Source organism: Halomonas sp. I5-271120, from assembly GCF_030553075.1.
In the GTDB taxonomy this organism is placed as follows: Bacteria; Pseudomonadota; Gammaproteobacteria; order Pseudomonadales; family Halomonadaceae; genus Onishia; species Onishia taeanensis_A.
Genome location: NZ_CP130701.1, coordinates 2579109 through 2636779 on the forward strand (window position 1 = coordinate 2579109; position 57671 = coordinate 2636779).

Consider the following 57671-nt stretch of genomic DNA (forward strand, 5'->3'; position numbering starts at 1 on the left):
GGACATGCGTCTTCTTCAAGGCCTCAATGGCGTCGATGGCTTCCTGCAGGTCATCGGCGTTCACCCGTCCGCTGGCGCGCAGTGCAACAACATGGCTGGCCCCAGGGGGCAGAAATTCGATCATGGCAGTGATTCCTCTCGGCTGGCGGCCGGCTGTCAGAAGTGTCGCCTGGCAACTCTGGTTATGAGTCATCCCGTTCTGAAGCATAGCAGCCGCCACGCCGCTGCTCTGGCAGGCGCGAGAAACCCGACGATGCCATCGAGATCAGCGGTCGTCATCCGGCTAGGCATCATTCATCAAGCTCGGCGGTCGGGTCCCAAGGCCAGCGTTTAGTTTTCCATTTCCCGCTCCAGGCGCTGGGCGACCGCCTGCGGCGAGCCGGTGTGCCGGGCCAGCAGGTCGTAGGCCACCGGCACCACGAACAGGGTGAACAGGGTCGCCGCGGCGACGCCGCTGAGAATCACGATGCCGATCACCAGCCGGGTTTCGGCGCCGGGGCCGGTGGACAGAATCAGCGGCACGGCGCCGGCCATGGTGGTTACAGCGGTCATCAGGATTGGCCGCAGCCGGGTTACCGAGGCCTCGATCAGAGCGTCACGGAAGGCGTTGCCCTGATCGCGCAGCTGGTTGGCGAATTCCACGATCAGGATGCCGTTCTTGGCGGCGAGCCCGACCAGCATGACAAGCCCTACCTGGCTATACAGATTCAGCGATTGCCCGGCGACATAAAGCCCCAACAGGGCGCCGCACAGCGCCAGTGGCACGGTGAGCATGATCACCAGCGGGTGTACGAGGCTCTCGAACTGGCCCGCCAACACCAGGAATACCACCAGCACCCCGAGCAGCAGCAAGAAGGTGGTGGCGCCGCTCGCTTCCATGAAGTCGCGCGAGGCGCCCTTGAGGTCGGTCTGGGCTTCTGCGGGCAGGAGTTCATCGACGCTGGCTTGCAGGTAGGCCAGGGCCTCGCCGAGCGGATAGCCCTCGGCCAGGTCGGCCTCAAGGGTGATGGCGCGAATGCGGTTGAATCGGTTGAGGGTGCTGGGACCGGCGAAATCGGTCAGCATCACCAGGCTTGCCAATGGAATCAGCTCGCCGCTGCGCGCTGAGCGCACCTGAATACTGTCCAGCGAACGCGGGCTTTGCGTGTCGCTGGGTTCGCCTTCCAGTATTACCTCGTATTCCTCGCCGTCATCGACGTAGCGGGTGACGTTGCGACCGCCGAGCAGTGTCTCGAGGGTGCGGCCGATCTCGCTGACGGTAACCCCGAGTTCGGCGGCCCGCTGGTAGTCGATATCGACCTGCAGCTGGGGCTGGGTTTCCTCATAGTCGCTTTCCAGCCCGGTCAGGCGCGGGTTGTCGGTGCGGATATGCTCGATCAAACGGTCGCGCCAGTTGGCCAGCTCTTCATAGGTGCCGCCGCCGAGCACGAACTGCACGGGTTTCTCCACCCGGCCGCCGAACCCCTGTCGCATGACCGGAAAAGTGCGGACCCCGGGCAGGCCTGAGAGCCGGCTGCGAACATCATCCATGATCGCCCAGGCCGAGCGCCGCTCTCCCCAGTCGGGCAGGCCGATAATCGCGAAGCCGTCGTTGAAGGTCTCGATGTTGCCATAGCCGCGTGGCGCGCGGATCAATACCCGGTCGACGTCGCCGGTCTCGATCATCGGCAGCAGCCGGGTCTCGATCTCGTTCATGTAGTCGAGCATGTAGTCATAGCTGGCGCCGGGCGGGCCGTTGACCAGCAGGAAGAAGTTGCCGCGATCTTCCTTGGGGGTGTATTCGCGGGGCAGCTCCGTTGAGAGCCAGCCAGCGCCGCCCAGCATGGCCAGAAACAGCGCGGCGACCAGCAGGCGCAGCTTGAGCACTCGTATCAGCACCGTGCGGTACAGGCGCTGGCTGACTTCGAGCAGGCGCTGGACGCCGATGGCCAGGCGGCTTTCGTGCATGCCGGGGCTAAGCAGCTTGGAGGCCATCATCGGCGTGAGGGTCAGTGCCAGTAGGCTCGAGATGGCCACTGCAGCGGACAGGGTCAGCGCAAATTCACCGAACAGGCGGCCGATGTCGCCCTGCAGGAAGCTCAGCGGCACGAAGACCGCCACCAGCACCAGGGTGGTGGCGATCACCGCGAAAGCAATCTGGCGGCTGCCGCGGAAAGCGGCCACCAGCGGCGTCTCGCCGTATTGCTGCATGCGCCGGTGGATGTTCTCGAGCACCACGATGGCGTCATCGACGATCAGGCCGATGGCCAGCACCAGGGCCAGCAGTGTCAGCAGGTTGATGGTGAAGCCGAATACCGCCAGGGCAATGAAGGTGCCGATCACCGCGATAGGCACCGTGACCGCAGGAATCAGGGTGGTGCGCAGGTTGCCAAGAAACAGAAAGATCACCACGACGACGAGCCCCATGGCGATGAACAGCGTCGTCACCACCTGGCTAATGGCCCCGGACACGAACACTGAGGCATCGAAGTTGAGGCGCAGGCTCAGCCCCTCTGGGAGCGTCTTCTGCAGGCGCTCCATTTCGGCGCGCACGCCCTGGGCGAGGTCCAGCACATTGGCGGTGGACTGCTTGATCATGCCAAGACCGACCATCGGCACGCCGTTGCCGCGAAAGACGGTGCGCTCCTCGACGGCGCCGATCTCGACCCTGGCAACATCGCCAAGCCGCACCAGATCGCCATCGGCGCCTTCATCCAGCACCAGTCCCTGGAAGTCGTCGGCGGTGGCGAAGCTTCGGGGCAGGCGGACCACGAACTGACGATCCTCGGAAGTGATGGCGCCGCCGGGCAGTTCGACGTTTTCCTCGCGCAGGGCATCCTCGACGTCGCCGACACTCAGGTTGCGGGCGGCCAGGGCGTTGCGGTCGAGCCAGATGCGCATGGCGTAGTCTCGCCCGCCGCCGACGCGCACCTGCGAGACCCCGGGCTGCACCGATAGCCGGTCGACCAGGTAGCGATTGGCGTAGTCGGTGAGCTCGGTCATCGAATAGCCTTCCCCTGACAGGCTCAGCCACACCACCACTTCCGAGCTGCTGTCGGCCTTCTGGATCTCCGGGGGCTCGGCCTCATCCGGCAGGTTGCCCCGGGCCCCCGAGACGCGGTCGCGCATGTCGTTGGCGGCGGCGTCGATGTCCTGGTCGAGACCGAACTCGACCGTGATCTCGGATTCGCCATCCTGGCTCGACGAGCTGATGGTCTGGATGCCCTCGATGCCTGAGATACGGTCCTCGAGCACTTGAGTGATGCGGGTCTCGACGACGCTTGACGAGGCGCCCGGGTAGCGGGTGTCGACGCTGACGATGGGCGGGTCGATGGCCGGGTATTCCTGCAGCGGCAAGCGCTCCAGCGCCAGCAGGCCGAAGGCAACGATCAGGGCGGCCAGTACGCTTGCCAATACCGGACGCTGGACGGAAATATCGGACAGGCGCATCAGGAATCATCCGCCTTGGTCACGGCGCCCGTTGCCGGTCGGCTGCGCTTGAGGATCTCCGCGACCGTGGTCGATGCATCGACGATGCCCAACACCTCGACGGCCTGCCCATCGCGTGTGGACTGGCTGCCATGAATCACCACCAGGTCGCCGGCGGAAAGGCCGTCCAGAATTTCCACGCGGCCGGCGCGGCGGGCGCCGATGGTCACATTGCGCAGGTGTGCCGTCATCTCGGCTTCATCGATCACCAGCAGCGACTGGCGGCGTCCTTCTGGAATCAATGCGGCTTCGGGAATGACCAGTGCCTGGCGCGACGCGCCGTCGAGCGTTACTTCCATCAGCATGCCGGGGCGCAGCCGTCGCCCGTCGTTGGGCAGCTTGGCGCGCACCGTGACGCTCCGGCTGACCGGGTCAATACGGGTACCGATGCTGGCGATCTGACCCTGAAAGCGCTCGTCGGGGTAGGCGGGACTATGAGCCAAAAGCGTTAGCCCCCTCGACAGCAGGCTGATGCGACTCTCCGGCACCTGGAAATCGAGCTTCACGACATCAAGCTTATCCAGCGTCACCAGCGCCATGCCTGGCGTGACCAGGCTACCCACGCTGATGTTGCGAAAGCCCACCTCGCCATCGAACGGCGCGCGCAGTCGATGTGCGGCCAGGCGCGCCTCGATTTCGTCGATCTGTGCTTCGACCTGCCTCAGCTGCGCCTGACTGTCCTCGACGTTGGCCCTGGGCGCCAGGTTGCGGGATTGCAGCTGGCTGGCGCGTGATAGCGCATTGCGTCGCTCGTCGCGCAGCGCCTGAGCCGCGCGCAACTGTGCCTGCTCCTCGCCGTCCTCCAGGTTGATCAGTACGTCTCCGGCTGACACCTGCTGGCCATCTTCGAAGCTCAACTGGCTGACGATCTCGGTCACGGTCGCGGAGAGCGTCACGCTTTCATCCGCTTTCAGCGTGCCCAACGCTTCCAGCTGTTCCGACCAGGTGCGGGTGTCGGCACGGCCGGCAATCACTGTGCTGGGCGATGCCTGTGCTTCTGCCAGCGTGGGCAACAGGGCCAGCAGGTACACGAGGCACCCCACGGCCATTCGCGAGCGGCGTGTCGACCGTCGGAGTGGCAACCGGCGGGGGGGCAGCTTTTGCATCGAGAATGGCATCAAGGGGGCGTCTCTTGGTCGGGGCGAGGGGGTATCGGGGGATTGCCGGGCAAGGGATCAGTGGCTCGACGTCGCCGCTTCAGCCGTTGTTGGCTCAGTCGTCGCCGCGTTGGTCACCATCGAAAAAGAGTGTAAACGATGATCAATGCCTGCAGTGAAAAGCTGTACACACCTTATACGTGGCGGGTGCATAAGACAATGTTCCGGCAAGACGCGTACAAGGACCCGCGCTGGCAAGAAAGTGGCGCCTGGACTGGCGAGCAGCGCTTGCATCATCAGCCCACGCTATAGGCCTGAGTGAGAAGCCTGCGTGGCGAAAGCCGGGAAGATCACCAGCGGCCCTGGCTGCTCTGGTACCATCTCGCCTTTGTTCCATGGCTCCAAGGGTGATGCTGCATGACTTCTCAACCCGATGTGGTGGTGATCGGTGCCGGTGCGGCCGGGCTGATGTGCGCCCTGACCGCCGGTTACGCCGGCCGACGCGTGCTGCTGCTCGATCATGCCAACAAGGCCGGCAAGAAGATCCTGATGTCGGGAGGCGGGCGCTGCAATTTCACCAACATGGCGACGGGGCCCGGCAATTTCTTCTCTGCCAACCCGCATTTCTGCATCTCGGCCCTCAAGCGCTATCGGCCGGAGCACTTCGTCGAGCTCGTCGAGCGCCATGGCGTCGATTATGTCGAGAAGGCACCGGGACAGCTGTTCTGCGCTGACTCCGCCAAGGACATCGTTCGGCTGCTGCTCACCGAGTGCGAGTGGGCAGGCGTTGAGGTCAGTCTTAAGACCCGCGTCGACTCCATCGAGCGGCAGGGCGAGGGTATGCGGCTTGAGACGTCTCTCGGTCGCATCGACACCGGTGCCGTGGTGATCGCCACCGGTGGATTATCGATTCCCAGCATGGGCGCCACGGGCTTTGGCTACGACATCGCCCGCCAGTTTGGTCTCGCGGTCACCGACACCCGGGCGGCGCTGGTGCCCTTCACCCTGACATCGCAGTGGAAGGAGCGCGCCGCGGCCCTTTCCGGCGTCAGCTGCGAGGTGGTGGCCAAGTGTCGTGACGGCGCCTACCGGGAACCGATGCTATTCACCCATCGTGGGCTCTCCGGGCCTGCCATGCTGCAGATTTCCAGCTATTGGCAGACCGGCGACGAGCTCAAGATTGATCTGCTGGCGGGTGATAACGCCTTCGAGGCCCTGGCCCGGGCGCGCCGAGAAACCCCCAAGCGGCGTCTTTCGACCTGGCTTGGCGAGCGCTTTCCCAAGCGCTTCGCCCAGGCGCTAAATGACTGGTATGGCGAGGACGCTCCGTTGGCGGAGCTTTCCAATGCCCGTCTCGAGGGCTGGCAGGCACGTCTTAATCATTGGTCCATAAAGCCGGCGGGAACCGAAGGCTGGCGCACCGCCGAGGTCACCATGGGGGGCGTGGATACCCATGGCGTGTCGTCGAAGACCTTCGCGGTCAATGGACTGCCGCAGTTGCGCTTCATTGGCGAGGTGCTGGATGTGACCGGCGAATTGGGGGGCTACAATTTTCAATGGGCCTGGGCGTCGGGCGTTGCCTGCGGGCAGTCGCTCTAGGCTTTGTACGAAAACTACCTGCGCTCGGCAATACGGCGTTAAAAATTGGTTCAAAATGCTCATTTACACCCCGTAAACTCCGCTTTTTCGCCAATTTTTGCCTTGTCTTGCCTTCGCTCGCTGACTTTTCGCACAAACCCTAGGTCTCGGGAAAGGCTGGAACTGACGCCAGACATACCGGGTCGCTCTTGCCTCATCGTGCAGATCTCAGAGGGGGGAACGCCATGGCGTTTGCGCTACGACTGAACCGGGCCATGCAGGCCAACCTGACGAGGATCGTCGATCGCCAACTGCGCAAGGCCCTGGCTGAGCTGGCAATCGCGCCAAGCGATCCGCGGCTTGCCGATCATGTTCATCAGGTCCGCAAGCGGATGAAGATGCTGCGTGGCCTGCTGCGCCTGATGCGCGACGCCATGCCCGCCGACATGTATCGCCTGGAAAACGCTGCCTTGCGCGATGCAGCGAATGCCCTGTCTGGGTCTCGGGATGCTCAGGTGTGCATCGACACCTTCGATACCCTGGTGCCTCCGGACGTTCTGGACGACAAGGCCCAGCAGCTTGCCCCCGTACGCGAAGCGCTGGTCGCCGCGCGGGACCAGCTGCTCGCAGGGGCGGGGCCTGACACGAAAGGGGATAACACCGCGCAGCACCTGGCGTCGGCTCGCTCGGAACTCGAGGCGATGCGCGAGCGGTTGCCGGGGTGGCGGCTGACGGACAAGGGCTTCAAGGCCATCGCCGGCGGCTTGAAGAAGGTCTATGGCCAGGGACGAAAGGCTTTCGCCCAGGCTTATGCCAGCGGTGATGATGGGGATTTCCACGAGTGGCGCAAGCAGGTCAAGTACCACTGGTATCACGTGCGCCTGCTGCACTCGCTCTGGCCGGCGGCCATGCGTGCCCGTGCCAAGGACCTCAAGTCGCTGGCTGAACGACTGGGCGACGAACACGACCTCACGATGCTGCGGGCAGAGCTGCTGAGCCTGGATGGCATCGAGGAGGGGGCAGTGGCGGAGCTGGAGTGGCGTGCGTCGCGCCGTCAGCTCACCTTGCGTGACGAGGCCCGAAGGCTCGGTGGCTTGCTGTATGCCGAATCAGCCAAGGCTTTTTGCCGCCGCTATCGGCGTTTCTGGAAGGTGGCAAGGTCCTAAAAACTAGGTCCTGAAACCAAGGTCCTAAAACCAAGGTCCTGATAGCAAGCGTCTGACAGCGCGGCCCTATCAGGCGCTTGGCCGGGGCATGCACCAGGCGATCAGGCACGCGGCCTGTCGCGCAGGCGGCAGGGGCAGTTACTTGATGATGCGGCGAAGGCGCCTTGCCGTCATGGCGAGGCCGAAGGCACGCCCGGCGAGTCGCCTGACCCCTTTCGGGCGGCGCAGGCTGCGCCAAGCGATTATCCCGGCAATGCCATACAGCGGTGCCTTCCAGCGCAGCACGGCATGATAGAACGCGTCGATGCCCTGAGTGGCGTGTCGCCAGTGTTCGGCATTGACCAGCACATCGATACGCTGCTGCTCGATGCGGGCTTCAAGAAGCGCCTTGCGCGCGGCTAGGCTGGCCGTGTCGGTGCTTTTGCGGGCAACGGCATTAGTGGTCGGCGTGGGCATGCTGTCGCTCCGCGTTCATGAGTTCGCGGTCGGTGGCGAGGTGCTTGAGCGTACTCTTGAGAAGAGTCGGGCGTCTGGCGAGGCGACGCACCCATAGCGCCATGGCCAGGCCACTGCCCAGCAGGGCCAGTGCGCAGGCAGCGATGGCTTCCAGCCGATAGCTGTCCCAGAACACCACCACCACCAGCAGGGTCAGCACTGCCATGCCCAACAGCAGCAGCAGGAAGCTGACGCCTGCCAGCAGCAGCAGGGTGATCAGGCGGGCCTTCTCCTCTTCGAGCTCCACCACGGCGAGGCGCAGACGCGTCTCGCCAGTGGCAAGCAGGCTGCCGATCAGTCGCCGGGTGGCCTCGAATACGCGTTCTGCCGGTCCCTGGCTCTGAGCCATCAGCGCCGCCCGATCAGCATGCCGATCACGACGCCGACGCCGGCACCGATGCCGATGCTGGTCCAGGGGTTATCGTGGACATATTTGTCGCAAGCATCGGCCTGCTCGCGAACATTGTCGCGGGCATCGTTGTAGAGCCGTTCGCCGCGGGCCTCGAGGTGAGCGCGAGTATCCTTGAGGCGTTGCTCGGCACGCTCGCGCATCTCCTTGATATTACTGCGTGAATCATCTGCAGTGGCGTTTACCAGCTCCTCGAGCGTCTGGGTCAGGTGCTCAAGGTCGCTCTTGAGCTGGTCGGTGCTGGTATCGATGTTGGGCGTGCGGTTTGCCATATGAGTCTTCCTTTGACGGGTGGGAAACGTGTTCAGCATAGCAGCCCGGGCCCGCGGACAGCATCCTTTGCCATGCTTGCCCGGGGTGCCCTCGCTGATGTTCAGCATATGTTGGTGAAGAATCAGCGTGTGTTGGTGAAGAAGGAGTTGAGGCTGAAGCCGATGCTCAGGCGATGGTTGCTGTTGTCATAGTCGACCAGGCTCTCGCCGTAGCCGTGATAATACTGAATATGCCAGCGTACGCTGCTGGAGAGTGGCAGCGAATAGTCGAACTGATAGCCCATGTGACCGGCGGCGGGGTTGCCTCGAACCAGCAGGCTGGCTTCGTGGTTGTCATTCAGGCGCCTTGCAAAGGTAATGTCGCCATACCCCATATAGCGCTCAATGTCCGGGTTATCGTCTTCTTCTGCGGACTCCGGGATGCGCCAATGGGGAGCCACGCTGATCACCCAGTCACCGCGCTGGAAGATGCTCTCCAAATATAGCCGGTTCCAGCTGCGTGATAGCGGTTCCGAGCGGCCGTTGGACTGGTGATTGAGCGCAAGGCGATTCTGAATGTTGGTCCAGCCCATCATCGACATATCATTGTCGAAACTGACGAAGAACTCCGGCTCGAAGTTAGTTTCCCGGAAGGGCGAGGATGCCTCCGAATTGTAGGCCTGCCACCAACTGCGCTGGGTATAGGCAAAGTACAGGTCGCCGTTGTTGACGAAGACATTGTCGGCTAGCTTGAATTTGGCGCTGAACTGGAACTTGACCTCGGCATTGCCCACTTCCGAATCGCTGATGGAACGGAAATCTTCCTGATTGGGGCTAGTGTTGTAGCTCCAGGGGAACAGATAGTTACGGCGATAGGCGGTAATCGCGAAGGGGTTGTTCTCGGATTCCTCCTCCAGTTCGCGCCGCTGTTCGGCTTCTTCCAGGGCACGCTGGGCCGCGAGCTGGTCGGTCATCTCTTCCTGAGTCAGCGGCTGGTTAGTCGCTTGCCCCTCGGTGTCGCTGTCCTGTGCGACGGCTTCGCTCGCCAGTGCGTTTACACACAAGGCCAGGGCGATCGCCGTGAGTGGCTTGGGCATGGCCATGTTCTGATTCCTGTCGGTCGCCTATCAAGCCCTGTTTCTACCATGCCGTCAGGCCAAGTCAATCGTTCTCGATTTCTCACAGGCTTTTTCAATGACTTTTTCAATGACTTTCTCAATGACTTTCTCAATGACTTTCTCAATGACTTTCGCAAAGGCTTCCTCACTGACTGGGCGGCGGCGATCTGTCGCGGTCGCGTAGAGTTGTTGCGATCGTCGTCGCGGTCGACACTGACAGGAAGGAGTTCGCTCGGCATCGCCTATCCTGGTGGCGTGCTGGGGCGGCGTCGCTGGGAAATATGGCTGAATATGCGGTGGGCGGGGATGCGGAGGGAATGCCGTGAGGCAGGTGAATAGGCAGGGCCTTATGCCAGGGCATGTAGCGCCTTGGTCAATCGGCATCGGCGGGTGGTTGGCGATGCTGTTGCTGCTGGCCTTGGCCGGGCAGGTGCAGGCCCAGGACGCCTCGACGTCCGAGTTGCCGAGTATCGCCACCCTGAATGCTCGCATTCAGGGCCTCGAGCCGCAGGATGGTAGGACGCTTGATGAGGCGACGCAGCGCGATCTAGATGCGCTCCAGGCGACTCAGCAGACGCTTTCGAAGTTGCAGAATATGCAGGCCGAGATGGCGACGCTGGAGCAACGGATTGCCAGTGCTCCGTCGGACATCGAGACGCTGAAACAGTCGCTCCAGGGCGATGCATCCGCCGCGCCGGACCTGACCCTCGAGTCACTCGACTCGCTTGCGACAAGTGAGCTGGACGCTCGCCTCCAGGATGCCCTGGATACGCTGCAGAGACAGCAGGATCGTCTGAGCGAGATCAATACCCAACTGATCAACACCCAGATGCTTCCCGAGCGCGCACAGCAGAGCATTGCCGAGGCGATGCGGACACTTGAGAGTGGTCGTCAGGCCCTGGAAAACCTGGCTGATGGGCCGGCTGATGCCCCTCAGCGTCTGCAGCGACTCGCCGAGACGCGTCTGGCGGACCTGACCGTGCGCTATCAGCAGAGTGCGCTGAATGCCAACTCCCGCCTGCGTGAGCTCGCCCAGCTGCGCCAGGATCAGCTCAACCGGCAGATCACCCAGCAGGAGGCTCGCCTGGCCATGCTGCAGGCGGTGCTTGATCGCAAGCGACGCGTTCAATCCGAGCAGGCGATCAAGGCGGCAGCGGCGGACAGCCCGCAGGTGGAAACCGAACATCCGGTGGTCAAACAGGCGCGAGAGGTCAATCGCGAGTTGAGCCTTGAGCTTTTAAAGGCCACCGAGCTTTCCAACACCCTGGCCCGCGATGGGCTGGAGGTGCGCCGTCAGCTGGACCGCGTGCGCCAGCTGCAGCGTACCCTGAATGAGCAGATCGACGCGATTCGCGGCAGCCTGTTGCTGTCACGCATCCTGCGCGAACAGCGACGCCTGCTGCCGCAGGTTGAGCAGCGGCGTAATCTGCAGGATGACATCGCCGACCTGCGTCTCAAGCAGTTCGAGCTGGGCCGTCAGCGTGAGGCGCTTCGGGATACCACTGCCTTGGCGCGACAGGAACTGGCAGCGGCCAAGGTCGAGCCCACGGACACTCTTATCGCCGCCCTGGAGGGGCTTTATGTCTCGCGGCGTGAGCTGGTCGATCAGGTGGAACAGGCCTATGGCGAGGAGCTGAGCGCGGCCATTGATCTGCAGCTCAATCAGCAGCAGCTGCTGGCCCTCAGCCGGCAGTTGCGGGCGACGCTCGACGAACAGTTGTTCTGGGTTGCCAATAGCCGTCCTCTTGATCTGGGCTGGCTGCGTCAGATACCTACGCGGCTGGTCGAAACCTGGGGGCAGGGTGCTTGGCGCTCGGCGCTTCCCTTGCAGTGGCCTGGGCTTGGGAGCCTGGTGGGGCTGTTGCCGCTATTGATCGCCGTCGCTCTCTTCCTGTTGCGTCCACCGATCAAGCGCCACTTGGTGCTGCTCAACGACAAGATTGGGCATCTCAAGTATGACACCCAGGCCCTTACCCCGCGGGCGATAGCGCTCAATGCGCTGCTGGCAAGCCCCGGTCCGCTTCTGCTGGCGTCGCTGGGGCTGGCACTGTTGGCCGGTGAAGAGGGGATGATGACGCGGCTAGGGATGGCGCTGATTCAGTTGGCGCTGGCCTGGGGCAGCATCGCCTGGGCGAGGCGGCTGCTGGTGCGCGACGGGGTGGCGATGCGTCATTTTCTGTGGCCGCCGGCCTACGCGATACGGCTATCCAGGCTGCTGCTCTGGCTGGGCGTGTCGCTGGTGCCGGTGCTGATGATCTCAAGCGTGGCCCGCGGCGGGGAAGTGGCCCTGGCCCATTACCCGCTGGCCCTGCTGTTAATGCTGGTAGGCCTCGCCGGCATGGCGGTGGTGCAGAGCAAGCTGATCGCCGCCCACATGCCGTTTTTCGGCATTCTGCTGCTGCGCCTGCTGGTCGGCCTGGCGCTGGCTGCCGTCCCGCTGCTGCTGATTGGCCTGATCGTGCTGGGCTATGAATACACGGCCCTGAGTCTGGTCTCGCGTTATGTGATCACGCTCTATCTGCTGGGGGTGTGGATCGTGGTCGAAGCCTCTGTGGTGCGGGGGTTGGCGGTGGCGGCGCGACGCCTGGCGTATCGCCGTGCTTTGGCTCGTCGCCGGGCGCTGAAGCGCGAGGAGTCGGGAAGCGGAATGGAAGTCGTCGAGGAACCCCCGCTGGACATGAATCAGGTCAACCAGCAGTCGCTGCGTCTATCCAAACTCATCCTGGTGCTGGGATTGGCGCTGCTGCTGTATCTGATATGGGCAGACCTGCTAACCGTGCTGGGCTACCTGAACCGGGTGGCGGTGTGGGCCGGGGATGCGGGCACCGGTGGAGAAAGCGGTGTTGCTGCCGGGGTCAGCGTGGCGGACGTCTTCATCGCCCTGGCGACGGTGGCCCTGACGATGATGCTGGCGCGGAACCTGCCGGGTCTGCTTGAGGTGATGGTGCTGTCGCGGCTGGCACTCAAGCAGGGTAGTGCCTATGCCATCACCTCGTTGCTGTCTTATGTGATCGCCGGGAGTGGGGTGGTGATGGCGCTGGGAACCCTCGGGGTGACCTGGGACAAGTTGCAGTGGCTGGTCGCCGCGCTGGGCGTGGGCCTGGGGTTCGGGTTGCAGGAAATATTCGCCAACTTCATTTCGGGGCTGATCATTCTCTTCGAACGGCCGGTGCGCATCGGCGACACCATCACCCTTGGCAACCTGCATGGTACCGTCAGTCGCATTCGGATCCGCGCCACCACCGTCACGGATTTTGATCGCAAGGAGATCATCATTCCCAACAAGACCTTTGTCACCGATCAGCTGATCAACTGGTCGCTATCGGACAACATCACCCGCGTGGTGCTCACCTATGGTGTGGCCTATGGCTCGGATCTAGCGCTGGTGCATCGGCTGCTGCGCGAGGCGGCCAAGGGCAATGCGCGGGTGCTCAAGGACCCTGAGCCGCAGGTGTTCTTCCTGCAATACGGGGCCAGTACCCTGGATTTCGAATTGCGCATCTTCGTCAATTCATTGATCGATCGGCTGTATGCGGCGGATGAAATCAACGTCGAGATCGCGTCCCGTTTTCAGGAGCACGGTGTCGAAATCGCCTTCAACCAGCTCGATGTACGCCTGCATGATGCCAAGGGTGGTCCCATCGAATGGGGGGCGCCGCCCGTCCGCGAGGCGCAAGCCGACAAGCGGGATGGGAACGAGGGCGCGCCCGCCAATAGGGCGGATGACACGCGACAGGGCGACACACCAAATAGCGGAAAGGCAGATGATGGCAAGAGGACGGGGGGTAGGCGGGCTGGCGACAAGAGAGCGGGCGACAAGAGGGCTGGTCTCGAAGGCCAGGCGCCAGGCGAAGATGACTAGCGCCGCTCAGTCACGACGGCCGTGCAGCAGAAATTCGCGGTTGCCGTCGCCGCCTTTGATCGGGCTTTCTTGCCAGCCAAGCACCGTGAAACCCTGTTCTGAACAGCAGGCGCGAATACGCGACTCGACGCCTGTCAGCAGGGCGTCATCGGTCACGATGCCCCGCTCGTTGACCTTGCCGGGACCGACCTCGAACTGCGGCTTGACCAGCGACAGCAGCTCGGCGCCTGTCGACAGCAGCTGGCTCAGCTGGGGCAGGATCAGGGTCTGGGAAATGAAGGACACATCCATGACGGCAAGCGACAGCCCGCCGGGTGCATGCTCTGCCAGGGTCTTGCGCAATTCGGGAGAGTCGGCCATGGCACGGGCATTGAGACCTTCCAGACAGCTGACTCGCGGGTCATCGCGAAGCCCCGGGTCGAGCTGATTGTGGCCGACCTCAACGCCGATGACATGAGCCGCGCCGAAGCGCAGCGCACAATCGGTGAACCCGCCTGTCGACTGGCCCACATCCAGTACCACCCTGCCGTCAAGGCGCATGCCACGGGCCTCGAGCAAGGCTTCGAGCTTGAGCCCGGCCCGCGAGGCGTAGCGCTCCTCGGGGTCATCGGCGACCGTCAACGGACTGTCTTCCGGCAGCTTTTCCGAAGGCTTGGTCAGTGGCGGGTGGCCTGCCAGGCTGACCCGACCATGGCGGATCAGGCGCTGGGCGCGTGAGCGGGAGCGTGCCAGGCCCTGGGCGACGAGCAGCTGGTCGAGTCGGATCATGGAGCCTCTGGCCGAAAGAGCGGAACGTGTGGAGTGGGATTATACGCAGGACGGCCTGCGGGAGAGAATCCCGCAGGCCGTCTGATGGTGAGAGTGTAGAGATGAGAATGTAAGGGACAGTGGCGGGGTAGATGCGCCGGTTTAGCCCTCTGGCGGCGTCTGTCCGCTGCTCGCCTGTAGCTCACCCTCGGGGATGCGATCCTTACCCCAGCTGCGATGGATGTAGCCGGTCACCCGGTCGATTTCTTCCTGGGTGATCTTGGCCAGCTCACCGCGCTCCAGCGGATCATAGTGGTAGATATACAGGCGCGACACGAACTGCTCGAAGGGCAGCGAGGACTCGCCGAAGCGCTCGCCGTGGTCTGCCGTGCTGACCTTGATGCCGTCGCCCCAGTCCTGACCGCTGTCGTTATTGGGGTTGAAGAAATAGACCCGCATCACGTCATTGGGGTCGAGGTTGGCGCGCAGAATGGTGATCGCATGCCAGCCGATGAAACGGGCCGCGGTGTCGGTCACGGCGATGCCGGCCGGCTGCGGGTGGATCAGCGGCTGATTGCCGTTGTAGTAGGGGTGATAGCTTGCATAGAAGTGGCGCAGGAAATCGTCCAATTCCGTCAGCTGCCCGGTCGCTACATCGACATTGATGCGAAAGCCTCGGCCTGACCACCAGCCATGGAATTCCGGGTTGACCCAGCGGTGCGGATCGCCTTCGCGGCCGATGCAGCGCCGTCCCATCTCCGCATAGATGCGGTCGAGGTGCGGCACCACGATCAGGGAGACCGGGTCCAGGTCGGTGGGCAGTGTCTGGGCGATGCCGGAGAGGCTTGCCATGGAAGACAGCGGCATGCCCTCAAAGTGCATGATGATATCGTCATCGCGTGCGCCCCAGGCCACCATCTGCAGCAGGTAGTCAGGGTCGTTGTAAGCCCACATCGATAGGGCGCGCGCTGACTGGCAGGTCGGGTTGTTGCCCTGGCCAACGCCCAGCGGCAGGCCGAGCATGCACAGCACGCCTTCCAGTAGCCTTGCCTTGGGCGAGACGGTTTCCCCAAAGGCCAGGTTCAGGCGGGCCTCGGACCAGTCAGAGAGCGGCAGCCCCAGTTGGCGCCACATGGCGGGCGCCACGGGGGGCTGGTAGAAGATACCGCGCTCAAGGGTCAGGGCCAGGCCGTAGATCGCCTGGGATGTTTCCGGATAGACACCGCCACGGATCAGCGCGTGGACCAGTTCGTGATAGCAAAGCAGGCAGTCTCGTCCGGTAGAGGAGAGCCCCATGGCCTCTGCTAGCAGGTGGTCACTGTAGTCCAGCAGGTGACGCAGCAGTATCGGATGGTAGGCGGAGACCAGACCCGTGTCGTGCATGGAGCGCGCAAAGCCGGTGGCCTCACCCTGGAGAGCGGCGGTGTCCATGCTGGATAGCCGCTCACGATAGACATCGACCCCCGGGTCTTCGCGAGAGGCTCGGGTGGGACCGAACAGCGAGCTGACCAGGCGGTCGGCGCCCTGGCCGCTGCCCCCAAGGTCGATATCGGGATTGGCCTGGCAGAGGGCGATCTGCGTGATCATCTGCTTGACGGATTCTACCTGGATGGGACGCTGCTCCAGGATCCGCCAGATTTCCTCGATCAGATGATCGATGATGTGCTCATAACCGATGCGTTCGGACAGATAGCGGAACAGGTGGCGCGGAACCTCGGCCAGTCGGCCCTGGGTTTCGCGTTCGGCCTCGGTGGGATCACCAAACAGCAGCCGAAGGTTGATCGCCATGGTCTGGGTCAGGTAGTGGTGCGCCTGCTCCAGAGAAATGAGCGGGTGAATATAATCACCCTTGGCCACGGCCAGGAGCCGTAGTTCGCTTAGCGACTCGATCACCACCATGTTGGGGTCGGCGCTTGTCAGCGCATGGGTGGTGAGTGACGGAACCAGGTGCTGAGGCGTTTCCCAGTCGGAACCCAGGAATATCCCGGCTTCTTCAAGGACGCGGCCGCGCTGCTCGATGGCCGCGCAGCCGCCCTCTTGCAGCATGACCCGTCGGGCGGTATCAAGCACTCGTGGCAGTTTGCTCGGCTTGGCGAAGTCGCGCGCGTTGCTGAGTAAAGTGATGGCGTCGTCGAATTTCTTCAAAAGGCCAGCGAGTTTCTCGCTGGCCTCCAACGCTTCACTTTGGGGTGTCGTGTCTCGTGGCGTTGTCACGCAGACTCCTTGTCATCAGGCTTTCATGCTTTCTATGACGCCCTACATCAGACATAGAAATCAAGATCTTCCAGGTGCTTGAGAAGATCCTTCATGCGCTGAGCTTCGTCGCCCTTGAAGTAGATCAGGCCCCAGTGCGTGCCGAAGGCGGTACGCTTGGTGACGGTCTCTTCCATGGGAGCGGTCAGCTCGTGGGACTCGAAGTACGGATGGTCTTCGACCTCTTCGGGGATCTCCAGCTTGCTGACCACGCGGCGGCGCGGATAGACGCCGAAGCAGCCGGCAAAGCCGTCGGCATCGACCACTTCCTTCGGGAAGAAGGCCTTGACCTCTTCTTCGGTGGTCTTGGGGTCGAAGACCAGCATCGAGGCCTGGTAGGCGTTGAAGCCGTAGACACGTTCGAGCAGTTCGAAGACTTTGAAGCCCGGCGGACGATAGGCAACTTCGCCGAAGTACATCTCGCCATCGTTGGTGACGAAGTACTCGGGATGGATCAGGCCGAACTCGATATCGAAGGCCTTGATCAGCTTCTCGATCTGCGCGGTAATCTGCGGGCGGTACTTCTCGAGCTCCGGAGAGGCCGGCACGAACACCGAGTAGCCAAGCGTTACGTATTCGGAAATGTTGAGGAAGACGATCTTGCCGTTGTGAATCCAGGCTTCCACCGCGAATTCCCAGCCGTCCAGGTGCGACTCCATCAGCACCGGGAATTCCTCGTCGGGAATCGTATCGACCTCATCCGGGGTGCGGATCACGCGATGCCCCAGGCAGCCGGCCTTGTCGAAGGCCTTGAGGTGGATCGGGTCATTGGGGTCGCCGTCGAGCTTGAGCAGCGTCTGGTTGACGCGCTTCAGGAAGCGGATGACGTCTTCCTTGTCGTGCGCTTCCTCGAAGATGCCCACGCGGATGCCGCCCAGCTGAGCGCGACGCTTCATCAGCGCCTTGTCGCGCAGCAGCAGCGACTGGCCGTAGAGGCGCGGGCTGTCGAGCAGCACGGAGTTGATCGCACCGGCCCACTCCACGGTTTCCTCGAACAGGGGGATGGCGACGTCGACGCCCATGCCTTTCAGAGTCTCGGCGATCTCCATGGAACGATCATTGAGACGCTCGAAGTTCCATGACACGTAGGGAATATCGTGCTTTTCGCAATAGTCCTCGGCCCAATCCGGCGCCACGACCACGTAGCGGCGATCGAAGCTTTCGGCGGCCTCTAAGGCGCTCAGGCTCCAGCCCAGCAGCGCGATATAGCCCTTGTTGGAATCCTTTTGCATTGGTTCTCTTCCTGTTGGTGTGAAGTCTTGTAGGTAACGCCCAAGCTACACCTATAAGCCTAGACTAGAAAGAAGGCGTCTGGCCTGAGCCCAGAGCCGGTCATCCGGTCTTGCGGACCCTCTAAGCCGCTGTTATAGTGCGCCCCGCTCGATGCGCCGGTGAATCAACCGGGCAGCCTTGGATATGACTATCGTTTGGCAAGCAGTCGAGTCGTTATGGTGGCCCCGTCGGTCCTCCCGCAACGCTAAATCGCAAACCCCGCCAGGCCCGGAAGGGAGCAACGGTAGTGATGGATGCGTGTGCCGGGATGTGGCTGTCGGGGCCGCCTCCATTTCAGGGGTCGAAATCTCCGCCTCCTTGTGGTCTCCCTCCCTTGCCTTTCGGCGATGCGCTCCAGCAGCTAGAATACCTGTCCGGTTCAGGCACTGCGTCTGACCGTGCGTCGTGCGTTGAACGGCGTCGTCTAATTTCCATGAAAGTTTCGATGAAAGTTTCGATGAAAGGATCTCGCGCTGCATGAGCTATCAGGTATTGGCCCGCAAATGGCGCCCCCGCACCTTCCATGAGCTGGTGGGGCAGGAGCACGTGCAGCGCGCGCTGGTCAACGCCCTGGATCAGGGGCGCTTGCACCATGCCTATCTGTTCACCGGGACGCGCGGTGTCGGCAAGACCACTCTGGCCCGCATTCTCGCCAAATGCCTGAACTGCACTGCCAATGGCGACGATGATAGCGGCGTCACCTCGACGCCCTGCGGGCATTGCGAGAACTGTCGAGCCATCGACGATGGGCGCTTCGTTGACCTGATCGAGGTCGATGCCGCCTCGCGCACCAAGGTCGAAGATACCCGCGAACTGCTCGACAACGTTCAGTACGCGCCCACCCAGGGCCGCTATAAGGTGTACCTCATCGATGAGGTACACATGCTCTCGACCCACAGTTTCAATGCGCTGCTCAAGACCCTGGAAGAGCCGCCGCCGCATGTGAAGTTCCTGCTCGCCACTACCGATCCGCAGAAGCTGCCGGTTACGGTGCTGTCGCGCTGTTTGCAGTTCACCCTCAAGAACATGCCGCCGGAGCGCATCGTCGAGCACTTGAGCCGAGTGCTCGAGGTCGAAGACGTGCCCTTCGACGAAAGCGCCCTGTGGCTGCTTGGCAAGGCGGCCGATGGCTCGATGCGTGATGCCATGAGTCTGACCGATCAGGCGATTGCCTTCGGCCAGGGCCAAGTGCGCCAGGCCGATGTCGCTGCCATGCTGGGTACCCTCGACCAGCGTCATGTGCTGACGCTGCTCGAAGCGCTGGCTGAGGTAGATGCGGCGCGGGTACTCAGTGAAGTGGCATCGTTGGCCGAGCAGGGGCCTGACTTCGCTGGCGTGCTCGATGACCTGCTCGGCGTGCTGCATCGTCTGGCGGTGGCGCAGATGGTGCCCGGCGCCCTGGATAACGGCCACGGCGACCGTGAGGTTCTGCTGACGCTGGCCTCGCGCTTCACCGCCGAGGATGTGCAACTCTATTACCAGATCGGCCTGCAGGGCCGCGGTGACATGGATCAGGCGCCAGAGCCGCGCACTGCGCTGGAGATGACGCTGCTGCGCATGCTGGCCTTCCGCCCCCAGGGCGTCCCCAAACCGGCCCAGACACCTCTGCCGATGACCGGCGACGCCGTCCCGGAGCAGACTGCTGGTAAGCCCCCTGGGCAAGCCCCCGAGCAGACGCCGCAGCCGGCCCCGGAGGCGTCACCCCAGGGGACGGCTTCCGGACCGGTTGCCGGCTCTGCTCCCAATGATGATCAGCGCAAGTCGTCGCCCTCGCCAGCGCCGGCCTCTCAGCCAACGCCCGAAACAGCCGAGCCCACGGCGCCGGCGGATCCGCGGCCCGCCAGTGAGCAGCCGCCCCCCTGGGAGGCACTGCCGGATGACATGACGAGCACGCCGGAGACGCCTGCTGAGTCAGCTATGGAGGGGGGCGAGGATAGCTCTGGGCATGGTTCTGGGCATGACCCTGAGCATGGTTCTGGGCATGACCCTGAGCGTATGCCTGAGGATAGTCCTGGAAACCGCTCCGACAACGGCTTCGAGCAAAGCGACATGGACGCAGCCCCTGCGCCTCTGGAGGCCAGCGCTCAGCCATCTCATGTTCCCGAGCCGGCATCGGATGCGCCCTCAATGGCGCCCGATACCGCGCCCGCAGCCACTGCACCCTCCATGGCGCCCGATACCGCACCCTCTATGGTGCCCGATACCGCACCCGCAGCGGCGGCTGAAGCACCGTCGGACGCTGTGCCTTCCATCGAAGCCGAAACGCCGCCGGCCCCGGCGAATGCGCAGGCGGCGGCCGATACAGACGCTATTCTTGACCAGGCCGCCTGGCTTGGTCTCTTCGAACAGCTGGGGCTTGGGGGCCTGACACGCAACCTGGCGGCCCATTGCGTGGTCGAACGTGACGATGGCCGGGCTCTGGTGTTGCGCCTTGCGCCGTCCCAGGCGGCCATGAATGCCGAGGTTCACGTCACGCGCATCCAGAAGGCTCTTGCGGGTGTCGGCGTGAAGCGGGCGGTGAGCATCGAGGTGGGCGAGATTCCCGAGGCTGTGGAAACGCCCCGAGGCCAGTCCGAACGAATCAACGCCGAGCGTCATGCGGTGGCGGTTGAAGCCCTCAGGGCTGACCCGCATATTCAGAAACTCCAGTCGGCCTTTGGTGCCCGCCTGGTGGAAGACAGCGTCGAACCGCGCCAGAACCACGATTCGGCCTGACGCCGCTGGTTCACGACTCAACGACTCAAGAGGAATCTCACCATGATGAAAGGTGGCATGGGCAACCTGATGAAGCAGGCTCAGGAAATGCAGGAGAAAATGCAGCGTGTCCAGGAGGAGGCCGCCAAGGCCGAGGTTCTGGGCGAAGCCGGCGCTGGCATGATCAAGGTCACCATGAACGGCCGCCATGATGTCAGCAAGGTCGAGATCGACCCGAGCATCATGGAAGAGGACAAGGAACTCCTCGAGGATCTGCTGGCTGCCGCGGTCAATGATGCGGTCCGCAAGGTCGAGGCGGCTTCCAAGGCTCAGATGGAAGAGGCCACCGCTGGCCTGGACCTGCCGCCTGGCTTCAAGATGCCGTTCTGATGAGTTTCTCGCCCCTCGTCGACCGATTGCTGGAATCGCTACGCGTGCTGCCGGGGGTCGGGCCCAAGACCGCCCAGCGAATGGCGCTGCATCTGCTCGAACGCGAACGGGAAGGCGGAGAGCGCCTGGCGAGCGTGCTGGCTGAGGCGTTGGCCGAGGTCGGCTACTGCCAGCGCTGCCGCACTCTGACCGAAGAGGAGATATGCGGGCTTTGTCGCAGCACCCGCCGCGATGAGCGGCTGCTATGCGTGGTGGAGTCGCCGGCGGACATGCTGGCCATCGAGGAGGCCGGTGGCTATCGCGGCCAGTATTTCGTGCTGCACGGCCACCTTTCGCCTCTCGATGGCATTGGCCCGGACGACATCGGCCTCGATCAACTCGAAGTGCGCCTCGCTGAAGATGGCGTCGACGAAGTGATTCTGGCGACCAACCCCACCGTGGAAGGCGAAGCCACGGCACATTACATCGCCACTCAGCTCACCGGCCGCCAGATTCGTCTGTCGCGCCTGGCCTATGGGGTTCCCATGGGCGGCGAGCTGGAATATGTCGACGGCGGCACCCTGAGCCGCGCCTTCAATGGTCGCCTGCCTTTTACCGGTGAGTGAGTCGACGTCTGCAGTACTAATTGGAAACGCTATGTCCCTGGCACCCGAATCTCTGGCACCCGAAAATCGCGATCTCGATATCCGTTGGATCGATACGCCCAAGGCCCTCGATGAGGCCTGCGAGGCACTCGCCAGCGCCGACACGCTGGCGCTGGATACCGAGTTCTTTCGTGAGTCGACCTTTTTCCCTGTGCCTGCCCTGGTTCAGCTGTGCGCCGGCGAAACGGCCTACCTGGTCGACCCCCAGGCTGTCGCCGCCACTCCCGCCCTTAAAGCCTTGTTGTCCGAGGGGCCGCTCAAGCTGTTGCATGCCAGCAGTGAGGATCTCGAGGTGCTGGGCGGCTGGGCCGGTGTCAGCATCTGGCCGCTGGTCGATACGCAGGTGGCGCAGTCGCTGCTTAGCGAAGACCCGGCGATGGGCTACCAGCGGCTGGTGGAGCACTGGACCGGGCATATCCTGCCCAAGGACGAAACCCGTTCCGACTGGCTGGAGCGCCCGCTGTCCGATTCTCAGTGCCGCTATGCGGCTCTCGATGTGATCTATCTTCTTGAGGTCTGGCAGGCGCAGAGGGCGGCCCTCGAGGCCCTGGGGCGCCTCGACTGGCTCGAGGCCGATTGTGCCGCCATCGTTGGTCAAGCCGGGCGCAGCCTTGATGCCGACAGTCAGTGGTACCTGCGCCATCGCCAGCTGTGGCGCCTCGAGCGACCACAAATCGAGGCCTATCGGCGCCTGACGACCTGGCGAGAAGGCGAAGCCCGGGCACGCAACCTGCCTCGTGGCTGGCTGGTCAGCGACAAGCTGCTTTACGCGGTGGCCGAGCGCATGCCCAAGGATCGGCATGGCTTGGCCCAGGTCGAAGGCCTGAAACCCGGCGTGATAAAGCGCGAGGGCGATACCCTGCTGGCGCTGGTGCGCGAGGCGCGCCATTGCGATGAAGCCGAGCTTGCCGAAGCCCTGCCGTCGCCGCTCACGGGCCCCTTCAAGAAGCGCTTCAAGGCCCTCAAGCAAGTGGTGACCGGTCAGGCCGAGCGTTTGGGGATCGCACCTGAGGTGCTAATGCGGCGTCGTGACCTCGAGTCGCTGGTGGCGGCCAATCTGCTCGACCGCCCCTTGGTTCTGCCCAACGGCTGGCGTGGCCAGTGCCTGTCTGATGACCTGGCCGCCGCGCTCAATCAGGTAAACGCCCATGAGTGATGCAACCGATCGCAAGCTGCTGTGTGAGATTTTTAAAAGCTCACGTCAGGACGAGATGTATCTCTACGTCGACAAGCGCAACGGCATGCAGGACCTGCCTGACGCTCTGCTTGAGCACTTTGGCAAGCCAGAGCCGGTGCTGACCATGATCCTCACGGCCGAAAAACGCCTGTCTCGTGCCAAGGCCGCGGACGTGATGGCTGCCATCGATGAAAAGGGGTTCTATCTGCAGATGCCGCCGGCCAAGGAGGCGTATCTGCTGGACCTCTATCGCACCCCGACGCGGCCGAGCTATTGACGATTCGTCGTTCCGTCCTCATTTGCGCCTCGTTGCGCACCAAGGAGTCCCCATGCGAGAGCGTTTCTGGGAGCGCTACCCCCTTGAAGAGCTGAGCGACGAAGAATGGGAGGCGCTGTGCGACGGCTGCGGGCAGTGCTGTCTGCTCAAGATCGAAGATGAAGACAGTGGCGATGTGGCCGTTCTCAATGTGGCCTGCGAACTGCTCGATATTGCGTCCTGCCGCTGCGGCGATTACGAGAACCGCTTTGCCCGCGTGCCTGACTGTACCCAGTTGACAGCGGCGCGGGTCGACGATTTTCGCTGGCTGCCGCACTCCTGTGCCTACCGGCGCCTTCATGAAGGTCGTAAACTGGCCGGCTGGCATCCGCTGATTTCCGGCGATCCCGCCCGAGTTCATCGCAAGGGTATCAGCGTGGCCAGCTTCGCCGTGTCGCAGAAAGATGTGCCTGAAGAGGCATTTGAAGACCACATCATCGCGATCCTGCCTATCGACGGTTAGTCGTTCCCTACCCCCGAGCATGACCATCCTAGCGCTGACCTGAACGTTTTCATTGCAGAACCTGATGCTGAAGAACCATTCCCTTTTCCGATGGTGAAGGAGGTGGCAGGTAACCATGCTATGGAGGTGTGTAACAAAATGTTTTGCGCAGGCCGACAGGCGATGCGTCAGGCAAGGGGCAGCAGCAAGGGGGCAGGCAATGAACATGTTCAAGTTGACGGCCCTGGCGGTGGCAATCGGTTGTTTGTCATCGACAGGCGCCTTGGCGCAATCGTCACCGGAAAATAACTTCGCTAGTCCGTTACCACCGGATCAGATGCAAGGTATTGGCAATAACACGCTGACGGATGCGGAGCTGGATGCATTAATCGACGACCTCGAAGCTCCGGCGGCAGGCGGCGGTGGTGGCTGTGGCGGTGGAGTCGAGGAAGGTTGTGATGGCTTTTTCTTCCAGGTAGCGGCGATTACGCCTCCTCCGGGCGCGCCTGAACCAACCGATCCGACCGACCCGACTGGTCCAACCGATCCGACCGACCCCACTGATCCGACCGATCCCACTGGTCCGACCGATCCTGGTAATGGCGGCGGTGGTGGTGGTTCTGACGGCGGCGCTGGTGGTGGTTCTGACGGCGGCGCTGGTGGTGGTTCTGACGGCGGCGCTGGTGGTGGTTCTGACGGCGGCGCTGGCGGTGGTTCCGGCGGCGGCGGCGCTGGTGGTGGTTCCGGCGGCGGCGCTGGTGGTGGTTCCGGCGGCGGCGCTGGTGGTGGTTCCGGCGGCGGCGCTGGTGGTGGTTCCGGCGGTGGCGCTGGTGGTGGTTCCGGCGGTGGCGCTGGTGGTGGTTCCGGCGGTGGCGCTGGTGGTGGTTCCGGCGGTGGCGCTGATGGTGGTTCCGGCGGTGGCGCTGATGGTGGTGCCGGCAGCGGTGCTGGCGGTAGCGGTGCCGGTGGTAATGGCGGTAGCGGAGGTAGCGGCGGCGGTGCCGGCGGCACGGGTTCCGGCGCGGGTGGTTGATCGCGCTAGGCCGTTTTCGCCGACTGTTCCGTTAGCGTAAAGCGACCAGTGTCAAAAAAGAGGCCTCGTCCGGTGAAAGCCGGACGAGGCCTTGTCATGAGCGGAAGCAGGCGTCAGGCCAGCTCGGCCAGCCCTAGGGCCCAGAGAACATAGGCATCCTGGCGGGCGTTGTCGCGCCAGGCCTTGAAGCGGCCGGAAGCACCGCCATGGCCTGCTCCCATGTCGGTGCGCAAGATGATGGGGCCACGGGCGCTATCCAGTTCCCGCAATCGGGCGTAGAGCTTGGCGGGCTCCCAGTAGGGCACCCGGGCATCATGCCAGCTGCCTTGCAGGAAGACACTTGGGTAGGGCTGCGCCTGGAGGTTGTCCAGCGGTGAATAGTCTTTGAGGCGCTGACGTACCGCCGGGTCTCCCGGATTGCCCCATTCCGTGTACTCGGCGATAGTCAAGGGTAGGTCCGGGTTTTCCATGGTGCGTAGCACATCCACGAAGGGGACATCGAGCACCGCAGCGCAGAAGGCTTCCGGGTCAAGGTTGAGGCTTGCCCCTACCAGCAGCCCGCCGGCACTGGCTCCATAGGCCACGACCCTATCCGCCTCGCTCAGCCCCATCTCGACCAGCCTGTCACGGGCGGCCAGGAAGTCTCGGAAGCTGTTTTCCTTGTGTTCGAGCTTTCCGGCCAGGTACCAGGGTTCGCCTCGGTCGCCGCCGCCACGCACATGAGCGACGGCGAAGGCGATGCCCCGTTCCAACAGTTCAAGCCGGGCGACCGAGAACCATGGGTCGAGCACTTCTCCGTAGGCGCCGTAACCGTAGAGCAGGGTCGGCATCGGAGCCTGACCGAGACGATCAGCGCGGGCAACGATGGACACCGGGACCCGTTCGCCATCGTGGGCCTCGGCCCACACTCGCCGACACATCAACTGCGACGGGCGCAGACTGCCATGCACCGGCTGCTCCTTGAGCAACTTGCGCTCCCCGGTGTCCAGGTCGTGGCTGAGCCAGCGAATCGGCAGGGTGAAGGATTCTTCGCGCAGCAGTAGCCGGCGCTCGTTGAAGTGCGGGGTATCCCCCAGAGCCAGGCTGCAGGGTTCTTCGGGCAGCGGCAGGCGCTCGTCGCGCTGGATACCGTGTTGGGTATCCAGCTCGAGCACCCGCAGATACACCTGAGCCTTGTCATGATCGCGTTCAGTGATCACCAGCCCCCAGCCAAAGGCGTCGATGCCCTCGAGGGTCTGATCATCGCGATGGGCAATCAGCGGCTGCCAGGTGTCGCGGTCGTTTTCCGGGCACACATCCAGTCGGAAATGCGGTGCCTCGCGGTTGTTGAGGACGTAAAAATGACCGGGGCGATGCTCGATCGCGTATTCGACGCCGGCTTCCCGCGCTCGGAAACACTGTGGCGTGCTATCCGGCAGCTGGGCCGGCAGCAGGTAGCATTCGCTGGTGTCCTTGGAAGCACTCTCCAGCACGAGCCAGGTGCGCGAACGCGTCTTGCCAATGCCCAGCCAGAACTCAGGATCGTCTTCGCGCAGGATCAGCTGTGCTTCCTGCTCAGGCGCCGCCGTGTCCAGCCGCCAGATGCTCTCCGGGCGATGAATGTCGTCATAGCGGGTAAACAGCAGCGTGCGATCATCCTCAGCCCAGCACAGTTCGGGACCTATGCCTTCAAGCAATAGCTGAGGTTCGCCGTCGGGCAGTGACTTGAGATAGAGCGTGAACATCTCGTCGCCGCTGGTGTCTTCGGTCCAGGCCAGCCAGGCTTCGTTGGGCGACAGGGCCATGTCGCCGACTTCGAGGAAGTCGAGTGAGGTGGCGCGCGCCTCAAAGTCGAGGAAGCATTCCCGCTTGGACGGCGCGTCGAGCGGGTGGCGCCACCAGCGAGGGTAGTCGGCATCGGCGGCGGTCTCGCTCCAGTAGGTATAATGATCCAACGGCGCCGGCAGGCCGGTGACGGCCAGTTCGCGGCGGGCCAGGTGGCCCTGGTAGAGCGCTTCGACTTCCGACTCCAGTGGCGCGAACCAGGCGCTGCTTTCGGCGTTGGCGGCTTCGAGGAAGTCGTTAACGGAAGCATCGTCGCGGTTTTCCAGCCAGTGCCAGTCGGGGTCGTCCGGGCGGTGGAAACGGTCGATGGGCGAGGCAGACGGCTGTGCTTTCATTGGGTGCGGTGTACCATATGTGCGATCAATAGAGGATGCGTGCGCCAAGGGGCGTACGCCTGGAGAGAAATGATGCTGTTGTCCAATTCGCTGCCACAACTGTGGCTGATCTATGGCCTATTGTCGCTGGTTGTACTGGTGACTGGCCACCTGGGAATTCGCTTCCTGCCCCGGCTGCCCCGATGGGTCATCACCGGGCTGGTGGCCGGTATCATCTGGATGCCGGCCAGTTATGCACTGACGACGCTGGATCAGGCCGAGGCGCATTCCGGCATCGCACCGGCAGTGGTCGTGGCCGCGGTAGCCGTGCTGCAAGGGAAGGGCGGTGCCATGGCCGGGGCCTCGCTGCTACTGGTCGTGGGTGCCGCGCTGGGTGCCTTGCTGGGGCTCGGGGTCTGGCGCCTGCTGCGCCGTCCACCGGCGCCAAAGGCCCGTGCCGCCGAAAAGCCGGAAGCTTCAAGCCATGAACGCCAGGAGCCGGTCATCGGTTAAGGGGAAGTACCTATGCGCGTCATGTTCGGTGCCGTGCTGGGTTGTCTGCTGTGGTCGACCAGCGTTTTTGCCCAGCAGGTGACAGAGGACGTCGAATCACAGAACGACAAGCGCCAGGCGGACGTCGCAGCAGACGTGCGGGTAATCTTCGATGTCTCCGGCAGCATGCAAGACAACGACCCCGAACGGTTGAGCGCTAGCGCCCTGGAGCTTATAGCCTCGCTGCTCCCCGAAGGCTCCCGGGGGGGGCTCTGGACCTTCGGCGAGCGCGTCGAGAACCCGCTCCCCGTTGGGCCGGTAGATCGCCGCTGGCGCGAGCAGGCACGTTCCCTGGCGCCCCGGCTGGTCGACTACCAGCAATACACCGATATCGAAGCGGCTATTCGTCAGGCCAGTGAGGAGCCCGGCGGCGAGCGGCATCTGATACTGCTCACCGACGGCGTGATCGACCTGGACCCGGCCGGTGGCAATAAGTCTGCCCGGGATGCCCGCTCGCGCCAGACGCTGCTCGATGAGCTCGCCCCCGCGCTTGCCCAGCGGGGCGTCACCATCCACGCCATCGCCTTCTCGCCACAGGCAGACCTGGCGCTGGTCGAGCGTCTGGCTCAGTCGAGTCAGGGGCTGGCTGCTCTCGCTCAGACCCCGGAAGACCTGCTGCGGGGCTTTCTCGATATCTTCGAGCGCATCTTCCCGACCGACCAGGTACCGCTCAGCGACAACCGCTTCCCTATCGATCCTGAGGTGGAGACCTTCTCGGCACTGCTGTTCCACGATCCGGATGCGGCCCCCTCGGTGCTCGTTGGCCCCGATGGCCGTCGTTACACGCCCGAGAATCTGCCGTCAGGCGCCAGTTGGCAGCGCCAGCCGCGCTTCGACCTGATCACCGTGCCCTCGCCTGAAGAGGGCGAGTGGCGGATCGAAGGTGACCTGGAGCAGGACAGTCGCGTCAGCGTGGTGTCACCGCTGGTGCTGCATACCACTAAATTGCCCGCGACCCTCTATCAGGGCTTCGACCTGCCGCTGGAAGCCTGGCTCGCCAGGGAGGACGGCACTCCTCTGGAGGCCAGCCGACGTGATGACATGCGGGTCACGGTCGAGCTTCAGGCCCTCGATGGGTCGGTCATGGTCGCCAGTCCGCTGACGCAGTCGACGCCTGAAAGCGAGCGGTTCAGTGGTGTGCTGCCCGCCCCGTCCTTGACCGGCAATGCGCGTCTGGTCATTGATGTCGAGGGCGAGCGCGCCCATCGCCAGCGGGTCCAGGCGGTCAATGTGCTGCCTGCTATCAGCACCCACCGAGAGGACGGCCAAGTGTGGTTCGAGGCCGAGCACCCGGAGCTTAATGCCGCCAACACCCGCTTAAGCGCTACCCTGCAGGGCGAGACGCTGCCTGTCGAGGTCTTTGACGAGCGTCGCTGGCGTGTGAACTTGCCCGAACTTCCGGCTGACGTCGGAGTGCCGCTGCAGATCGAGGCCGAGGTGGATCTGGGCGGTGAGTCGCGGGAGCTTCAACTGCCGCGTCTGCTGCTCAATCCCGATGGTCGCATCCTGCTCGACGAAGCACGTCTGGACAGGGCCGAGCTGGTCAGCCGCGATCTGCCGTCGATGCCGGATGACGCGGCGAACGTGTCCGGGGCAGATGCTTTCGACAAGGACGCTGCCGCCGACCGGGTGGTGGAGACCATCAATGCGCTGCCCGGCCAGGCCAAACGGCTGATGCGTGATCTTGAAGAACAGCCCCGGTCACGGCTTGTCTGGGCGGCGCTTGCCGCCGTATTGCTGCTGTTGATGCTGTGGGGGCTTAACGCTCGCAGACGCCGTATGCGTCAAGCGTCTCGGCATTCGTCTCAACACACCTCTCAATCAGACTCGTCGCGTCGCAGTGAGGATTCGCATGTGTGAACTGCTCGGGATGAGCGCCAATGTGCCCACCGATATCTGCTTCAGCTTCGCGGGGTTTTTGCATCGTGGAGGAGGCACCGGGCCCCATCGCGACGGCTGGGGCATCGCCTTCTACGAGGAAGGCGGCTATCGCGAGTTCCGCGACCCGCACCCCTCGGTGGATTCACCCATTGCCCGGCTGATCCGCGACTATCCCATCAAGTCGCATATCGTGATCAGCCACATTCGCCAGGCCAATGTCGGTCAGGTGCGCCTGGCCAACACGCATCCCTTCACTCGCGAGATGTGGGGGCGCCCCTGGTGCTATGCCCATAACGGGCAGCTCGAGAGTTGGCAGGACCTGCCACTGGGCGTCTGTCAGCCAGTGGGCAGCACCGACAGCGAGCACGCCTTCTGCTACCTGATGGGCGAGCTGCGTCGTCACTTTCCCGAACCGCCCGAAGACCCTCAGGCGCTTTGGGCACTGCTACATCGCTGCTGCGAGCGCCTGCGCGGTAAGGGCGTTTTCAATTTGCTGCTTTCCGACGGCGTTCACCTCTATAGCTTCTGTTCGACCAAGCTGGCTCATATCACACGCCGCGCGCCCTTTGGTGAGGCCAACCTGTCGGATGCCGAGCTGAACGTGAACTTCGCCGAGCATACCACCGAGCATGACGTCGTCTCGGTGCTGGCGACCGAGCCCCTGACCGATAACGAGGACTGGGTGCGGATGGTCCCTGGGGAACTTCTGGTCTGGCACGACGGCGAGATACTGGCGCGCTTCCTGCCAGAATCTGACGAAAGCATCTGACTAGAGAGCCTTACTAACAAGACTGACCAAAGAGACTGGCTAATAGAAACTGACGAAACGTCATCATAAAGCGCCGTTCTGAACAGCTTCCTCAACCGCCATCAAGGGCGGGTACCAGGAGATGATTGGCGAGGTCTAATGACGAAAGTGGCATGGCGTCATTGCTTCATTAGTGGCAACGTCTGATTGATGTTTAACACCTGTTTCAATCGTTCGTTTGAACGGGTGGTTCGGTTGCCAAGTGGAGGCCTTTCATCAACAGCCTTCCATCAACAATGATCAGTGCGTCGGTCGTGTCGGCGCGTTTGCGGAGATCCGCCCATGAGCGAGCATGCCAGTGCAGCGACCCTCACCGGCCCGGCCCTCGAGGGGCTCGACGACTACACCTCGGTGATGGATGTCTTCCACGGCTCGGTTGAGCGCTTCGCCGATAAGCCGGCCTTTAGCTGCATGGGTCAGACCCTGACCTATGCCGACCTGGACCGGTTGTCGGGCGATTTCGCCGCCTGGTTACAGCACAAGACGGGCCTGGAGCCTGGGGACCGCATCGCCATCCAGCTCCCCAACGTGCTGCAGTTTCCGGTGGCGGTGTTCGGCGCCCTGCGCGCCGGTCTGGTGGTGGTCAACACCAACCCGCTCTATACCGAGCGAGAGATGGCCCATCAGTTCAAGGACTCGGGCGCCAAGGCGATCCTGATTCTGGCCAATATGGCCGACAAGCTGGAGCGAGTGCTCGACAAGACCGACATTGACCATGTGCTGGTCACCGAGCTTGGCGACCTGCACGGCGTAGCCAAGCGGCTGCTGATCAACACGGTGGTCAAGTACGTCAAGAAACTGGTGCCACACTATGCGCTGCCCACGGCGGTGAGCTTTCGCTCGGCGCTGACGCAGGGACGGCGACTCGAACACGAGGACGTGGCGCGCTGCCCTGAGGATATCGCCGCCCTGCAATACACCGGGGGGACCACCGGCCGCGCCAAGGGCACCATGCTCACTCACCGCAACCTGATCGCCAACATGCTTCAGGCGCGGGCGGCCATTGGTCCGGCGCTTGAAGATGGCGCCGAGACGATCATCGCGCCGCTGCCGGTCTATCACATCTATACGTTTACGGTTAACTGCCTGTTCATGGTCGAGACCGGCAATCATTCGGTGCTGATTACCAATCCCCGTGATCTGGACGGCTTCGTCAAGCTGCTTGAGAAGACCCGCTTCACCGGCTTCATCGGCCTCAATACCCTGTTCAATGCGCTGTGCCAGCGTGATGACTTCAAGGCGCTGGATTTTACACCGCTCAAGCTGACCATCTCCGGCGGCATGGCGCTGACCCGGGTTGCGGCGGAGCGCTGGGAGAGCCTCACCGGCTGTGCCATCGCCGAGGGCTACGGCATGACCGAGACCTCGCCGATCGTCTCCTTCAATCCGGTCGATGCCATTCAGCTTGGCAGTATCGGCAAGCCGGTGGCCGGCACCTCAGTACGCGTCCTCGATGCCGATGGCGAGATTTTGCCGCTGGGCGAGCCCGGCGAGCTTTGCGTCAAGGGGCCCCAGGTAATGAAGGGCTACTGGAATCTGCCGGAGGAAACCGCCAATACCCTGGATGACGAGGGCTGGATCCGCACCGGCGACATCGCTGTATTGCAGGATGACGGCTACATTCGCATCGTCGATCGCAAGAAGGACATGATCATCGTCTCGGGCTTCAATGTGTATCCCAATGAGATCGAGGATGTGGTGACCGGCCATCAGGATGTGGTCGAGGCGGCGGCGGTGGGCATCGAAGACGCCAACAGCGGCGAGGCGATCAAGCTGTTCGTGGTCAGCCGCAACCCGGATCTCGATGCCGAGGCGGTGCGCGCCTACTGCCGCACGCAGCTTTCCGCCTACAAGGTGCCGCGCTTCGTCGAGTTTCGCGATGAACTGCCCAAGACCAACGTCGGCAAGGTGCTGCGTCGCGAGCTGCGCGAGACGCCGGCCTGAGGTCGCCAGGGGCCGAGTGGGCCGCCGAGTAGGCACCATCGCCGGGCGAGCGGTACAATGGCTGGCCCGCGGTGGTCTTGCCGTCGCGGGCCGCTGACTTCTAGCCAACGAGGTTGCCTTGAGCACCACAACGACCCGCTCCCCGACTGCCGCCGATACCACTCGCCTTAACGCCCTGCAGCAGCAGCTCGATGACTGCCTGCTCAATGATGCCCGTCGCCTGGGCAAGCGTCTGGCTGGGTTGAAGCGCCGGGCCAAGCAAGGCCAGCCGATTGAACGCGGCCTCGCCGACATCGAGCAGCAACTGGCGAAATCCCAGCAACGCCTCGCCAAGCGCCGCGCACAGCCGGTCGCGCTCAACTACCCGGCCGAGCTGCCGGTGGTCGAGCACCGTGATGACATCCTTGAGGCGCTTCGCGAGCACCAGGTAGTGGTGGTGGCCGGCGAGACCGGCTCCGGCAAGACCACTCAGTTGCCCAAGCTGTGCCTGGAACTGGGGCTCGGTCGACGTGGCCTGATCGGTCATACCCAGCCGCGGCGGCTGGCGGCACGCTCGGTGGCGACCAGGCTTGCCGAGGAACTCGAGGTCACGCTCGGTGAGCAGGTCGGCTATCAGGTGCGCTTCACCGATCAGACCAACGACGCCACCCTGATCAAGCTGATGACCGACGGCATCCTGCTGGCCGAGACCCAGCATGACCCGGACCTGTCTCGCTATGACGCCATCATCATCGACGAGGCCCACGAACGCAGCCTCAACATCGATTTCCTGATGGGCTATCTCAAGCGGCTGACCGCGCGCCGTCCGGACCTCAAGATCATCATCACCTCGGCGACCATCGATGTGGACCGCTTCGCTGCGCATTTTGCCGACGAGCGTCGTCCACAGCAGGACGGTAGCGCCACCCCGGCGCCGGTGGTGCAGGTCTCCGGGCGCACCTATCCGGTCGAGGTGCGCTATCGGCCGCTGGTGCGCTCGGAGGACGACGAGGAAGACCGCACGCTGCAGGAGGGCATCCTGCAGGCCGTCGAGGAGATCGAGGCCATCGAGCGCGAGAAACGCTGGCAGCATGGCCCGCGTGACGTGCTGATCTTTTTACCTGGCGAGCGCGAGATCCGCGAGACCGCCGACACCCTGCGCCGCGCCGACCTGAAGGGCACCGAGGTGCTGCCGCTCTATGCCAGGCTCTCCAACGCCGAGCAGAACCGGGTCTTCCAGTCCCATGCCGGGCGGCGCATCGTGCTTTCGACCAACGTCGCCGAGACCTCGCTGACGGTGCCGGGCATTCGCTACGTGATCGACCCCGGCCTGGTGCGCATCAGCCGCTACAGCTATCGCGCCAAGGTGCAACGGCTGCCCATCGAGCCGATCAGCCAGGCCAGTGCCGATCAGCGAAAGGGCCGCTGCGGGCGTATCAGTGAGGGTGTGTGCATCCGTCTCTATGACGAAGACGACTACCTGTCGCGGCCGGCCTTCACCGAGCCCGAAATCCAGCGCACCAACCTGGCCTCGGTGATCCTGTCGATGCTGTCGCTGAAGCTTGGCGAAATCGAGGCCTTTCCGTTCGTCGATGCCCCGGACTCGCGCTTTATCAAGGATGGCTTCCGGCTGTTGTTCGAGCTGGGCGCGGTCGACGAGGGCAATCGTCTGAGCGAGCTTGGCCGTCGCCTGGCGCGCCTGCCCATCGACCCAAGGCTCGCCCGCATGGTGCTGGCGGGCGCCGAGTCGGGCTGTCTGCGCGAGACGCTGATCGTGGTCTCGGCGCTGGCCATCCAGGACCCCCGCGAGCGCCCGGCGGACAAACGTCAGGCTGCCGATCAGGCGCATGCGCGCTGGAAGGATCAGGACTCTGATTTCGTGGCCTGGCTGAACCTGTGGGCCGGCTTCGAGGCCGCGCGCGAAGAGCTCTCCGGCAACCGGCTACGGCGCTGGTGTCGCGATCATTACCTGAGCTACCTGCGCCTACGGGAGTGGCACGACACCTTCCGCCAGTTGCGTCAGCTGCTTAACGACATGGGCATCAAGGTGCCGGCCCCCGAGCCGCTACCGGACGACGACGAGGCGCGGGCCAAGCGCCGCCGTGACAACGCCACGGTGATGCATCAGGCGCTCTTGACCGGGCTCTTGTCGAATCTTGGCCAGCTGCTCGAGACCCGCGACTACCTGGGGGCTCGCAACCGCAAGTTCCAGATTCACCCGAGCTCCGGGCTCGGTCGCAAGCGGCCGAAGTGGATCATGGCCGGCGAACTGGTCGAGACGTCCAAGCTGTTCGCCCGCGAGGTGGCACGCATCGAGCCGCAGTGGATTGAGCCGCTGGCCGGCCATCTGGTCAAGCGTACCTACAGTGAACCCCACTGGGAGATGAAGCGGGCCCAGGTGGTGGCCTTCGAGCAGGTGACCCTGTTCGGCCTGCCGATCGTCAACCGGCGCCGCGTCCATTATGGGCCGATCGCCCCCGCCGAGGCCCGTGAGCTGCTGATTCGCCGCGCACTGGTCGAGGGGGAATATCGCACCAAGGCTGACTTCTTCGCCTACAACCGCTCGCTGATCGAGGAAGTCGAAGATCTCGAGGATCGTGCCCGCAAGCGCGATATCCTGGTCGACGAGGAGACGCTGTTCGATTTCTACGACCAGCGGCTGCCTGCCGACATCATCAACGGCAAGGGATTCGAGGCCTGGCGAAAGAAGGCCGAGGCCGAAGACCCCGACATCCTCAAGTTCGACCGTGAGGCGCTGATGGCCCGCGGGGCAGAGGATGTCACCGAGGAGCAGTACCCCTACGAGCTGATGCTTGGCGGGGTGCGCTATCCGCTGCGCTATCACTTCAAGCCGGGAGCCAGCGACGATGGCGTGACCCTGACGGTGCCGGCGGCGATGCTCTCCCAACTGCCCGTCGAGCGGCTCGAGTGGCTGGTGCCGGGGCTCTTGCGCGAGAAGTGCATCGCGCTGATGAAATCGCTGCCCAAGTCCGTGCGTCGCCAGGTCGTGCCTATCCCGGACTGGGTGGATGCGGCCCTGGCTACCCTTACGCCTGACGATGTCTCCTTGACCGCCGCCCTTGGTGACTTCCTTAGGGTCAAGACCGGCCTGCGCCTCGATCCCGATGACTGGCAGCTGGATCAGCTCGAGCCCCACCTGCGCATGAACCTGAGCGTGGTCGATCACGAAGGCAAGGTGCTAGGCGAGGGCCGCGATCCGGTCGAGCTGGAGCGCCGCTTCGCCAAGGCGGCAAGCGAAGGTGCCCAGGCATTGGCCGAGCAGGCCACTGGCCAGCAGCAGGTGCTCGAGGATCTGCCCGAGACGGCGTTGCCCGAATCGCGGGTGACCACCCAGGCCGGCATCCGCGTCGAGGCCTTCCCGGCATTGGTCGAAGCCACTGAGGGGCTTGCCGTCGAGCTTTTCGAACATCCCGCCAAGGCCCGCGAGGCGCATCGTCATGGCATCAAGCGGCTGGCCATGCAGCGCGCCCCCGAGGCGGTGCGTGAACTCAAACGTGTGAAGGGGCTCGACAAGTGCGCGCTGCTGTTCGCCAAGGTGGGCAGCAAGCGCCAGCTCATCGACGATCTAGTAGAGGCCGTGTTCCTGCAGGTGGTGGCGGTGGACCCGCTGCCGCGCTCGCGCGATGAGCTTGAGTCACGCCTGGCCGAGACCCGTGAGCAACTGCTGCCCCACGGTGAGCATCTGGTGAAGGTGCTGGAGCGCGCTCTGAATGGCCATCTGGCTGTGACCAAGGCGTTGAAGGGCAATCTCAGCTTCGCCCTGGCGCTGGTGTACAGTGATCTTAAGGCGCAGATGCAGCGGTTGGTGCATCCGGGCTTCGTGGTCGAGGCGGGTGCCTGGCTCGAACAGTATCCGCGCTATATGGAAGCGGCGCAGATCCGTCTCGAGAAGGCCCCCAGAGAGCGCAATCGTGACCAGATGCTGATGCAGGACATTCAGGACTTCGAGACACGTCTTGCCAAACGCCGCGAAGCCGGGCGTCGCCAGGGCCCCGAGGACCCCGAGCTGACAGAGTTCGGTTGGTGGATCGAGGAACTGCGCGTGTCGCTTTTCGCCCAGCAGCTCGGCACTCTTGAGCCAGTTTCCCCCAAGCGGCTCGAGAAGCGCTGGGCAGAACTCACAGGAAGGACCCCATGACTACCGCAGTGATCACCGGCAGCGGGCTCTATACGCCGCCCTACGCTATCGACAATGATGCCCTGGTGGCGGCCTTCAATGCCTGGGTGGACAGCGACAATGCCGAGCATGAAGAGGCCATCGCCACCGGCGAGCGCGAGGCGCTAGCGCATTCCAGCAGCGCGTTCATCGAGAAGGCCTCGGGCATCAAGAGCCGCTATGTGCTGGATGCCGAGGGCATTCTGGATCCGCAGCGCATGCGCCCGAGACTCCCTGCGCGGGGTAATGACGAGCTCTCGCAGCAGGCCGAGATGGGCCTTGCCGCGGCTCGCCAGGCGCTGGATGCTGCCCAGGTGCAGGCCGAGGAGATCGAGCTGGTGATCGTCGCCTGCTCCAACCTGGAGCGGGCCTATCCGGCGGTGGCGGTCGAGCTCCAGGCGGCGCTGGGGGCCGGCGGCCATGCCTATGACATGAACGTGGCCTGCAGTTCGGCGACCTTTGCCCTCGATGCCGCTCGCAATGCGATCCTTGCCGGTAGCGCCAAACGCGTGCTGGTGGTTAGCCCCGAGATCTGCTCGGCGCATCTCAATTTTCGCGACCGCGACAGCCATTTCATCTTCGGCGATGCATGCACCGCGCTGGTGATCGAAGACGATGCCGTGGCGCGCGCCAGCGAGCGCTTCGAGATTCTCGGCACCCGCCTGGTCACGCAGTTTTCCAATGCCATCCGCAACAATGCGGGGTTTCTCAACCGGGTCACCGATGCCGATCCCCAGGCGCTGGACAAGCTTTTCGTCCAGGAAGGGCGGCGGGTCTTCAAGGAGGTCTGTCCGCTGGTGGCCTCGCTGATTCAGCAGCACCTGGACGACCTGGGGCAACAGGCCGCAGACCTGTCGCGACTCTGGTTGCACCAGGCGAATCAGCACATGAACGACCTGATCGCGCGTCGGGTGCTAGGGCAGCCGCCCCGTGATGATCAGGCGCCGATCATTCTCGATCGCTATGCCAATACCAGTTCGGCGGGCTCGATCATTGCGTTCCATCTGCATCGCGGCGATCTGCCCTCAGGCGCGCTGGGGGTGGTGTGTTCCTTCGGAGCCGGCTACAGTGCCGGCTGCGTCGTGGTGCGCCGTGCATGACGGCCATAAGATGATTTGCAGGAAGGACTGCCAAGGAACGTCGATGAAAGAGAGTACGCGTAGGCCCGAAGGCCAAAGGATCCAGGGAGTGATGGCAAAGGCCATCCTGCTAAGTACCGTGATGGGTATGGCTGGCTGTGCCAGCACCCAGACCGCCGAGCGTAACCCGCAAGATCCCTGGGAAGGCTTCAACCGCAAGGTCTACGCCTTCAACGACACCGTCGATCGCTATGCCCTGAAGCCGATTGCTCAGGGTTACGACTACGTGACACCGTCACCGGTGCAGACAGGGGTAGGCAACTTTTTTTCCAACCTCGGTGAGGTGGGCACGGCCTTCAACAGCGTGCTGCAGTGGAAGTGGGACAACGCGGGCATCGCCACCGGCCGTTTTGTGATCAACTCGACCCTGGGCCTGGCCGGGCTGGTGGATGTCGCCACCGACATGGGCATCACCGGCCGCGAGGAAGATTTCGGCCAGACCCTTGCTGTATGGGGCGTGGGCGAGGGCCCTTACCTGGTCCTGCCGCTGCTTGGGCCGAGCACGGTGCGCGACACCTCCGGTCTGCCGGTGGACATGTACACGGACCCGGTGACCCATGTGGAAGAAGATAAGGTCGCCTATGGCCTGACCTTCCTGCGTCTGGTCGACAAGCGGGCCGCGCTGCTCGATCAGGAGCGTCTTATCCAGGGGGATCGCTACAGCTTCATTCGTGACGCCTGGTTGCAGCAGCGGCGCTTCGAAGTCAACGACGGCGAGATGGGTGATGACCCCTTCGCCAGCGACAGTTTCGAGTTCGACGACAGCGATTTCGCGGTTGACGACGAAGCCGGTGCGACCCAGCCTGACGCTGGCAGCGAGGCGGCACCGACGCCGTGACGCGCGCCTGACGGCGGCCCGGAAGTGATCCGCGGGAAGGGGCGCCCTCCCGCGGTTATCTGTTTAGGGATAAGGGGACGGAGTGCATGGCCAGCCCAAGAATACTGATCGGCGTGCTCGACCTGCCCGGCAAGGCGCGGGACGATCTGGCCGAGGTGGTCGCCAAGGGCGCGTTTGCGGTGATAGCGGCCGAGCGGCCCGAGGAGCTGCCAAACGAGACCGAGCTGGTCGTCGCCCATGTGCGGGCCGTGCCGACCCGCGACTGGTCGTCCTTGACTGCCCGGCTGCCGACGCTGGTCGTCAGCGACAGCCGCCTCGACAGTGATCTGCTCAAGGCCGTGGATGCGGGGGTGGTCGATTACATCATCGAGCCGCTGCGTCATGGCGATATCCTGCGCCGTATGATTGCCAAGGTGATCGAGAATCGCCGGCTGGCGGAGGAACACCGCCGTGATCGCGATCGTCTCGCCGAGCTCAACGAGAGCCTGGAGACGCATCTGGAAATGCTGCGCCTCGACCAGCAGGCCGGTGGCCATATTCAGCGCAAGCTGCTGCCGCCCCGCCCGCTGTCATTGGATGGTGTGACCTGTGATTACTGGTTGGCGCCATCGCTGTACTTGTCCGGCGATTTTCTCGATTACCAGCGCTTTGATGCGCGCTTCAGCGTCTTCTATTTTGCCGATGTGTCTGGCCATGGCGCTTCATCGGCCTTTGTCACCGTGCTTTTGAAGTACCTGTGCAACCGCTGGCTGGGAGAGTGGGACGGTGCCAATCCCGAGTGCCTGGCAGCGGACTGGTTGGCGAACCTGAATCGTGAGCTTTTGGATACGGGTATCGGCAAACACATGGCCATGTTCGTGGGGGTCATCGATCACGAGACCCGTCGGCTGCACTATTCGCTGGGGGCTCAGTTGCCGATGCCGTTGCTGGTCAGTGAGGGCAGCGTTGCTCCGCTTGAGGGAGAAGGCATGCCGGTCGGATTGTTCCCGAATGTGGAATATCCAAAGTTGAGTTGTGCACTGCCGCAAAACTTCCGATTATGGTTATGTTCAGATGGAGTGCTGGAGTACCTGTCAGGCAGGACGCTTGATGGGCGGCTCAAGGAACTCGAGCGACTGGTGCTTGCCAGTGAGGATCTGGCGGCAATGCGGGAGAGCCTGTCACTTGGCGGGCTTCCCGAGGACGACGAGGATACCATCAGTGGGCATGCGCCGGGATACGAGGAGCTGCCCGACGATCTGACGATCATGACGTTGAGCGGTTTTTACCATGATGAAGAATGAAGGGCGACTTCAGGCGGCCATCGATTCTGGGGTTTTCATCCTCAAGCTGTCCGGTGATGTGCGCCTGACCTTGAGTGCGACGTTGGACAGCCAGGCCCAGCGGCTGGCCGATATGCCGGGGCTGGAAACCGTGATGGTCGATCTGCGCGAGGCCACTAATGTGGACTCCACCGCGTTGGGCTTCCTGGCCAAGGTGGCGCTTGCCGTGCGCGATCGGCTCGAGCAGCCGCCGACGATCGTGGTCGATAATCCGGATGTACGGCGGATGCTCGACGTGATGGGGTTCGGTGACTATTTTACCCTGGTCGAGTCACCCATTCAGGAGAGCTCCGAGCTTGCGGACCTGCCGTTGGTCAACGCTGATGAGCTGGTGCTTCAGGAGCGTATTCTCGAAGCACATCGCATCCTGATGCATATGAGCGAGCATAATCGCGAAGAGTTCCAGCCGCTGGTGGAACTGCTCGAAGAGCAGCATCGCCAGCCGAGCGAGCCATAACCACCTCACTTGGCTGACCTTGGCTGACGCGCAATTGAGCTGACAGAGTGACGCTGCCGTCATGAGAAGCGGTCAATATAAAACGCAGTCAATATAAAACGCAGTCAACATAAAGAGGGCCGGTCGATAGCGACCGGCCCTCTGTCATTGCGGCTTCCTGGGAGCGAGATATCCAAGGCGACAAGCTCACGACGCGATAGCGATGTCGTCTGGACGGTGGCCCTGGTTACTTACGCAGCTCGGCCAGCAGCGTTTCCAGCTTGCGCTGGTCTGCCATGAACTTGCGGATACCTTCGGCCAGCTTTTCGGTGGCCATGGCGTCTTCGTTCATCGCCCAGCGGAAATCTCCCTCGTCCAGCATTTCCGGCCTGGCGCTTTCGGCGTCTTCTGCACTCAGGCAGCGGGGCAGGGGACCGTTGTCCTCGGAGAGCTCAGCGAGCAGTTTCGGCGAAATGGTCAGGCGATCGCAGCCGGCCAGGGCTTCGATCTCACCGGCGTTGCGGAAGCTCGCGCCCATCACCACTGTCTTGTAGCCGTGTCCCTTGTAATGCTCATAGATGGCTCGCACCGAGCGCACGCCGGGATCATTGGCGCCACTGAAGTCTGCTTCGGGCTCGTGCGCCTTGTGCCAGTCGAGGATGCGGCCCACGAAGGGTGAAATCAGCGTGACACCGGCATCGGCACAGGCCTGCGCCTGGGCAAAACTGAACAGCAGGGTCAGGTTGGTGCGGATGCCTTCACGCTCAAGCTGCTTGGCGGCGCGAATGCCTTCCCAGGTTGAAGCGACCTTGATCAGGATGCGTTCGCGGCCGACGCCACGGCGCTCGTAGCGATCGATCAGTGAATGAGCGCGGGCCAGGGTGGCCTGGGTGTCGAAGGATAGGCGGGCGCTGACCTCGGTGGACACATAGCCTGGCACCAGAGCGCTGATCTCGCTGCCGATTTCGACCGCTACGGCATCCATGGCATCGTCGATATCGGTGCTATGGCGGGCCAGCTCGGCTAGTCGGGCGCGGCGGCCCTCCTGCTGTGCGGCCTGCAGGATTAGCGAGGGGTTGGTGGTGGCATCGGTGGGCTGGAAGCGAGCGATCGCGTCCAGATCGCCAGTATCGGCGACCACCGTGGTCATGGCTTTAAGCTGCGTCAACTTGTCCTGTGTCATGGTCATCCTGAATGTTCGAGTGAGTCAGACCTTCACTGTAGCAAGGCGGTGTCGCGCTGTGTATCTGCGCCTGACGCCTGGGACGCTTCATCGGCGACGACTCGGGGCATCCAGTCGTGCTCGGTCTCAATATGCGCTGTCGGTGGCTTCAGCCCAGCGCCTGAAGATGGCGACGTTTCTCCGACTTTCATGTTCATACTGGTCGTAAAGCGGGCGGCGAAACGGCGCATCTGCTCGGCCTCATCCTCAAGCGACATCGCTCCCTTAGAGGCCTGTTCGACCAGTTGGGCATTGTGCTGGGTGACGGTCTCCATCTGGTTCATGGCCTGGTTGAGTTGTTCGATGCCACGATGCTGCTCGTCGGAAGCTTGGGCGATCTGCTCCATTAGGCCGTTGACCTGACCGACCGCCGCGATGACGGTCTCCATCCCCTGGCTGGCCTCAGTCGACAGGGTATTGCCACGCTCGAGGCTCTGGCGGGAGTCGTCGATCAGGCGACGCACGTCGTTGGCGGCATTGGCGCTGCGTGAGGCCAGCGAGCGTACTTCGCTCGCCACTACCGCGAAACCACGGCCGTGCTCGCCGGCCCGAGCTGCCTCTACCGAGGCATTCAGGGCCAGCAGGTTGGTTTGGAACGCGATGTTGTCGATCAGCGCGATGATGTCGTGAATCTGCGTCGAGCGATCATTGATCTCGCTCATGGTGTCGACGAAGTTGCTGATCACCTCACCACCGGCGCGGGCCTTGCTGCTGGCGTCGTCGGCCAGTTTGGCCGCTTGACGGGAGTTGTCGGCGTTGTGGGCCACGGTGGCGGTCAGTTCGTCGAGGCTTGCCGCGGTCTGCTCGAGCGACGAGGCCTGTTGCTGGGTGCGTGAGGACAGTTCCTGGTTGCCCTCGCTCGTGCGCTGGGCGCTGTCGAGAATGGTAGCGCTGCTCTCGCGCACCCGGCCGACAGTGTTTGCCAGTGACTGTTGCATCCGGGAGAGCTCGCTATATAGCTGGCCGATCTCGTTGTTGCCCTTGGTCTCGATGGGTTGGGAAAGATCGCCTTCTGCCATGTGGCGGAAGTACCCGATGAGTCGGCGCAGCGGTCGGATGACGTTAACGGTGACTCCCCAGACGGTCACCAGCACGAGCAACAGGGTAATGGCCACGGCGCCGCCCATGGCCGCGTTCATCCAGGTGCCCATGCGGTCGAACTGCGCGGCGAGACCGTTGCCGCTCTCCTGGGAGGCAGCGAAGAAGGCGTCCGCGCTCTCCATGAAGGCCTCGCTCATGTCGCTCACGCGGGATTGTCCGGAGTCATAGGCGCCGACGTCGTTTTCCTTGAGCACCATCAACTGCAGTGAGAGGCCGGTATTGAGCAGCGACTGGAAGTGATTCTTGAGGGTGCCGATGGTGTCTGTCTGGGAGGGCTGGGGAGGAATCGCCAGGAAGTCCTGAAAGGCTTTTTCGGCCGAGCTCATCAGGCCTTCGGCGCGCTCGATGACCGGTCCGGGGCGATCGAATGAGGGCTTGCGGACCAATTGAGCTGCTCGGTTCAACTCCACTCGGGCGCGCAGCATGTCGACATAGGCATGATTGAGGGCCTGGGCCTGCTCGACGTTGATCTGGTTGAGCGTACCGAAGGCCTGACGGCTGTAATGATTGGCGAAGAGTCCGAGGCCGGCGCTGACCAGAAGCATGAGCGTGAAGGCAATCAGTACCAATGATCCACTGAGCTTGACCGTCATGTTGTCGAAGTATCGCATGCTGTTGTCTATCCCCTGCTGTGTGATGGGCCGCAAGGCCCCGGCTCCGTGTGCCCGGAACTCAAAGGAATGCTTGATAATAGTCCCCTGATTTATCAGCAAAGTATGACAACCTGAGGTCATGAGCCTGATGCGCATGGCGCCGGTTGGGGTATTTCATCCAGGCAGTGGTATCGGCCGGTCAGGGCGGCAGTGTCGCGATGGATCGGTTATCCTTAGCCCGCTATTTTTCTGCTTACCCTGTTTCCGCTGACCCTTTCTCTCAGGAGCACCCTGTGACACTGAGTACCCGAAGAGTGGCTCTGCTGGTGGCTGCCAACACGGCGTTGGCACCCTTTGCTATCGATGCCTACCTGCCGGCCATGCCGGCGCTGGCCGAGGCCGTAGGAGCGAGCATTCATCACACTGAGCTGTCGATCAGCGTCTTTCTGTTCGGCTTCGCTATCGGTCAACTGACCGGCGGCCCCATGTCCGATCGTCTGGGACGCAAGCCGGTGCTGCTGACTGGTCTGTTCGTGTTCTGCCTGGCGAGCCTGGCCATCACACAGGTGAGTTCGCTCGAAACGCTGTGGGCCTTTCGCTTCGTGCAGGCACTGGGCGGGGGGGCCTGCGTGGTCAACTCGGCGGCTATCGTGCGCGACTGTTTCAGTGGTCGCGAGGCCGCCAAGGTGATGTCGACCATGGCCATGATCATGATGCTGGCGCCGTTGGCCGCCCCGGCCGTGGGCAGTGGTCTTCTGTACCTGGCTGACTGGTGGCTGATCTTTGTGTTCCTGGCGGCCTATGCCGCCTTTCTTGGCTGGTTGCTCGGCACTCGTCTGCCCGAAACGCGCTCGCCAGATCAGCCCACGGCCTCCTTCCGGCAAGTGCTTGGCAATTACGCCAGCGTTTTTCGCCACCGCGAGGCCATGGGCTATATCTGTGCGGTGGCGATGGCCTTTGCCGGGATGTTCGCGTTCATCACCGCGTCGCCCTTCCTGTACATGGACTATTACAGCCTGTCACCGGCCATGTACCCGGTGGTGTTCGGGGCCAATGTGGTGGTCATGGCGTCGTCGAATCGGCTTAACATCCTTCTCCTGCATTACCGCTCGCCCCAGCAGAACTTGCGCCTGGGGCTGGGTGTGCAGTTGCTGGCGGCCAGTGGGCTGGTGCTGGTCGTGGCCCTGGGGCTGGATTCGCTCTATACCGTGGTGCCGCTGATCATGCTGTTCATGGGGCAAATCGGTTTGATTACCCCTAATGCCATGAGCTCGCTACTGGAAAAGTTCAGCCACATGAGCGCGACTGCCACGGCGCTGCTGGGCAGCATTCAATTTTCCTGCGGTGCTCTGGCTGGGGTATTGGTCGGCGCTTTCGAGGTCGAGAGCCCTTGGCCGATGGTGCTGACGATGCTTGGCGTTTCTACCTTGGGCAACCTGGGCCTCAGGTTCTTGGTGCGAAGCGATGTCAATACCTGATGGTCTGGTTTGAAGAGAGGGCGTATTTGGAGGAATTGATGAGCGCATTGGCGGGAGTTGATGAGCGCACGGGGGCGTGACGTGGTGTTCGAGAGGGACACTGTCCGGCCTGCAACAGGCTCTACGACGGGGGTTCATGCTGCTATGCAGCCTGGCGGTGGTGGGTGTGTTGGTCTAGCGTGTCGAAGATGTCTCACATGTCACGAAGTTGTCATCTACTTGCGTCATCGTATGTGTCGCGAAGGTTGAACACCCTCATCGACAGGAGTTACCTGCATGAACCGTATTCTCAAGACCACCGCCATTGCTGCCGCCGTTATGGGCTTTGCGACTGCCGCTCAGGCTCGCGACCAGCTGCGCATCGTCGGCTCCAGCACCGTGTATCCGTTTGCCAGCTACGTTGCAGAAGAATTCGGTGCCACTACCGATTACCCGACGCCGGTCATCGAATCCACCGGTTCCGGTGGCGGTCTGCGTCTGTTCTGCAACGGTGTGGGTGATGATACCCCCGATATCACCAACGCCTCTCGCCGTATCAAGGTCTCCGAGTTCGAGCGCTGTGCAGAGAACGGCGTGACCGATATCACCGAGGCCATGGTCGGTTATGACGGCATTGCCTTTGCCCAGTCCAGCAAAAATGACGCGATGCCCGTGACTCGCGAACAGCTGTTCATGGCGCTGGCCGCCCAGGTGCCGGTCGATGGCAAACTGGTCGATAACCCCTACACCCAGTGGAACGAGATCGACTCGTCTCTGCCGGCTCGTGAAATTGCCGTCTACGGTCCGCCCACTACCTCTGGCACCCGTGATGCTTTCGAAGAACTGGTCATGGAAGCCGCTTCCGAAGATATGGAAGCCTATGGTGGTGAAGGTTACACCGACATCCGCGCCGACGGCGCTTACATCGATGCTGGCGAAAACGATAACCTGATCGTTAAGCGTCTCGCCGAGAACACCGATGCTTTCGGTATCTTCGGCTACTCCTTCCTGGAAGAGAACGGCGACACCCTGATCGGCTCCAGCATCGACGGCGTGGCGCCGACGCCCGAGGCAATCGGCAGCGGCGAATACCCGGTGTCTCGTTCGCTGTTCTTCTACGTGAAGAACCAGCACGCCGACAACGTGCCGGCCATGAATGACTATGCCAACCTGTTCATGAGCGAGAAGATGATCGGTGACATCGGCTACCTCAAGGGCATCGGCCTGATCCCGGCTCCGGAGGAGCTGCGCGCCGAGCGTCGCGAACAAGTGGCCAACCACAAGACACTGGAACTGTCTGACATCAAGTGAACGGCAACGTCACCTGATGGTTGAATCGGCCGGCAGCGATGAGCTGCCGGCTTCTGTACGTTCCGGCAAGCTGATTTTGCCGAGCCCCGTTGACTGAGAGCTTCCCATGCAGACTAACCAACTGATCCTGCTATTCAGCGGCGCCTTGCTGATGTTGGGGCTGATAGCCTTCTTCATGGGCCGTGCCAAGGCCGCCAAGGTGCGTGCCAGTGGTACCGCGATGTATGCACAGCCCGACCAATATGCCTGGTTTGCGGCCCTCGCCACTGCCGGGCCTGCGGTGGCCGTGGGGGCCATTGGCGCCTTCGCCTTGCTGTTGATGGGGGCAAATATCCCCACGCCCTACCTGCTGGCCGCCAGCCTGGTAGTCGCCGCCGGCGGCATGATGGTGGCAATGACGCAGGTACGCCCTGATTTTCATGCGCGCAAGGCCATAGAGCGAACCATTCGCTTTATTCTGGCCGGTGCGGCGATGATTTCGATCTTCACGACCTTCGGGATTCTGATCTCGATCATTTCCGAAGCGATTCGTTTCTTCCAGATGCAGAGCTTCTGGGATTTCATCACCGGTACTACATGGAACCCCGGTGCAAGCTTCCTGGCCGCTGCGGGCCGCGCCGAAGAGGGAGCCACGGCCGCTCAGTTCGGCTCGGTGCCGCTGTTCGCCGGCACCTTCATGATCACCCTGGTCGCCATGCTGGTGGCTATTCCGGTAGGCCTCATGTCGGCGATCTACATGTCCGAGTTTGCGCCGACCAAGGTGCGCACCGTCGCCAAGCCGATGCTGGAAGTGCTGGCGGGTATCCCTACGGTTGTCTATGGCTTCTTCGCTGCGATTACCGTGGCGCCGCTGGTGGTCAGCGTCGCCGGCATGGTGGGTCTGGAGGCTTCCTACAGCAACGCCCTGGCGCCGGGCATCGTGATGGGCATCATGATTATTCCCTTCATCTCATCACTTTCCGATGACGTCATTAATGCGGTCCCGGACAGCATGCGCCAGGGCTCGTTAGCGCTTGGCATGACGCGCGCCGAGACCATCAAGGACGTGGTGGTGCCTGCCGCCTTGCCAGGCATCATCTCAGCCTCGTTACTGGCCATATCGCGTGCCATGGGCGAGACCATGATCGTGGTGATGGCGGCCGGCATGCGCCCCAACCTGACCGCCAATCCGCTGGAAGACATGACCACGGTAACGGTGCGCATCGTCGCGGCGTTGACCGGTGATCAGGAGTTCGCCAGCGCCGAGACACTATCTGCCTTCGCCCTGGGCCTGGTGCTGTTCGTGGTGACCCTGACGTTGAACATGGTCTCGGTGATCATGATCCGTCGTTTCCGCGAAAAGTATCGCTCCAATAACCTGTGATCGATTGAGGCCAATCGGACAATGAGACAATCCTTCGACGATATCAGCGCCCAGCTCAAGGGCCGCCATCGCAAGTCTGCTCGCCTGAAGTGGATGTCGATGGGCGCCCTGGGCCTGGCCGGGCTATTCCTGGTGTTCTTCTTTACCGACATGCTGATCAAGGGGCTGCCGGCGTTTCAGCAGGCCCAGGTTCAGGTGCAGGTCGACTACAACGAGATGGCCCAGGACATTCCTCTGGCGGCGGTTGAGGAAGACGTGCGCCCGCTGGTCAGCCGCGGTTACCTGCGACTGATTCCGGGGCGCATGGAAGACAACCCCGACCTGCTCGGCACCACCCGCATGGAATGGGTGCTGGCCGACGGCCAGGTCGATCAGTACCTGAAGGGCCATCACACCAACCTGAGCGCCAGCGAGGAATCGGTGGTTGATGAGCTCGCCGCCGAGGGGCGTGCCGAGCTCAAGTTCAACACGAACTTCTTCACCCGCGGCGATTCCAAGATGCCAGAGCTCGCCGGTATCGCCTCCGCCGCGATGGGCACGGTGATGACGTTGCTGGTGACTATTGCGGTGGCCTTCCCGATCGGCGTGATGACGGCGGTCTATCTTGAGGAGTTTGCCCCTGACAATCGCTTCACCCAGATGATCGAAATCAATATCAACAACCTGGCGGCGATCCCCTCGATTCTGTTTGGTCTGCTGGGTCTGGCGATTTTTATCAACTTCTTCGGTGTACCGCGTTCCTCGCCGCTGGTGGGCGGTCTGACGCTGGCGCTGATGACGTTGCCGGTCATCATCATCGCTACCCGCACGGCGCTGCGCAGCGTGCCGGATACCATTCGCCACGCTGCCTTCGGGGTGGGCTGCTCGCGCTGGCAGGTGGTGCGTGACCATGTGCTGCCGGTCAGCATGCCGGGCATCATGACCGGCTCGATCATCGGTCTGGCTCAGGCAATGGGCGAGACGGCGCCGCTGATCATCGTCGGCATGGTGGCCTTCATCCCCGATGTCACGGCGACCTTTACCGATGCCGCCACGGTGATGCCCGCACAGATCTTTACCTGGGCCGGTGAGCCGGATCGTGCTTTCACCGAGAAGACCGCCGGCGGCATTCTGGTGCTGTTGACCATCTTGATCGCTCTCAACGCAACGGCCGTGGTGTTGCGCAAGAAATTCGAACGTCGCTGGTAACCGACCGGCACTTGCAACAGGATACGTCACTATGGATATGAAAGTTGCCGACCGTGGAGTCACCATGTCAGGTCACGATGCCGGGCAGCCGGTTACCCGCAATGAACAGGCCAATCACGAACTGAGCATTCGCGTGCGCGATCTCAACCTGTGGTATGGCGACACCCAGGCCCTGAAGAACATCAGCGCCGATGTCTTTCAGAAGAACGTCACCGCCTTGATCGGCCCGTCGGGCTGCGGCAAGTCGACCTTCCTGCGTTGCCTCAATCGCATGAATGACTTGATCCCCAGCGTGCGGCTCAATGGTTTGATCGAGATGGACGGCCGTGACATCAACGAGGCCAAGATGGATGAGGTCGCGCTGCGGCGTCGGGTGGGCATGGTCTTCCAGAAGCCCAACCCCTTCCCCAAGTCGATCTACGAAAACATCGCCTACGCCCCGCGCATGCATGACCTGGTGAGCCGCAAGGCCGATCAGGACGAGCTGGTAGAGAAGGCGCTGCGCGAGGCCGGCCTGTGGAACGAGGTCAAGGACAAGCTGCAACAGCCCGGCACGTCCCTGTCCGGTGGTCAGCAGCAGCGTCTTTGTATCGCCCGCGCGATCGCCGTGCAGCCCGATGTGATCCTGATGGATGAGCCAACCTCGGCGCTGGACCCGATCTCCACGGCGACCATCGAGGACTTGATCGACAAGCTCAAGCAGGACTTCACCATCATCACGGTGACCCACAACATGCAGCAGGCGGCACGTGTGGCGGACTACACGGCCTTCTTCCACCTGGGGGAAATGGTCGAGTACAACGACACCAAGACGATGTTCGCCAACCCGCATACCAAGAAGGCCGAGGACTACATCACCGGCCGTTACGGCTAAGTCGCTCGGGCATACGCACCGGGTCTTGAAACATAAGCCCCGAAGCATAAGCCCCGAAACGTAGGTTCTGGAACATAGGTCCTAAAACGTAGGTTCTGGAACATAGGTCCTGAAACGTAGGCCCTGAAATAAAAGGGGGAAGCCAATCGGCTTCCCCTTTTTTTACGTTTCACAGGGCGTTGGTGAAGGATCCTTGCGCATGGCGTGTCGATCTTTGCAGGCAAGCCTTGCTCACACGGCTAGTCGAGCAGTTCGACCGCCACGGCGGTGGCTTCGCCGCCGCCGATGCACAGGCTGGCGATGCCACGTTTGCCGCCGGTGACGCGCAGCGCATTGATCAGGGTGGCGATGATCCGCGAGCCGGTGGAGCCGATGGGGTGGCCCTGGGCGCAGGCGCCGCCGAAGATGTTGACCTTGTCGTGGGGGATGTCCAGCCCATCCATGGCCAGCAGGGTAACCACCGCGAAGGCTTCGTTGATTTCGAACAGGTCGACGTCATCCACCGTCCAGTCGAGGCGCTTCATCAGCTTGCCGATCGCGCCCACCGGGGCAATGGTGAACTCGCTGGGGTGCTGGGAGTGAGTGCTGTGGCCGAGGATTCGGGCAAGCGGCCTGGCGCCGTGGGTCTTGGCGGCCTCACGGCTGGCCAGCACCAGCGCCGAGGCACCATCGGAGATGGAGCTGGCGTTGGCGGCGGTGATGGTGCCGTCCTTGGCAAAGGCCGGACGCAGGCCGCGAATCTTGTCGAGGCGCGCCTGGAAGGGCTGCTCATCGTGATCCACCACGCTGTCGCCGCCGCGACCGCTGACCGTGACCGGCGTTAGTTCACCGGCCAGGTGCCCGGCCTCGTGGGCCGCCATGGCGCGCTCCAGAGAGGCGATCGCGAAGTCATCCATGCGCTCGCGGCTGTAGCCGCGCTGATCGGCGATATTCTGAGCGAACACCCCCATCAGTTGCCCGGTCTCGGCATCTTCGAGGCCGTCCAGGAACATGTGATCCTTGAGCTCGCCATGGCCCAGGCGATAGCCGCGACGGGCCTTGGTCAGCACGTGAGGCGCATTGGACATCGACTCCATGCCGCCCGCCAGCACCAGCTCACCGCTGCCGGCGCGGATCAGGTCATGTGCCAGCATGGTGGCCTTCATGCCGGAGCCGCACAGCTTGTTGATGGTGGTGGCGCCGACACCGTCGGGCACCCCGGCCTGGCGCATCGCCTGGCGCGCCGGCCCCTGCTTGACGCCGGCCGGCAGCACGCAGCCGAAGATGCCTTCATCGACAGCGCCAGCATCGATGCCGGCCTGCGACAGGGCCGCCTGGATGGCGGTAGCGCCGAGCTCAGGGGCGGTGAGGCTCGACAGGCTGCCCAGCATGCCGCCCATCGGTGTGCGGGTGGCGGCCAGGATCACGATCTCGTGGGAAGTGGACATGGTATGACTCCTTGGCGATCGCGGGGCAGGGCCGTTGACCGCAGATGGGCGCTATGGTCTTCTCAAGGCTAACCAAGCAAGCGCTAGTGTAAATGCGATGAATGTAGTGAATGACTCGCCGCGGCGCCGGGAACTGATTCGCGTCGCTGCCCAACTGTTCGTTCAGGAAGGCTTCGATCGCACCACCGTGCGCATGCTGGCTCAGGAAATGGGCATCAAATCGGGCAGCCTCTTCCATCATTTCCGCGACAAGCAGGAAATCCTCTGTGCGGTCATCGAAGAGGGCACCCATAACGCCCTGGCCATCGCCCGCGAGGCCCTTGCGCAGTGCGACGGCGGGGCCGAGGCCAGGCTGCATGCCATGGCGCGCGCGCACCTCGAGACCCTGCTCACCGATCGCAATGCCCATGTGGTGGCCCTCTACGAGTGGCGGCGGCTCGACGAAGCCTCCCGCGACCATCTTGGTCACCTGCGCGATGCCTACGAACAGCTCTGGCAGGACGTGATTGGCGACGCCCTGGAGGCCGGCCTGATCCGCGGTGATAAATTTCTGGTCTCGCGTTTCGTGCTCGGCGCCCTGAACTGGACGGTGCGCTGGTACGACCCCGCCGGTGCCTACTCCCCCGATGCGCTGGCAAGCGAGCTGATCGACATGCTCGGCGCGCCGGCGGCGACGCCCGCCTGATCTCCGGCGGTTTCCTGTCATCTGTCGCGATAGACGGCTCTGGCCGTCGGCGCGGCGATGCGTCTTCCTTCCGATTATCTCAGCGCTGCGCTTTCTGGCCGCTCAGAGCCTTTTCCTGTCTCATCGCGCTCTGGTTTCTATGACCCTAGGTTATTTCATCGCGTTAGGCGTTGGCAGCAAGCGCATGTCAGGGCGTTTTGGCGTGCGCGACTAAAGACGTTGTAGCAAGCGCTTGCTAGGTCTGTCCATGCTGCTAACTTACTAGTTGACGTTAACGTTAACTAGATGATGTGGTAGCCATGGTCGAAAAGGCCCAAGCCCCAGGAGAAGGCTCAACATGACAACACCGCGCCAGCCCTATCAGCCCCCCAGTACGGCCTTTTCGTTCGATGAGACGCCCTTTTCGTTTGATGAAAGCGTGGCCCGTCTCGATGACCATCGTGACGGCCATCTCAATGCCTATGAGGCCTGCTGCGGGCGCCAGCTGCGTGCCGGTCGCGGCGACGTTACGGCACTGGTGCACGAGTCCGTCGATGGTCAGGTATCGCGCTTGAGCTATGCCGAGCTCGATGCCCAGAGCGCTCGGCTGGCCGGCTGGTTTCAAGAACGGGGACTGGGCGTCGGTGATCGCATCGCCAGCATGCTGCCGCGCACCCCGGCGCTGTTGATCACCGTGCTGGCCACCTGGCGCATCGGCGCCGTGTATCAGCCGCTGTTCACCGCCTTCGGGCCGGATGCCGTCGACTACCGCCTGTCGCGGGCCGACACGCAGTTGGTGATCACCGATCATGCCAATCGCGCCAAGTTCGATGGCCTGACCCGGTGTCCGGCGGTGATGTGCATAGAAGGCGCCGATGCCCAGCACCCAGAGGATCTCGACTGGCAGACGGCTATCGGCCATGAACCGATGACCGCCACGCCGCCGCGCCTGAGCCGCGATGCGCCCTTCTTGCAGATGTTTACGTCTGGGACCGTCGGCAAGCCTAAGGGTGTGGCGGTGCCGCTGGCCGCGCTACCGGCCTTTGCCAGCTACATGGAGCTGGCCGTCGGGCTGCGCGACGATGATCGCTTCTGGAACATGGCCGATCCGGGCTGGGCCTATGGCCTGTATTACGCCATCACCGGCCCGCTGCTGCTGGGCGGTACCACCCATTTCTGCGAGGCCGGCTTCACGGCCGAGGGCGCGCTTGCCTTCATGCAGCGACATGGCATTACCAACTTCGCCGCCGCGCCGACCGCCTACCGGCTGATGAAGGCGTCGGGACTGTTCGATGATGCCCACCGTGACCTGTCTCTGCGGGCAGCGAGCTCCGCTGGCGAGCCGCTGAACACCGAAGTAGTGAACTGGGTTGAAAAAGCGCTGGGCTGTGCGGTGATGGACCACTATGGCCAGACTGAGACCGGCATGACCTGCTGCAACCATCACGGCCTCGAACACCCGAAGCATGTCGGCGCCATGGGTGTGCCGATGCCGGGTTATCGTCTGGTGATACTCGATGCCGAAAATCACGAACAGCCGGCGGGCGAGCCCGGCGTGCTGGCAGTGGATATCGCCAACTCTCCAGCACACTTCTTCGCGGGTTACACCTGGCAGGAAAAGCGGCCGTTCGTCGACGGCTATTACCTGACCGGCGATGTGGTGGTGCAGGCCGAGGACGGCACCTTCCAGTTTGCCGGCCGCGACGATGACATCATTACCACGGCCGGCTACCGGGTCGGTCCCACTGATGTCGAAAATACCGTCATGACCCACCCGGCGGTTGCCGAAAGTGCCGCCGTCGGCCAGCCCGACGAGATCCGTGGCGAAATCATCACGTCCTACATCGTGCTGCGCGAAGGCTTCGAGGCCAGCGAGCAGTTGGCCGACGAGATTCGTCAGCGGGTGCGCGAGCGCCTGTCGACTCACGCCTTCCCGAGGGTCATCACCTTCATCGAAGAGCTGCCGAAGACGCCCAGCGGCAAGATCCAGCGCTTCAAGCTGCGTGCCCAGGCAGCCGACGACGCCCGCGCGTCATAAACCGGAGAGAGACCATGCAAGTCACTGGAAAAACCTTCCTGATCACCGGCGCCGCCTCCGGGCTCGGTGCTGCCACCGCCGAACGCCTGGTCGCCGGCGGCGCCCGAGTGGTGCTCTGCGACCTGAACGACGCGATAGACGAACTGGCCGCCGGGCTCGGCGAGGCCGCCACGGCCTGTCGCGGCGATGTGACAAAGGAAGCGGATATCCAGGCCGCCGTCGACCTTGCCCTGAATACGGGTGGCCTACACGGGGTGGTGCACTGTGCAGGCGTGGTCAGCGTGGCCAAACTGCTCGATCGAGAGGGCAACCCCGCCGACCTCGCAGGCTTTACGCGCACCGTCGAGATCAACCTGATCGGCACCTTCAACGTCCTGCGGCTGGCCGCTGCCGCCATGGCCGATAACGCCGCGGGTGAAGATGGCGAGCGGGGGGTGGTCATCACCACCGCCTCGGTGGCGGCCTTCGACGGCCAGGTGGGCCAGGCCGCCTACAGCGCTTCCAAGGCCGGCGTGGCGGGCATGACCCTGCCGCTGGCTCGTGAACTTTCGCGTCACGGCATCCGGGTGATGAGTATCGCCCCCGGGGTCTTTGAGACCCCGATGATGAGCGGCATCCCCGAGGATGCGGTGGCCGCGCTGTCTGCCGCTGTGCCGTTTCCCAAGCGCCTTGGCAAGCCCGCGGAGTTCGCGAGCCTCGCCGAGCAGATCATCACTAACGTGATGCTTAACGGCGAGGTGATTCGACTAGACGGGGGGATTCGCATGCAGTGAGCCATTCACTTGCCGTGAGGCCTCGGCGCGATCCGGGCTCGCTATCGGTTTTCTTTCTTCTTTCTTCTTTCTTCTTGCCTGTCGCCGGCCGCTTATGCGTCCGGCGGCTTTTTTTGTCGTACCTACCGTGTTGATGGTCATGGAGCCGACGCTCATCCCGTCGGCGCAGCCGCTGGGGCTCGACCATAGTGGCAGGTCATTATTCAAACGATCGCTTGACTACAGGCGGGTAGCTGGATAGTTTCAAACACATGTTTTAATCCTTCGGCAGCGGCCGTGCGGATGATGTTTTCAGGAGTGTGCGAGATGCCCGACTACCAGGCCCCCCTGCGCGACTTGCGCTTCGTGATGGACGAGCTGCTGGACTTCCCCGGCCACTACGCGCGGCTGCCGGGCGGCGAAGACGCCACGCCGGATGTCGTCGGCGCGATTCTCGAAGAGGGCGCGCGCTTCTCCCGCGAGGTGCTGCTGCCGCTCAACCAGAGCGGCGATCGCGAGGGCTGCCTGCTGGAAGGCGGCGAGGTCAAGGCGCCCAAGGGCTTCAAAGAGGCCTACCGCCAGTACGTCGAGGGGGGCTGGCCGAGCCTTGCCGCCGAGCCGGAATTCGGCGGTCAGGGCCTGCCGCATTCGCTGGGCATGGCGCTCTCCGAGATGACCTGCGCCACCAACCTGGCCTGGGGCATGTACCCGGGGCTCTCCCATGGCGCCGCCGATGCCTTGCGCCACCACGGCAGTGACGAGCAGAAGGCCACCTACCTGACCAAGCTGGTCGAGGGTGTCTGGACCGGTACCATGTGCCTGACGGAGCCTCACTGTGGCACCGATCTGGGCCTGATCAAGACCCGGGCGGTGCCGGCTGATGACGGCGGCTATGACATCAGCGGCACCAAGATCTTCATCTCGGCGGGCGAGCATGACCTGGCCGAGAATATCGTGCATCTGGTGCTGGCCAAGCTGCCCGACGCCCCGGAAGGCTCAAAGGGCATCTCGCTGTTCGTGGTGCCGAAGTACTTGCCAGAGGACATGCCGGATGAAAACGGCAACCCGGGCGCGCGCAACGGCGTATCCTGCGGATCGCTTGAGCACAAGATGGGCATCCACGGCAACGCTACCTGCGTGATGAGCTTCGATGGCGCCCGAGGTTATCTGGTGGGGCGTCCCCACAAGGGGCTTTCCTGCATGTTCACGATGATGAACGTGGCCCGCATCGGCGTGGGTATTCAGGGTCTTGGCCTAATGGAAGCGAGCTTCCAGAATTCGCTTGGCTATGCCCGCGACCGCTTGCAGATGCGTGCGCTGTCCGGCGCGAAGGCACCGGCCAAACCCGCCGACCCGATCATCGTGCACCCGGATGTGCGGCGCATGCTGCTGACCCAGAAGGCCTTCGCCGAGGGTGGGCGGATGCTGGTGATGTACACCGCGCAGCTGGTTGACCTGGTCGAGCACGGCCAGGACCCGGCGGAGCGAGAGCGGGCCGAGACCCTGCTTGGCCTGCTGACGCCGATCGTCAAGGCGTTCCTCACCGAGGTCGGCTTCGAAGCCACCAACGAGGGCGTGCAGGTGTTCGGCGGCCACGGCTTCATAAAGGAATGGGGCATGGAGCAGCTGGTGCGCGATGCGCGTATCACTCGGCTCTACGAGGGCACCACCGGTATCCAGGCCCTCGATCTGTTGGGTCGCAAGGTGCTGATGAGCCAGGGCGAGACCCTCAAGGTCTTCACCAAGGAAATTCACCAGTTCTGCAAGGCCGAAGCCGATAATCCGTTCCTTAAGGAATTCGTGGCGCCCCTTGCCAAGCTCAACGCCGAATGGGGCGAGCTGACCATGGGCGTGGGCATGAAGGCGATGAATGATCGCGAGGAGGTCGGTGCCGCCAGCGTCGATTACCTGATGTACTCGGGTTACGTGACCCTTGCTTACCTGTTCGCCCGCGCCGCCAAGCAGGCCCAGCAGGCGATTGGCGGCGAGGAGGACGCCTTCTATCGGGCCAAGCTCGATACCGCGCGCTTCTTCTATCAGCGCCTGCTGCCGCGCACCCGTGCCCATGCGGAAATTATCAAGGCCGGCGGCGCCTCGCTGATGGCGATTTCCGCCGAGGACTTCGGCCTCGGTTTCGAGATCTGATCTCCACGACAACGGTCTCTCTCGGTCAGGCGCTCTGGCCACCTTCCACGGCGAACCTCGGTTCGCCGTTTTTTGTGGGCGAGGCATTTTGTGTAAGCTAGCAGTTTTTGCGGATTATCCGCACCGATACCGTGGAGTATTATCGGTCGAGGAGCCCTGTCGGCATGGCGCCGCGGTGCTGCATTGAGGAGGTTCACCCATGTACCAGTCAGTTCTGGTGCTTTGCCTGGTGGTGCTGATGACCGCAAAGCCCGTCATGGCGGCGGATAGCGAGCAGCTAACCCGCGAGCAAAAGTCCACGATCGCTCAGGATAAGGCGGAGCTGATCGAGCAGAGCATCGTCGACGGTGGCAGCGAGTCGCGCCCCGATCCGGCCGTGGCCATCACCCGTCCCGGCATCGAGGCGGTGGACCCGTTGGGGGCTTCGCCCCTGGATGATGCGATCACCTGCCTTGCGCGTGCTGTCTATTGGGAGGCCAAGGGAGAAGGCACCGATGACATGGCCGCCGTTGCCAATGTGGTGATGAACCGACTCGCTGATGCCGGTTTTCCGGACACCATCTGTGGCGTGGTCAAGCAGGGCGGCGAGCAGGGCTACTGTCAGTTTTCGTGGTGGTGCGATGGTCGCGGGGATGATGTCCAGGAGCCGCAGCGCTATGCGATCGTCAAGGAGGTCGCGCGCCAGGCACTCAATGGGCAGCTTTCGGATCACACCGGCGGGGCGATGTTTTTCCATCAACGCACTATCCTTCCCTATTGGGCGGCGGATTTCACCGAAACGGCCAGCATTGGCGATTTCATCTTCTATAAGCCCTGATTCTTCGGGCCCTGATTCTTCGAGCCCTGGTTTTACAAGCTCTGGTTTTACAAGCCCTGGATTTACAACCCACAGGCAACCTGCGCCGATTGACGGGCAGCCACAGCCTAGGCCCCTTAGCTGACATGATGGCGTCAGGCGGGCGTTGTTGATTTTTTTTTACGGCCATCCCTTCGTTTTTTGACACTTGCTGCTAGTCTGTAAGCGTTCGCGTTCCCGGAAGGCCAAGAGGCCTGTGAGAGCGCGTATCAAGGACGCCATGTCTGGGGCTTACTTCATGATCCAAGAACCGACACCCGTGTCGATATTGCTGGCCGCGCCGTGCTGACAGGCTGTGCTGCCAAGTCGTGCTGCCAGACAGTCCTTGCATCAGGCCTTGAGCCATCCATCGTTGAGCAACCTGCCCAGAAGATGGCGCCAGTGCCAGCAACCCGAGGAGACCAACTACATGTCCCGTAAGACTCGCTTGCAGGATATTGTCCGTGTAATGCGCCGCCACGAGGGTCCGGTGAGCGGCACGACACTGGCCGAGACGCAGGGCATCTCGCTGCGCACCCTGTATCAGGATATCGCCGTGCTCAAAGCGGTAGGTGCCGACATCGAGCATGTTCCCGGCACCGGCTATACGTTGGCCCCCGGGGTGCTGCTTCCGGCGCTGATGCTGACCGACGATCAGCTCGATGCGTTGGCGCTGGGGCTGGTGAAGGTCGAGGATGCGGCGGGCCCGCTGGCCGCTCCGGCCGCACAGCTGCGTGACAAGGTGTCGGATGCTCTACCCGATGATCAAGCGCAGCGCCTGACAGGCCTCAAACTGGCGGGCAACGATCAAGGCGCCGTCGGACAGGACGCGGCCAGCCAGATCAGCGAGGGGCCCTGGGGCAGTGATCGCGGGGAAGGGGCGGCGACAGACGAGCTGGTCTTCTATACCCATCCCTTGTCGCGGGGAAGCATCGTCCACTGGATGCTGGAGGAGCTTGGCGTAGCCTATCGCATGGTAGTGCTGGATTACGGCACCTCGATGAAAGCCGCGGACTACCTGGCCATCAACCCGATGGGTAAGGTGCCGGCGATTCGCCACGGCGACGTAGTGGTT

At 63.0% G+C, this 57671-nt stretch carries 44 protein-coding genes and 1 other RNA gene (2 of these 45 cut by a window edge); 31 read left to right on the forward strand and 14 right to left on the reverse strand.

Annotation, left to right across the window (positions count from 1 at the left end):
- From Q2K57_RS11485 to Q2K57_RS11495, 3 genes are all read right to left on the reverse strand, one after another.
- Positions 1 to 124, reverse strand: the 5' portion of a protein-coding gene (locus Q2K57_RS11485) for an STAS/SEC14 domain-containing protein (RefSeq protein ID WP_304525130.1). Its footprint begins 293 nt before the window's first position; only the first 124 of its 417 coding nucleotides appear in the window; it begins with the start codon at positions 122 to 124; the stop codon falls past the left edge of the window.
- A 206-nt stretch (positions 125 to 330) separates the two neighbouring features.
- Positions 331 to 3429: an efflux RND transporter permease subunit gene (locus tag Q2K57_RS11490; protein ID WP_304525131.1), complete on the reverse strand. Its 3099-nt coding sequence runs from the start codon at positions 3427 to 3429 to the stop codon at positions 331 to 333.
- Positions 3429 to 4517 carry an efflux RND transporter periplasmic adaptor subunit gene (locus Q2K57_RS11495; RefSeq protein WP_304525132.1) on the reverse strand — a complete coding sequence of 363 codons (1089 nt, stop codon included), beginning with the start codon at positions 4515 to 4517 and terminating at the stop codon, positions 3429 to 3431. Before Q2K57_RS11495 ends, Q2K57_RS11490 begins: the two co-directional genes overlap by 1 nt.
- A 465-nt stretch (positions 4518 to 4982) precedes the next feature.
- On the opposite strand from Q2K57_RS11495, the gene Q2K57_RS11500 reads away from it, so the two are divergent.
- Both Q2K57_RS11500 and Q2K57_RS11505 read left to right on the forward strand, forming a co-directional pair.
- Positions 4983 to 6164, forward strand: coding sequence for an NAD(P)/FAD-dependent oxidoreductase (locus Q2K57_RS11500; RefSeq protein ID WP_304525133.1), 1182 nt, complete (start codon positions 4983 to 4985; stop codon positions 6162 to 6164).
- Between the two features lie 224 nt (positions 6165 to 6388).
- Positions 6389 to 7309, forward strand: a complete 921-nt coding sequence (locus Q2K57_RS11505; protein ID WP_304525134.1) for a CHAD domain-containing protein — start codon at positions 6389 to 6391, stop codon at positions 7307 to 7309.
- A gap of 138 nt (positions 7310 to 7447) precedes the next feature.
- Here the strand turns inward: Q2K57_RS11505 and Q2K57_RS11510 are convergent, their stop codons facing one another.
- The 4 genes from Q2K57_RS11510 to Q2K57_RS11525 all read right to left on the reverse strand — a co-directional run bounded on the left by Q2K57_RS11510 (position 7448) and on the right by Q2K57_RS11525 (position 9567).
- A complete protein-coding gene (locus Q2K57_RS11510; RefSeq protein WP_304525135.1) occupies positions 7448 to 7765 on the reverse strand; it encodes a YqjK family protein in 318 nt (105 codons plus the stop codon).
- Positions 7746 to 8153, reverse strand: coding sequence for a phage holin family protein (locus Q2K57_RS11515; protein ID WP_304525136.1), 408 nt, complete (start codon positions 8151 to 8153; stop codon positions 7746 to 7748). The genes Q2K57_RS11510 and Q2K57_RS11515 overlap by 20 nt, the downstream gene beginning before the upstream one ends.
- Positions 8153 to 8485, reverse strand: a complete 333-nt coding sequence (locus tag Q2K57_RS11520) for a YqjD family protein (RefSeq protein WP_304525137.1) — start codon at positions 8483 to 8485, stop codon at positions 8153 to 8155. The genes Q2K57_RS11515 and Q2K57_RS11520 overlap by 1 nt, the downstream gene beginning before the upstream one ends.
- Positions 8486 to 8607: 122 nt before the next feature.
- Positions 8608 to 9567 (reverse strand): phospholipase A, encoded by a 960-nt coding sequence (locus Q2K57_RS11525; protein ID WP_304525138.1) that lies wholly within the window; start codon positions 9565 to 9567, stop codon positions 8608 to 8610.
- A 364-nt stretch (positions 9568 to 9931) separates the two neighbouring features.
- Between Q2K57_RS11525 and mscK the strand changes: the two genes are divergently transcribed.
- The gene (gene mscK / locus Q2K57_RS11530) at positions 9932 to 13444 is read left to right on the forward strand and encodes a mechanosensitive channel MscK (protein ID WP_304525139.1); all 3513 of its coding nucleotides are present in this window, start codon (positions 9932 to 9934) and stop codon (positions 13442 to 13444) included.
- A 6-nt stretch (positions 13445 to 13450) separates the two neighbouring features.
- Here the strand turns inward: mscK and Q2K57_RS11535 are convergent, their stop codons facing one another.
- The 3 genes from Q2K57_RS11535 to Q2K57_RS11545 all read right to left on the reverse strand — a co-directional run bounded on the left by Q2K57_RS11535 (position 13451) and on the right by Q2K57_RS11545 (position 17676).
- Positions 13451 to 14212, reverse strand: coding sequence for a TlyA family RNA methyltransferase (locus Q2K57_RS11535; RefSeq protein ID WP_304525140.1), 762 nt, complete (start codon positions 14210 to 14212; stop codon positions 13451 to 13453).
- 141 nt (positions 14213 to 14353) lie between these two features.
- Complete coding sequence (locus tag Q2K57_RS11540) at positions 14354 to 16405, reverse strand: hypothetical protein (protein ID WP_304525141.1); 2052 nt, start codon at positions 16403 to 16405, stop codon at positions 14354 to 14356.
- Between the two features lie 47 nt (positions 16406 to 16452).
- A complete protein-coding gene (locus Q2K57_RS11545; protein ID WP_304525142.1) occupies positions 16453 to 17676 on the reverse strand; it encodes an acetyl-CoA carboxylase biotin carboxylase subunit family protein in 1224 nt (407 codons plus the stop codon).
- 226 nt (positions 17677 to 17902) lie between these two features.
- Between Q2K57_RS11545 and ffs the strand changes: the two genes are divergently transcribed.
- The 8 genes from ffs (at position 17903) to Q2K57_RS11585 (ending at position 24452) form a co-directional block, all read left to right on the forward strand.
- Positions 17903 to 17999, forward strand: an RNA gene (ffs, locus tag Q2K57_RS11550) — signal recognition particle sRNA small type.
- A gap of 194 nt (positions 18000 to 18193) precedes the next feature.
- Complete coding sequence (dnaX, locus tag Q2K57_RS11555; RefSeq protein ID WP_304525143.1) at positions 18194 to 20431, forward strand: DNA polymerase III subunit gamma/tau; 2238 nt, start codon at positions 18194 to 18196, stop codon at positions 20429 to 20431.
- 42 nt (positions 20432 to 20473) lie between these two features.
- Complete coding sequence (locus Q2K57_RS11560; protein WP_112053543.1) at positions 20474 to 20800, forward strand: YbaB/EbfC family nucleoid-associated protein; 327 nt, start codon at positions 20474 to 20476, stop codon at positions 20798 to 20800.
- Complete coding sequence (gene recR / locus Q2K57_RS11565; RefSeq protein ID WP_112053542.1) at positions 20800 to 21405, forward strand: recombination mediator RecR; 606 nt, start codon at positions 20800 to 20802, stop codon at positions 21403 to 21405. The genes Q2K57_RS11560 and recR overlap by 1 nt, the downstream gene beginning before the upstream one ends.
- Before the next feature lie 31 nt (positions 21406 to 21436).
- The gene (rnd, locus tag Q2K57_RS11570) at positions 21437 to 22600 is read left to right on the forward strand and encodes a ribonuclease D (RefSeq protein ID WP_258395916.1); all 1164 of its coding nucleotides are present in this window, start codon (positions 21437 to 21439) and stop codon (positions 22598 to 22600) included.
- Complete coding sequence (locus Q2K57_RS11575) at positions 22593 to 22898, forward strand: YcgL domain-containing protein (RefSeq protein ID WP_304525144.1); 306 nt, start codon at positions 22593 to 22595, stop codon at positions 22896 to 22898. Before rnd ends, Q2K57_RS11575 begins: the two co-directional genes overlap by 8 nt.
- A gap of 52 nt (positions 22899 to 22950) precedes the next feature.
- Entirely contained in the window at positions 22951 to 23400 is a 450-nt protein-coding gene (locus tag Q2K57_RS11580) for a YcgN family cysteine cluster protein (RefSeq protein ID WP_304525145.1), read from the forward strand.
- A 578-nt stretch (positions 23401 to 23978) separates the two neighbouring features.
- Positions 23979 to 24452 carry a hypothetical protein gene (locus tag Q2K57_RS11585; protein ID WP_304525146.1) on the forward strand — a complete coding sequence of 158 codons (474 nt, stop codon included), beginning with the start codon at positions 23979 to 23981 and terminating at the stop codon, positions 24450 to 24452.
- A gap of 73 nt (positions 24453 to 24525) precedes the next feature.
- On the opposite strand, the gene Q2K57_RS11590 is transcribed toward Q2K57_RS11585, so the two are convergent.
- Positions 24526 to 26571, reverse strand: coding sequence for a S9 family peptidase (locus Q2K57_RS11590; protein ID WP_304525147.1), 2046 nt, complete (start codon positions 26569 to 26571; stop codon positions 24526 to 24528).
- Between the two features lie 69 nt (positions 26572 to 26640).
- Here Q2K57_RS11590 and Q2K57_RS11595 point away from each other — a divergent pair, with 69 nt between their 5' ends.
- The 9 genes from Q2K57_RS11595 to Q2K57_RS11635 all read left to right on the forward strand — a co-directional run bounded on the left by Q2K57_RS11595 (position 26641) and on the right by Q2K57_RS11635 (position 39647).
- Positions 26641 to 27063 (forward strand): hypothetical protein, encoded by a 423-nt coding sequence (locus Q2K57_RS11595; RefSeq protein WP_220086222.1) that lies wholly within the window; start codon positions 26641 to 26643, stop codon positions 27061 to 27063.
- Between the two features lie 12 nt (positions 27064 to 27075).
- Complete coding sequence (locus Q2K57_RS11600; protein WP_304525148.1) at positions 27076 to 28962, forward strand: VWA domain-containing protein; 1887 nt, start codon at positions 27076 to 27078, stop codon at positions 28960 to 28962.
- Positions 28955 to 29752 (forward strand): class II glutamine amidotransferase, encoded by a 798-nt coding sequence (locus Q2K57_RS11605; RefSeq protein WP_112053535.1) that lies wholly within the window; start codon positions 28955 to 28957, stop codon positions 29750 to 29752. The genes Q2K57_RS11600 and Q2K57_RS11605 overlap by 8 nt, the downstream gene beginning before the upstream one ends.
- Positions 29753 to 30073: 321 nt before the next feature.
- On the forward strand, positions 30074 to 31735 hold the full coding sequence (locus Q2K57_RS11610) for an AMP-binding protein (RefSeq protein ID WP_304525149.1): 1662 nt from the start codon (positions 30074 to 30076) through the stop codon (positions 31733 to 31735).
- Between the two features lie 118 nt (positions 31736 to 31853).
- Positions 31854 to 35873, forward strand: a complete 4020-nt coding sequence (gene hrpA, locus Q2K57_RS11615) for an ATP-dependent RNA helicase HrpA (protein ID WP_304525150.1) — start codon at positions 31854 to 31856, stop codon at positions 35871 to 35873.
- Positions 35870 to 36991, forward strand: coding sequence for a beta-ketoacyl-ACP synthase III (locus Q2K57_RS11620; RefSeq protein ID WP_304525151.1), 1122 nt, complete (start codon positions 35870 to 35872; stop codon positions 36989 to 36991). The genes hrpA and Q2K57_RS11620 overlap by 4 nt, the downstream gene beginning before the upstream one ends.
- 91 nt (positions 36992 to 37082) lie before the next feature.
- On the forward strand, positions 37083 to 37868 hold the full coding sequence (locus Q2K57_RS11625; RefSeq protein ID WP_304525152.1) for a VacJ family lipoprotein: 786 nt from the start codon (positions 37083 to 37085) through the stop codon (positions 37866 to 37868).
- A gap of 86 nt (positions 37869 to 37954) precedes the next feature.
- The gene (locus tag Q2K57_RS11630) at positions 37955 to 39151 is read left to right on the forward strand and encodes a PP2C family protein-serine/threonine phosphatase (protein WP_112053530.1); all 1197 of its coding nucleotides are present in this window, start codon (positions 37955 to 37957) and stop codon (positions 39149 to 39151) included.
- Entirely contained in the window at positions 39138 to 39647 is a 510-nt protein-coding gene (locus Q2K57_RS11635; RefSeq protein ID WP_112053529.1) for an STAS domain-containing protein, read from the forward strand. Before Q2K57_RS11630 ends, Q2K57_RS11635 begins: the two co-directional genes overlap by 14 nt.
- A 226-nt stretch (positions 39648 to 39873) precedes the next feature.
- On the opposite strand, the gene tal is transcribed toward Q2K57_RS11635, so the two are convergent.
- Complete coding sequence (gene tal / locus Q2K57_RS11640) at positions 39874 to 40809, reverse strand: transaldolase (protein WP_304525153.1); 936 nt, start codon at positions 40807 to 40809, stop codon at positions 39874 to 39876.
- 32 nt (positions 40810 to 40841) lie between these two features.
- Positions 40842 to 42560 (reverse strand): methyl-accepting chemotaxis protein, encoded by a 1719-nt coding sequence (locus tag Q2K57_RS11645; protein WP_304525154.1) that lies wholly within the window; start codon positions 42558 to 42560, stop codon positions 40842 to 40844.
- 275 nt (positions 42561 to 42835) lie between these two features.
- Here Q2K57_RS11645 and Q2K57_RS11650 point away from each other — a divergent pair, with 275 nt between their 5' ends.
- The 5 genes from Q2K57_RS11650 (at position 42836) to pstB (ending at position 48735) form a co-directional block, all read left to right on the forward strand.
- Complete coding sequence (locus Q2K57_RS11650; RefSeq protein ID WP_112053526.1) at positions 42836 to 44020, forward strand: Bcr/CflA family multidrug efflux MFS transporter; 1185 nt, start codon at positions 42836 to 42838, stop codon at positions 44018 to 44020.
- A 276-nt stretch (positions 44021 to 44296) separates the two neighbouring features.
- The gene (locus Q2K57_RS11655) at positions 44297 to 45310 is read left to right on the forward strand and encodes a PstS family phosphate ABC transporter substrate-binding protein (protein ID WP_304525155.1); all 1014 of its coding nucleotides are present in this window, start codon (positions 44297 to 44299) and stop codon (positions 45308 to 45310) included.
- Positions 45311 to 45416: 106 nt separating this feature from the next.
- Entirely contained in the window at positions 45417 to 46673 is a 1257-nt protein-coding gene (gene pstC, locus Q2K57_RS11660) for a phosphate ABC transporter permease subunit PstC (protein ID WP_304525156.1), read from the forward strand.
- A gap of 21 nt (positions 46674 to 46694) precedes the next feature.
- Positions 46695 to 47861: a phosphate ABC transporter permease PstA gene (gene pstA, locus Q2K57_RS11665; RefSeq protein WP_304525157.1), complete on the forward strand. Its 1167-nt coding sequence runs from the start codon at positions 46695 to 46697 to the stop codon at positions 47859 to 47861.
- Between the two features lie 37 nt (positions 47862 to 47898).
- The gene (pstB, locus tag Q2K57_RS11670; protein ID WP_369700310.1) at positions 47899 to 48735 is read left to right on the forward strand and encodes a phosphate ABC transporter ATP-binding protein PstB; all 837 of its coding nucleotides are present in this window, start codon (positions 47899 to 47901) and stop codon (positions 48733 to 48735) included.
- Positions 48736 to 48974: 239 nt separating this feature from the next.
- On the opposite strand, the gene Q2K57_RS11675 is transcribed toward pstB, so the two are convergent.
- A complete protein-coding gene (locus Q2K57_RS11675; protein ID WP_304525159.1) occupies positions 48975 to 50162 on the reverse strand; it encodes an acetyl-CoA C-acyltransferase in 1188 nt (395 codons plus the stop codon).
- Positions 50163 to 50259: 97 nt separating this feature from the next.
- Here Q2K57_RS11675 and Q2K57_RS11680 point away from each other — a divergent pair, with 97 nt between their 5' ends.
- The 6 genes from Q2K57_RS11680 to Q2K57_RS11705 form a co-directional block, all read left to right on the forward strand.
- Positions 50260 to 50847, forward strand: coding sequence for a TetR/AcrR family transcriptional regulator (locus Q2K57_RS11680; protein WP_112053521.1), 588 nt, complete (start codon positions 50260 to 50262; stop codon positions 50845 to 50847).
- Between the two features lie 337 nt (positions 50848 to 51184).
- Complete coding sequence (locus Q2K57_RS11685) at positions 51185 to 52864, forward strand: AMP-binding protein (RefSeq protein ID WP_304525160.1); 1680 nt, start codon at positions 51185 to 51187, stop codon at positions 52862 to 52864.
- Positions 52865 to 52878: 14 nt separating this feature from the next.
- Positions 52879 to 53637: an SDR family NAD(P)-dependent oxidoreductase gene (locus Q2K57_RS11690; protein ID WP_112053519.1), complete on the forward strand. Its 759-nt coding sequence runs from the start codon at positions 52879 to 52881 to the stop codon at positions 53635 to 53637.
- A gap of 306 nt (positions 53638 to 53943) precedes the next feature.
- A complete protein-coding gene (locus tag Q2K57_RS11695; protein ID WP_304525161.1) occupies positions 53944 to 55761 on the forward strand; it encodes an acyl-CoA dehydrogenase C-terminal domain-containing protein in 1818 nt (605 codons plus the stop codon).
- A 199-nt stretch (positions 55762 to 55960) separates the two neighbouring features.
- A complete protein-coding gene (locus tag Q2K57_RS11700; protein WP_304525162.1) occupies positions 55961 to 56578 on the forward strand; it encodes a cell wall hydrolase in 618 nt (205 codons plus the stop codon).
- A gap of 448 nt (positions 56579 to 57026) precedes the next feature.
- A protein-coding gene (locus Q2K57_RS11705; protein WP_304525163.1) for an HTH domain-containing protein crosses the window boundary here: on the forward strand, positions 57027 to 57671 show its 5' portion. The gene runs 432 nt beyond the window's last position; 645 of the gene's 1077 nt are visible here — the first part of the coding sequence; its start codon is at positions 57027 to 57029; the stop codon falls past the right edge of the window.

Bases quoted from the DNA above. Each gene is read 5' to 3' on its own strand.
- Q2K57_RS11655 (WP_304525155.1), top strand. From the start codon at position 44,297: ATGAACCGTATTCTCAAGACCACCGCCATTGCTGCCGCCGTTATGGGC.
- Q2K57_RS11645 (WP_304525154.1), bottom strand. From the start codon at position 42,560: ATGCGATACTTCGACAACATGACGGTCAAGCTCAGTGGATCATTGGTA.
- Q2K57_RS11505 (WP_304525134.1), top strand. From the start codon at position 6,389: ATGGCGTTTGCGCTACGACTGAACCGGGCCATGCAGGCCAACCTGACG.
- Q2K57_RS11695 (WP_304525161.1), top strand. From the start codon at position 53,944: ATGCCCGACTACCAGGCCCCCCTGCGCGACTTGCGCTTCGTGATGGAC.
- Q2K57_RS11625 (WP_304525152.1), top strand. From the start codon at position 37,083: ATGGCAAAGGCCATCCTGCTAAGTACCGTGATGGGTATGGCTGGCTGT.
- Q2K57_RS11590 (WP_304525147.1), bottom strand. From the start codon at position 26,571: ATGAAAGCACAGCCGTCTGCCTCGCCCATCGACCGTTTCCACCGCCCG.
- Q2K57_RS11545 (WP_304525142.1), bottom strand. From the start codon at position 17,676: ATGCAAAAGGATTCCAACAAGGGCTATATCGCGCTGCTGGGCTGGAGC.
- Q2K57_RS11600 (WP_304525148.1), top strand. From the start codon at position 27,076: ATGCGCGTCATGTTCGGTGCCGTGCTGGGTTGTCTGCTGTGGTCGACC.
- pstB (WP_369700310.1), top strand. From the start codon at position 47,899: ATGAAAGTTGCCGACCGTGGAGTCACCATGTCAGGTCACGATGCCGGG.
- Q2K57_RS11685 (WP_304525160.1), top strand. From the start codon at position 51,185: ATGACAACACCGCGCCAGCCCTATCAGCCCCCCAGTACGGCCTTTTCG.
- mscK (WP_304525139.1), top strand. From the start codon at position 9,932: ATGCCAGGGCATGTAGCGCCTTGGTCAATCGGCATCGGCGGGTGGTTG.
- Q2K57_RS11610 (WP_304525149.1), top strand. From the start codon at position 30,074: ATGAGCGAGCATGCCAGTGCAGCGACCCTCACCGGCCCGGCCCTCGAG.
- Q2K57_RS11500 (WP_304525133.1), top strand. From the start codon at position 4,983: ATGACTTCTCAACCCGATGTGGTGGTGATCGGTGCCGGTGCGGCCGGG.
- Q2K57_RS11595 (WP_220086222.1), top strand. From the start codon at position 26,641: ATGATGCTGTTGTCCAATTCGCTGCCACAACTGTGGCTGATCTATGGC.
- Q2K57_RS11700 (WP_304525162.1), top strand. From the start codon at position 55,961: ATGTACCAGTCAGTTCTGGTGCTTTGCCTGGTGGTGCTGATGACCGCA.
- Q2K57_RS11690 (WP_112053519.1), top strand. From the start codon at position 52,879: ATGCAAGTCACTGGAAAAACCTTCCTGATCACCGGCGCCGCCTCCGGG.
- Q2K57_RS11635 (WP_112053529.1), top strand. From the start codon at position 39,138: ATGATGAAGAATGAAGGGCGACTTCAGGCGGCCATCGATTCTGGGGTT.
- Q2K57_RS11515 (WP_304525136.1), bottom strand. From the start codon at position 8,153: ATGGCTCAGAGCCAGGGACCGGCAGAACGCGTATTCGAGGCCACCCGG.
- Q2K57_RS11535 (WP_304525140.1), bottom strand. From the start codon at position 14,212: ATGATCCGACTCGACCAGCTGCTCGTCGCCCAGGGCCTGGCACGCTCC.
- Q2K57_RS11675 (WP_304525159.1), bottom strand. From the start codon at position 50,162: ATGTCCACTTCCCACGAGATCGTGATCCTGGCCGCCACCCGCACACCG.
- Q2K57_RS11620 (WP_304525151.1), top strand. From the start codon at position 35,870: ATGACTACCGCAGTGATCACCGGCAGCGGGCTCTATACGCCGCCCTAC.
- pstC (WP_304525156.1), top strand. From the start codon at position 45,417: ATGCAGACTAACCAACTGATCCTGCTATTCAGCGGCGCCTTGCTGATG.
- rnd (WP_258395916.1), top strand. From the start codon at position 21,437: ATGTCCCTGGCACCCGAATCTCTGGCACCCGAAAATCGCGATCTCGAT.
- Q2K57_RS11630 (WP_112053530.1), top strand. From the start codon at position 37,955: ATGGCCAGCCCAAGAATACTGATCGGCGTGCTCGACCTGCCCGGCAAG.
- Q2K57_RS11575 (WP_304525144.1), top strand. From the start codon at position 22,593: ATGAGTGATGCAACCGATCGCAAGCTGCTGTGTGAGATTTTTAAAAGC.
- Q2K57_RS11560 (WP_112053543.1), top strand. From the start codon at position 20,474: ATGATGAAAGGTGGCATGGGCAACCTGATGAAGCAGGCTCAGGAAATG.
- pstA (WP_304525157.1), top strand. From the start codon at position 46,695: ATGAGACAATCCTTCGACGATATCAGCGCCCAGCTCAAGGGCCGCCAT.
- Q2K57_RS11680 (WP_112053521.1), top strand. From the start codon at position 50,260: ATGAATGTAGTGAATGACTCGCCGCGGCGCCGGGAACTGATTCGCGTC.
- Q2K57_RS11510 (WP_304525135.1), bottom strand. From the start codon at position 7,765: ATGCCCACGCCGACCACTAATGCCGTTGCCCGCAAAAGCACCGACACG.
- Q2K57_RS11520 (WP_304525137.1), bottom strand. From the start codon at position 8,485: ATGGCAAACCGCACGCCCAACATCGATACCAGCACCGACCAGCTCAAG.
- dnaX (WP_304525143.1), top strand. From the start codon at position 18,194: ATGAGCTATCAGGTATTGGCCCGCAAATGGCGCCCCCGCACCTTCCAT.
- Q2K57_RS11580 (WP_304525145.1), top strand. From the start codon at position 22,951: ATGCGAGAGCGTTTCTGGGAGCGCTACCCCCTTGAAGAGCTGAGCGAC.
- Q2K57_RS11525 (WP_304525138.1), bottom strand. From the start codon at position 9,567: ATGGCCATGCCCAAGCCACTCACGGCGATCGCCCTGGCCTTGTGTGTA.
- Q2K57_RS11605 (WP_112053535.1), top strand. From the start codon at position 28,955: ATGTGTGAACTGCTCGGGATGAGCGCCAATGTGCCCACCGATATCTGC.
- Q2K57_RS11495 (WP_304525132.1), bottom strand. From the start codon at position 4,517: ATGGCCGTGGGGTGCCTCGTGTACCTGCTGGCCCTGTTGCCCACGCTG.
- Q2K57_RS11585 (WP_304525146.1), top strand. From the start codon at position 23,979: ATGGCGGCGGTGGTGGTGGTTCTGACGGCGGCGCTGGTGGTGGTTCTG.
- Q2K57_RS11490 (WP_304525131.1), bottom strand. From the start codon at position 3,429: ATGCGCCTGTCCGATATTTCCGTCCAGCGTCCGGTATTGGCAAGCGTA.
- recR (WP_112053542.1), top strand. From the start codon at position 20,800: ATGAGTTTCTCGCCCCTCGTCGACCGATTGCTGGAATCGCTACGCGTG.
- tal (WP_304525153.1), bottom strand. From the start codon at position 40,809: ATGACACAGGACAAGTTGACGCAGCTTAAAGCCATGACCACGGTGGTC.